Source organism: Desulfosoma profundi (genome assembly GCF_055387865.1).
In genome coordinates this window covers 2,068,240-2,124,514 of record NZ_AP042420.1, presented here as the reverse complement: position 1 = coordinate 2,124,514, position 56,275 = coordinate 2,068,240, and the positions used below count along the sequence as shown (strand labels likewise).

The window sequence follows — 56,275 nt, the reverse complement described above, 5'->3', positions numbered from 1 at the left end:
CAGCTCCAATGTTTCCTGCAAATCTTGCAGCTCATTCAACAAATGATCTGTATTCGCCATTCTTCCTTCCTCCGTTACCAAGACGCCCCTACTGCATGTGCCACCTCTAAGAAGCAACACAATGCGCCATCCGGGGGTCTACGTCGGACAGATGAGGATGCCTTCAATCATCTTAATATTCGGCACTCTAAAACCTGACCTTAAAGACTTTTAAAACTTTACTCTAAGCCGACCGGCCAGTTTATGGGATGCCCGGATGTCCACCGGTTCCTGCAAACCCACGAGGGCATCCTTTCCCGTGAATGACTGGGAGCCAAAGGGACATCTCCTGTATAGGTCGTGTTTCGGATCGGGTTCCAATCCATCCGGCCGCAAGCCCCTGGGACTTCTCAACCCTTTTCCAGCATCCCAAACGATTTTTCACCAACCGCATCGAGATCCGCCTGTTTCTTGAAAAAGCCACACGAGCGCCTTATAGTCAAAGGGCAGATCAAAGAGATCAGCTATTCAAGACCGACAAAGAACAGCCAGGTGGCCCATGAGCGATCAATGCCAAAATTTTCCGGATCAAGAAGAGCTGGAAAAAGAACTGAGCGAGTTCCTGACCAAGAAGTACGGACGTCCCGTGAGGGTCATTTCCCCTATGATGGTCACCCAGCCCAAAAGCGCCGAATCCAAAAAACCAGCCTCGGAAAGCGTGCGTAAGATTCAGTTTGACCTGAAACCTGAAGAATTGGAAGCTTACCTCGACCAGTACGTGGTCAAACAAAACCAGGCCAAAGCCATTCTGGCCACTAAAATCTGCACGCACTATAACCGAATCAAGTGGCAATTGGAAAAAGGTCATCGGAAAACGGATCCCGTCGGGCGCATCAAGAACAACATTATTCTCATGGGACCGACGGGGGTCGGCAAGACTTATCTCATTAAGCTTATCGCCCAAAAAATCGGTGTGCCGTTCGTCAAAGGGGATGCCACCAAGTTCAGTGAAACAGGTTATGTGGGCGGAGACGTGGAAGATCTGGTTCGGGACCTGGTGCGCGCCGCAGACGACGATGTGGAACTGGCCCAATACGGAATCATCTACATTGATGAAATCGACAAGATCGCTTCCTCGTCTCACCTCATCGGACCGGACGTCTCCCGAACTGGGGTGCAACGCGCTCTCTTGAAACCCATGGAAGAAACGGATGTGGATCTCCGTGTGCCGCACGATCCCATCTCCCAGCTCCAAGCCATCGAACAGTACCGCCGGACGGGCAAGCGGGAAAAACAAACGATCAACACGAAAAACATCCTGTTTATCGTGAGCGGCGCTTTCAACGGCCTGGCCGACATCGTCAAAAAACGCATTCAACAACAGGGCGTCGGATTCAAAGCGGCCGTCCACAGCCGATCCGACGATTACAAGTTTCTTCAGCACGTCAAGGCCGAGGATCTCATCCAGTTCGGCTTTGAAAGCGAATTTGTGGGACGCCTTCCCGTCATCGCCGTCCTGGAACCTTTGGAGGTGGAAGACCTTTACCAGATTCTTAAGAATCCCAACAGTCCGGTCATCCAAGGCAAAAAGGACGATTTCCGCTGCTACGGCATCGACCTCAAGTTCCAAGACGACGCCCTGTGGACCCTTGCGGAAATGGCCTATCAAGAAAAGACTGGAGCGCGGGGGCTGGTGAGTGTCATTGAACGAGTGTTACTGGGTTTTGAAAAACGGCTCCCATCCACGTCCATCCGTCATCTCGTGGTGACCAAGGACCTTGTGTTACACCCTCAGGAGACCCTGGAAGCCATTCTCAAGGATCCCGAGTCGCCGGAGAGGAAAACCCTGTATGAGCGGATCGTTCATGAGGAAAAAGAAAGCGTCCGCCAACAGGTGCTCAAGAAGAAAAAACACTATGTCCACAATTATCCGTTTGTCTTCACTCCCGGACGCCTCGAACTCTTGGTGGAACAGCACGTGAAAACGGGTGAGCCCATCGAAGGACTCTTTGATGTGATGATCACCCTGTACAATCAAATCAAGGTCTTTGAAGACGAATTCCATGATAAACAAGGCTTCAAGATTCACTTTGACGACTCCGCCATCACGGCCATCATGCTGAGAGCATTAGCGGAAAACAAGACAGCCACGGCCGTTTGCCGGGAAATATCTCGGGACTACGACTATGCGTTTCGCCTCGTCGCGGAAAGGAGCGGGCAGATCCAATTCATTCTGCCCAAAGAGGCCGTAGAAAACCCTGAAGACTATCTCGATGAACTCATCCGGGAGACCTACCGAAAACATCCCTTGCCAGGGGACAGCGGTTCTTCGAAGAAAGGAACACCCTCATGATCGGCATTTCCAAGCTCTACTGCGGCACCGTCGAGCCTTCCGACGCTCTTCGGTATGGCCGCCGCAGCACGGAGCTTCCATCCCATCTTTTGCAGTTCTCTCAGGATAAGAAACCTGTGGTGGTCTGGAACATAACGCGCCGATGCAATCTCAAGTGCATTCATTGCTACGCCCAAGCTCTTGACCACGCCTTTCCAGACGAACTGACGACCGCGGAAGGCAAGCTCCTGCTGGATGACCTCGCGGCCTTCGGCTGCCCTGTGGTTCTCTTCTCCGGCGGGGAGCCGCTCATGAGGCCGGATCTTGTGGAGCTGGCCGCCTATGCCGTGGAAAAAGGCATGCGCGCTGTCATTTCCACCAACGGAACCCTCATCACCCCATCGGTCGCCCGTGAATTGAAACAGATCGGACTCTCTTATGTTGGCATCAGCTTAGACGGCATGGAAGAAGTCAATGACCGATTTCGGGGGGTTAAGGGAGCGTTCCAAAAGGCTTTGGAAGGGATTTCGGCGTGTCAGGATGCGGGGATCAAGGTTGGACTGCGTTTCACCATGAACCGCCGAAATGCCGCGGAGATTCCTGCCATTTTCGATTTTCTGGAGTCGCGGGACATCCCTAGGGTGTGCTTCTACCATTTGGTCTATGCGGGACGAGGTTCCAAACTCATGCACGATGACTTGTCCCATGATGAGACGCGCCGCGTCGTGGACTTGATCATCGACCGCACGGCAGATCTCCACCTGCGCGGCAAACCCAAGGAAGTCCTCACCGTGGACAATCATGCGGACGGTCCCTACGTCTATCTTCGCATGCTCCGGGAAGGCTCGCCGCGAGCGTCCGATGTCTTGAAATTGCTGGAAATGAACGAGGGGAACAATTCCGGCCGAGGCATCGGCTGCGTGAGCTGGGACGGTCAAGTCCACGCGGATCAATTCTGGCGTCATTATTCTTTCGGCAATGTGCGGGAACGCCCTTTCAGCGTCATTTGGACGGATCTGTCCGATCCCTTGATGGCCCGTCTTAAAGACAAGAAACGGTACGTCACCGGCCGGTGCGCCCGGTGTCGATGGCTGTCCATATGCGGCGGGAACTTTCGCGTGCGCGCGGAAGCTGCTACGGGCGATCTGTGGGCTCCCGACCCCGCTTGCTACCTCACCGACGAAGAAATCGGCCTGCAACCGGCCTGATCGATGGAGGTCTCCCGCATGTGGTTCCCGGAATATCGCCCGAGACGATTGAGAAGAACGGAAAACCTGCGCCGTTTGGTCCGAGAAACCCGTCTGACCCCGGACAGGCTCATATATCCGCTTTTTGTGCGGGCCGGCCGAGGGATTCGCCAGCCGGTCCCATCCATGCCCGGGGTGTTCCAATGGTCGAGAGACACCGTCGTGGACGAAGCCAAAGAGGTCCATGAGCTGGGTATCCCCGCCGTGATCCTCTTTGGGCTTCCCAAAGAAAAAGACGATATGGGTTCGGAGGCCTACGCCCCCCACGGGGTGGTTCAGGACGCCGTCCGGGCGATCAAAGACGCCTGTCCCGAGCTGGTGGTCATCACAGACGTGTGTCTTTGCGAATACACAAGCCATGGCCATTGCGGCGTGCTTCACGGTCACGACGTGGACAATGACCCTACGCTTGGGCTGCTGGCCCGCATTGCGGTTTCCCATGCCCAGGCCGGGGCGGATATGGTGGCTCCGTCGGACATGATGGACGGCCGGGTCGGGGCTATCCGCGAAAGCCTCGACGAAGAAGGATTTTCCCACACGGCCATTATGGCCTATTCGGCCAAATACTGCTCGGCGTTTTACGGCCCATTCCGGGAAGCCGCCGATTCGGCGCCCCAGTTCGGTGACCGGCGATCCTATCAAATGGATCCGCCCAACGCTCGGGAAGCGCTGCGGGAAGTTCAGCTCGACATCGAAGAAGGGGCCGACATTATCATGGTCAAACCTGCCTTGGCCTATTTGGACATCATCCGGCGCGTTCGCGAGGAGTTCGACTGGCCGGTGGCCGCTTACAACGTCAGCGGCGAATACTCCATGATCAAGGCGGCCGCCGCCAATGGATGGCTCGATGAACATCGAGTGATGCTGGAAGTCCTGACGGCCATCCACCGCGCCGGTGCGGATCAAATCATCACCTACTTTGCCAAGGACGCCGCTCGACTGTTGTCTGCTTAGAATCGTACCGGAGAAAGGAACACTTCGATGCATCCTGGGGAAACTGTCCCCCACGGGGAGAGCCCGCCCCGACGGGCTCACGGTCATGGGGAAGGGGCCATGTGGACGTTACGCCTCGTGGCCTGGGAAGTCACCCGCACGTGCAATCTCGCGTGCGTGCATTGCCGCGCTGCGGCCATGGACAAGCCCTATCCCAATGAACTGACCACAAGCGAATGCATGCGCGTTTTGGACGAAATCGCCCTGCTCGGAACCCCCATCGTCATCCTGACCGGCGGGGAACCTCTCCTGCGGCCGGATATTTTCGACCTTGCCGCCCATGGCCATTCCAAGGGCCTTCGGATGACCATGGCGCCCAACGGCACCTTGGTCACCCGCGAAGTGGCGCGTCGGATGAAAGAGGTCGGGATTCAGAGGATCAGCATCAGTCTGGACGGTTCCGACGCGACACACCACGATGCCTTCCGCGGAATGCCCGGCGCCTTTGAGGGCGCAATGCGCGGCATCCGGAACGCCATAGAAGCCGAGCTTCCTTTTCAGATCAACACGACCATCACGGCAGCCAATCTCGAGGAACTGCCGAAAATCCAGGAACTAGCGGTGTCCCTTGGCGCCGTGGCGCATCACATCTTCCTCCTCGTTCCCGTCGGCCGGGGGAAAAACCTGGAAGAACAAGCCATCAACGCCGAGCAGTACGAGAAAACCCTTCATTGGTTTTACGAGCAACGGGATAAAGTCCCGCTCCAGCTCAAGGCCACATGCGCCCCCCACTACTATCGGATTCTGAGGCAGCGGGCCCGTAGGGAAGGACGCACCGTAGACACCCAGACTTTCGGACTGGACGCCATGACGCGCGGCTGTTTGGGGGGAACAGGTTTTTGCTTCATTTCCCATGTGGGCCAAGTTCAGCCGTGCGGATATTTGGAAGTGGACTGTGGGAACGTGCGGAACCAAAGCTTTCAAGACATTTGGGAGAACTCTGAAGTTTTTCGCCGCCTTCGTAATTTCAAGGCCTTGGCAGGTAAATGTGGGCGTTGCGAATATGTGCGGGTCTGCGGCGGATGCCGGGCCAGGGCATATGAAGCCACGGGAGATTACATGGCGGAAGAACCCCTGTGCACGTACGTCCCAAAAACGCAAACCTCCGAGAGCTGACGCTTTTCGGCCCAGGATTCAAACAGCGTCGCCCCCGAGGACGTCCGGACGTCATTGGTGGACCACAAAAACTTGAACCGCAAGCCACTCTTGTGGGCGGGCATCCGTTTGAATTTTCAGCATCGTCCGCTTCTGGCCCCCCCAGGGAACGGCCTCCAGCCGAGGGGCAACATCCAAGACATACCCCTGAAGGTTCTCTTGGGGCCGGACGACCACTTCCAACAGCTCGGAATCATAGTCCACCTTCGTGATGCGGAAGGCTGTCCCGGTATGACTCACCACCAGCACTTTGCCCACCCGGCTTGTCGCGCCTTCCTTGGTTGTCCCCACAAGGAGGCTTGTCGGTCGAATGCCGATGGGTCCTTCGACCATACCTCGCACGGTGACGGCGATCTGCGGCTTCTGCGGATGGTCCGTGATCAACCGGATGGTCCCTGAATACTCGCCTTGTTCCACCCGGTTGGTGATCACAACTCGGTATCGCGTGCCTTCCACGAGGGTCTCGACCTTGACGCCGACTTCTTTTTCCAGGTCGCTTTCCACACGCAAAATGCGCATCGGCGTCTTCGAACTCTCCACCTCCACTTCATGGGGCTTCAAGACCGCTGCGGGTCCTCGAAACACCACCGTATCGCTCGGCCTGATGTCGACAAAAGGGACAACCTTGGCCGTCACCGAAATGGACACTCGAGGGTTTTGAGGATCGTTGGAATAGACGACGGCGCTCTTGCTGACCTTCCCCCGATATCCCGCAAGGTGTATCGATAATTTCACTTTTCCCTCTCCGCCCGGAGGGATGAGCCGATCGAAATCGGCCACGCTGCACCCTCAACCCGGGCGGACCTGTTCGATGGTCAAAGGCGCCGTCCCCACGTTGCGAACCACAAACTCGGAGGACACGGTGCCGCTTTCCATGACTTCTCCCAAATCCATCTGAGCTTTTTCAATGAGAATCCGAGGGAAGTTTTCCGTCGGCTGTGCCACGGCTCCTGAGGGTGGCGGCGGCGAAGACGCGTCGGCCCAACCCAGGAAAAAAAATAGGCCGGCCAGGACCCAAGCTGGCCCCAAAAACCTAGGGCGGCATGTGTTCATTTCAAACAGTGTCCGCGGCCGAGCCCGTCGTCCCACAGGTCGATGCCGGGGGAGCCTGGGGCGGTCCCGAAAAGTCACTGCGCTGCGGCCGCTCATGCACACGATCTCCTCAATCACGCCCCCGCCTTGACCTCATTTTCTTTCGGAGCCTCCTGCAGCAGCGTTTTTAATGGGACCACTTGGATCCCATCCTTTTCGAAATCCAAAACCTTCTCTTCCAAAACCTTCAAAGTGACCGGATAAGGATGACCAATGGCCACGGCCCGGCCTTCAAGCTTGGCCAGACGGATCAGTTCCTCGAGTTGCCGCCGGATGAAAGCTTCGGTCGGTTCGTGATCCAAGAAAATATCCCTTTGAATGCACGACAGTCCCAACTCTCGGGCCACAGACAGGGCGTTGCTATGGGCACTGGTGTAGCTGTCCAGGTAGTAAAGGCCCCGTGCCTTCAAATGGCCCAACACAACCCTCATGGCCTCGGGGTCTTCCGTAAACTTCGATCCCATGTGGTTATTGACCCCCCGTGCAGACGGTATTTCCTTCAGCGCCTTATCAATCCGTGAGACCATTTCGTCGGGGGCCATAGCCACGAGCAAGGCCCCTCGGCCGGGATCATTATTGGGGTAACCGTGAGGTTCCATGGGCATGTGCAACAGAACCTCATGGCCATGAGCCGCCGCCAGCGCCGCCACTTCCCGTGTATGGGGGAGATGAGGCAATACAGCCAAAGTCATGGGGAAGGGAAGGTTGATGAATTTTCGGGCAATTTTGACGTCGTATCCGAAATCGTCGATCACCAGAGCGATCCGGCCCACAGGGGGCTTTTCAGGCACACCGGGCGGTGTCGGTGACACCGGAGGCGCTTTGGGGACAGAAGCCACCACCGGGTTTTGTTTCGATTCAGATCCGCCCTGTGCCGAGTTTTTCTGAACCGCCGACATGGGCCGAGCCGGCGACGCGGCCAGTGCCGGTGCCCTCTCCTGGGGGGTACGGCCTGCCTGCCGCGGCTCCGAAACCGCCGCCGTGTCGGTGACTTTGGGGCGGGCCGAAAACGATCGGAAAGGATTTCCCTTCGCCCAGAAGACAAGCATGAGCAACAGAAACAGCACCACGACCCAGACGGTCAAAAGAGGGATGAAGACGCTATCCCTCGGCCGCCTTCTCTTAGCGCTGCCGGATTCCTCGGGACGCTGACGGGGTCGACGCCCCAAACCGCTCCCCAGGGTTCTCCCCGTCGCCGTTCGCCTTTTCCCCGCACTGGGTGCCATGTGGGCGGAAATCCTCCGACTACTTGTAACGCGTCTCCGCCATGATCCGATAGCTCTTCAGCAATTCCAAGGCCTGCCGCACCTGATTGTCCGCCTCCAGCCATTTTTCGGTATCCGTCGGATCCGGTTCCGGGGCGGTCTTTTCCTGGTCCTTGGGTTTGTCGGGCGGCACTTCCATGTGGCGCGGAAGATCCTTCTCCCGGAGCCTTCTTTGGGCTTCCTCCGTTCCGTTTTCGGCGTTCGGCACGATCCGTTTCACCACAATGTCCGGAATGATCCCTTTGGCCTGAATCGATCGCCCGCTCGGCGTGTAGTACAAAGACGTGGTCAACCGCACGGCCGATCCGTCATTGAGAGGAATCACCGTCTGGACGGAGCCTTTGCCGAAGGTCTGTTCACCCACCACGACCGCCCTTCGATGGTCTTGGAGGGCCCCGGCGACAATTTCCGAAGCACTGGCGCTGCCGCCATTGACCAGAACGATGATGGGATAAGGATGGGGGGAGGCATTCTTGGTCGCTTCGAAACGCATCTGCTGATTTTCACGCCGCCCGCCCGTATAGACGATGAGACCCGATTCCAGAAACTCATCGGCCACGGCCACCGCCTGATCCAAAAGCCCTCCAGGATTGTTCCGCAAATCCAGAATTAAACCCTGCAAGGGATTTTCTTCGGCTTCAAGCTTCTCCAATACCCTGCGCAAATCGCGACCGGTCCCACTTTGGAAACTGGAAATCCGCACGTATCCGTAACCTTTTTCCAAGAATCGAGTCCGCACACTCTGAATGGAAATGATGTCCCGGGTCAGTTCAAACTCCAAAGGCTTGCGCTGTCCTTCCCGTAAGATAGTCAGCTTCACCTTTGTCCCCTTAGGACCCCGCATCTTTTGGACCGCCTCCATCAGGCTCATTTCCTGGGTGGGTGCCCCGTCGATTTTGATGATTTGATCGTTGGCCTGAATGCCGGCCTTGTCCGCCGGTGTTCCCTCCAACGGTGCGACCACCGTGAGCACCCCGTTACGGATGGTGATCTCGATCCCGATCCCCCCAAATTTGCCCTTGGTTTCAATTTCCAGTTCCTTGTAATCCTCAGGCCGGAGGAAAGACGAGTGCGGGTCCAACTCCCGGAGCATCCCACTGATGGCACCGTAGATGAGTTTCTGAGAATCGACCGGCTCCACGTAATGATCTTGGACCAAGTTCATCACATCACTAAACAGTTTGAGCTGTTCATAAACACCTTTTTCGGCCCCCGTCGCTATGGTCTTCAGCACGACCCATCCCGCAACGGCCACACACACGGTCACCATCACCAAATGAAATTTTCGGCTCCCTTTTCGCATCTTTTCTTCCTTTGACATCCGAAAAATTGAACCTCTCCATAGCTCACGAGGGCTCTCGGGCGTTTCCCCGAGCCATGGTCATTATATAGGAAGTCGGTCAGACGAGAACGTTTTTTTAACAATCCCGATTCTTTTGATTTCGTTGAGAGAAACAGTCCCGTTCAAGAGATTGCCCTCCATGGGTGAAGACGGTATAAGATTTCGGCGGTCGCTTCAACATACCCGGCAGGTTTGCCGCCATCCCGTGTGACGGTCCGCCGTGCGGCCCTCGGAAAAGGATTCGGTCATTGAAGCGGGAATAGGAGGACACATGGCCGAGATCAAGAGCACTTTAGACATCGTCTTGGAAAAGACCAAACACCTTGTGCTCACCGCCGAAGAGCGAGAAGCCCTGGAACGGCAGGAACATTTGGAAAAGGTTCCCGGCATTGTGCAACGGTTTTTGGATGGCGCCTGGAGCGTCAACCAGATGCGCGAAGCGTGGCACCACATCCCCGAGCCTTTTCGAGAAGAGGCGCGCACGCATATCCTTCACAGACTCTTGGGCGCATTGTCCGATGAGGAGAGTGTGAAAAAAATCATCCCTGCCATGGAAGCCTTCGCGTCGGAGGCGGACGCACCCTACGTGCGTCGATTGGCCCTAATCGCCACTCCGAATCCGGACTCTGAACATTCCTGGGACATTCAACGCCAACGGCGATTGGCCGCTTTGGCCGAAAGGGGCATCCGTGGAGATGCCGTGCATGTCACCCCCGACCTCGATCCCACATGGCAAACATCGCGAGCAGCCTTAGTACGGGCCATTGATGATGTGAAGACCGAATGGCGCGCGGTTCTCGCCCCGAATGTCACCGGCCCCTTGAAAGGATAACCGGCACGTGGTCTCCGGGCTCCGAGTCATGGCGATTTGCCCGTGCTCTCGGTGGGTCGCATCCTCGGCCGTCGACTCGTGAAACCATCTCGATGGAGATCGATGAAAGTCCGGAACACCGCGTGCGACGAATCGGCGGGACCGGGTAGCCCTGAAGTCAAACGGACACCTCACGATCCCCGGACAAGGGAACCCCCGATTGGAGGAAACCTTCGGAATCGCCGAGGCACCGGCATGCTTACGAGCCCTGGGGACCAAAGAAGTACTGGCGAATGAGATAAAAATTCTGTTTCACATCGCCTCGGCCTTCCAACACCGGTCCATGACCTGGGCACAGCACCTGGACATCCAAGTCCATCAGTTTTTCCAAACTGCGAACCAGGAGGCCGGGATCTCCCCCAGGAAGGTCCACACGGCCGACACTCTGGGCAAACACCACGTCTCCGGAAAAAAGCACCCCTTTTTCTTCCCAGTACAGACAGACCGAACCGGGGGCGTGTCCCGGTGTTTCCAACACTCGAAACACTTCGGAATCCAGTTCCAACCGCCCTTCCTTGATGTAAAAATCCACCGGAAAATCCGGCATCCTGCGCCCGGTCACATGCTCCCATTGGGCACTGAAGCCCTTGATAAAGCTCACGGCCGCCTCGTGCATGGTGGTGAGCGCCCCGAGCTCTTTGAGCTTCAGCAGCCCCTCGCAATGGTCTGGATGAGGGTGCGTGGCTATGGCCAGGTCAATGTCTTCCAGACTGAAGCCGTCCTGCGCCATCCTGGCTTCCAGATGGTGGAGCAGATGGGCGTGCCCTGGATCGATGAGGACTCTGAGAGGGCCGTCGATCAAGTAACTGTTACAGTTGTTTTCCGTATAACTCTGCCACGGATAGATATACAGACTTTTCGGTAAAGGCATCGTGCTGTCCACCTCCACATTCCCGCTCGAGCGCGCGGGCACAGCCGTGGTCAGACCGTGCCCACTGTCCTGATCCCTTCCAATGGGACGCATGCCGGTTCTGTGTCCATCCGATTTATTCTACTCCGGGGTCCGATCACGGTCCGACATCCTCGTGGGGCCTCGTGTGCTTCCAGACTTCGAATGCCATCGGAATGCATCGCGAAGGCACACCCGGAGGTTAGTGTAAATCCCCGGTCGGCTGTTGATCAAGTAAAGGGCATGGTTGACATGAAAAAGTTCATGGATCAGCCGGCACACCTCCACGCCCTCCACCCCTTTGCCCGTGGGGGCCAAGGCCTCTTGAAACAGCACAGCGATCTTGTCGCGCATGCGCAGTTCGGTGTCCACCAAGAAGACGGCGACATCCGGCTGCAAATCCTTGAGCCGGTTCAGGAACGCCCTCACCGCCGGCATCTCCACACCCCGCGGCGGGGATGACTTGACCTCCACATACACCAGACGGTGATTCACTAAAGCGATGACGTCATAGTCGCCCCCGTGGCGCGTGCGGTCGAGGCGGACGTTGAAAATACCCGGGGCGAGGAATTCGCGTTGGAAAATCTGCCACACGAACCATTCCAGTGTCGGGCCGAAGCTGGGCACAGGATCCCGCAGCCATTGCCAACGCCACTGGCCGTCCACATGAAGAAGTCCGATTTGGGCCAGCTCCTTGAGGTAAGCACGCACGGTTTTCAGGGAGCAGTATCGCATGAGGGAATCCAAGGACGCCCCGTCGGGGCTTCGGATCAAATCCCGCAAAAAGAGCCGAAAAGAATAGCGGCGCAGCAGAGTGTAAAACCGATCCACAGCGTTGGACTGCGCTTCGGGAGGCAGCATCACTTGGGTTGTGTCGCCATGATGGACCACGGGAAGGCCCCTCTGGCTCAAAGCCCTTTCCACGGGGTGCACCCACGCGGCCTGGGAACCTTTGAGCATGTCCAGCTCGTGCTCCAGTCGATCCAGCCGTTCTGACAGCCGGCGAATGGCCTCCCACTCCTTTTCCCCCATTACGACGGCACCTCGGTGAGACAGACATCCACGGGCTTGTCAAGGTGCACCCGGATTTCGTAGAAACCGTCCATGTAAGAGCTGTCCACAAGATAGCCCAATTTTTGAAACACACCGAAGACCCTCTCATTGCCCGGCCGAATATAAGCCCGAAACAGATGAATCCCGTTTTTCACGGCTATCTCGGTAAGGTACTGAATCATAAAAGAGGCAATGCCTCGTCGTCCGTAGTCCGGGTGGACGGAAAAATCCACTTCCGCCGCAGGCGATTCTTCATCGGCAACATACCGCCCCACAGCGACGATTCGTTCTTCCCCGATATCCCCCACCAGGCCCACAAGTGTCATTTCTTTTTCGTAATCGATGTTGACCAGACGGTTGACATCCACCTGGGGATACACCTTCATGGTGGACAAAAATCGGATATAGGCTTCGTCTTTTGGCAGGGAATAGAAGAACTCTCGAAGCCAGCGTTCATCGGTCGGCTTCGCTGGACGGAAGAAAACCTCCGTCTGTTCATCGAACACCTGGGTGATCTCGAGCTGTTCAGGATAAATGGCCTTGGCGGCTCGAATGGCAAACTGTTCCCTTTTCAGCAATTGGATGCGGTACGCGTGGCGCGTGAGCTCTTCGCGAAAATCGGGATGGGCGATGCCGATCAATGCCAAGGCTCGTTCCCGCAGGCTTTTGCCCTGGAGTTGCGCAATACCATATTCGGTGACCACATACTGGACTCCGCCCCGAGTGGTCACCACACCGCCGCCCGGCGTCAGGGTCGCCACGATGCGTGATTTGCCGTCTTCGGTCAAAGAAGGCAGCACCGTGATGGTTTTCCCTCCCTTGGAATTGCGGGCGCCTCTCAGAAAATCCACGGAGCCTCCCACGCCGCTGTAAATCTGATACCCCAGGGAGTCTGAACAGACCTGCCCGGTCAAATCGATTTCCATGGCGGAATTGACGCATACCATTTTGTCGTTTTGCGAAATGACCAAATAATTATTCGTGTATTCCACGGGATAAAGAGCGACCATGGGATTGTTGTCAACAAAATCGTACAATGCCCGGGTGCCGATACAAAAGCTCGCGACGATCTTTCCCGGATGAAGTGTCTTTCTCGCGTTGGTGATGACCCCTTTTTCCACGAGATGAAGGTAAGGGTCGGTGAGCATGTCCGTATGGACGCCGATGTCTTTCTTGTCTTCCAGAGCGTAAATGACAGCGCTCGGGATGGAACCGACACCCACACGGATGGTGGATCCATCTTCAATGAGTTTGGCCGCCTGCGCCCCGATAGCCATCGCCGTCGGGGTCAGGGGGGACGGAGACATCTCCAACAACGGTTCATCCCACGGGATCAGGGCGTGGATCTCGTCGATGTGGATAAAGGTATCCCCTAGGGTCCGAGGCATGTGGCTGTTGATTTGAGCCACGACCATTTTGGCCGTTTCGGCGGCCGCTTTGACAATGTCCACCGAAATGCCCAGGGAACAAAAACCGTGTTCGTCCGGAGGGGACACCTGGATGAGGGCCACATCTATGGGCAGAGCACCGCTTCGAAACAACCCGGGCACATCCCCCAAATTGATGGGGGTATAATCGGCACGGCCCTCCGCGACGGCCTTACGAGAAGCCGCCGCCACAAAAAACGACTTGAGACGGCACTTGTCATGATAACTTTCTTCGAGGAACGTGTGGGTCCCCAGGCTGAGGATGTGGAGTATTTCGATATCCGCCAGACTCGGCAGCGTTTCCTCCAAAGCCCGCACCAGCTTCTGAGGCTCACCGCAGGCCGATCCGATAAAAATTCTCTGACCTCTCTTGAGGTTCCTGAAAGCACGGCGTGTGTCCGTGAGTTTTTTGTCGTAGCGTTCCCGCCACGAACGGACGATATCTTCACTCGTCTCTGGGTGACCACCGGGGCTGAGGCTCATGAGCTCTTTTTCCTCATGTTTGAGAGCGGTGTCCATTTGGCTTGGGCCGGCGCCATAAGTAAAGGATCCCTGCGGCAATCATCATCGCCGCGCAGAGCACCTGTCCCATGGTCCACTGGCCCCAAAGAAATCCAAGGTTTTCGTCAGGCTCACGAAAAAACTCGATGACAAATCGGATCAATCCATAAAAGAAAAGAAAAGCCGTAACGATAAAGCCGTTCCATCGCTCTTTGCGCGACAGAGCCCAGAGGAGAAGAAACAAGAGCAGGCCCTCGCCGAAAGCTTCATACAGTTGGGATGGATGCCGAGGCAGCGGACCGCCATCGGGGAAAATCATGGCCCAAGGAACATGACTCGGCCGCCCGTAGAGCTCACCGTTGATAAAATTGCCGAGGCGTCCCAGCCCCAAACCGACGGGTGCCGTCACCGCGATGCAATCCGCCACCCCGAAAAACGGCAGCCGGGCACGACGGCAATAAAGCCAGCCTGCAAACACGCAGCCGAGAAATCCACCATGGAAGGACATCCCGCCGTGCCACGTGGCGATGATTTCCAAAGGATGATCCCAGTAGAATTTCCAGTTGTCGTATTGATAAAAGATGAGGAAACCCAACCTCGCCCCCACCACCAAGCCCGCCGCCAGATACAAAATGAGATCCTGCATCTTCTCGGGCGTCAACCCGATCTGTTTCGCTTTGGGCAGTCTGGGTGCCAAGAAATAGGTGGTCAAGAACCCGAGGACGTACATCAGGCCGTACCATCGGATGCGGATCGGCCCCACGATCAGGATTTCGGGACGTATATTAGGATACGGAAGCACCGGCCATCGCCCTCCTTTCCAGGGGCATATAAACACACCCGCGCCAACACCGTCAACGCCGCCCAACCCGGCGGCTTGTGCGAGTGGGGATTGGCGAGCGTCTCCGAAAACCATCGGATCCTCCGGTTTTTGTCACACCGGCCGGGAGACTTGACGCCTCTGAAGCACTTCGGGGGTTGCCTCCATGAGGAGAAAAGTCTGCCGAACCTTCATCATTCTTGCGGCACTGTTCAGGGTGCCCCGCTTTTAGACACAGGAGTCCGTTTCGTGCGACCACTAGAGCGACCGTTCGGGAACGGCGCTCCACCGAGCGCCCCCGTGCTGGGCCGTTCCCCGGAGGCGACCTGTGCCGGAGTCGATTCATTGACACCCTAGGGGGGCTGTGGCATAGTTTGAACCCCGTTGCCGGATGTTTTATGAGTCAGGCAATTCCACGAATCTATTGACATATATCGTTTTTGAAGACGTGCGGGTGGAAATGAACAGCACAGAGTTGGGGAAAAGCCTGCTGGAGGAGCCCTTCGGGAGAAAGAGCGGCTGTTGGATCGACGGCGCCGAGCATTTGACGGGGTCGTGGATGGTCGTGGTCGATCCGGCCTCGGAAACTCCCTTTGCTTCCGTCCCGGTCTGTGACGCCGCATGGGTCACGATGGCCGTCGCCGGGGCAGCCAAAGCCCAAAAACACTGGAAAGCCGCCCCACCGCAGAAACGTCGAGATATCCTCCGATCTTTGGGGGCCGCAGTCCGGTCCCACAGGGAATACCTCAGCGCCCTCTTGAGCCGTGAAACGGGTAAGCCGCAACGGGCCGCGGCCGCGGAAGTCGACAATACGGCGCAACTCATCGACTATTTTGCCGAAGAAGGCTATCGGCTCTCGGGCCTTCTTCCCCTGCTGGGTGACCCTCATCGCCACACCCTTGTGGTTCGAGAACCGTTGGGCGTGGTGGCAGCGATCACCCCTTTCAATTACCCCTTGAGCACCCTCGTGTGTAAGGCCGCCCCCGCCCTGGCCGTCGGCTGTGCGGTGGTCGCCAAACCCGACGAGCACACGCCTTTGTCGACCTTGGAACTGGCAAAACTCGCCGCACAATCGGGCCTCCCGCCCGGCCTTCTCCAGGTCGTGACAGGACCCGGCCCGACCACGGGAGCTGCATTGGTGGATCACCCGGACGTCCACGGCATCACCTTTACCGGCAGCACCGAGGTCGGCAAAGAAATCCACAGACGGGCCGCCGCCGGGGTCAAACGCGTGATTCTGGAATTAGGCGGGTCATGCCCTGCAATCGTGTGCCAGGACGCGGATTGGCGCGAGCACCTGACCTCCATGGTTGCCCAAGCCTACAAGAACTCAGGCCAGTACTGCTACCGCATCACCCGCTTCTACGTGGCCCGGTCCCTATGGGAAGATTTCGTTTCCGCCTTCGTCTCCCGCACGATGCAGCTCACGGTGGGCCCCCCGGACGATTCAGCCGCGGAATTGGGCCCGCTCAACCATCAGGGTATCCTGGAACGCGTCACGCGTCAGGTCGCTCGATTTCGAGAAGCCGGGGCGACGATTCACCAGGCTTCCTTGCCGGCACGGCTCACTCGGGGTTTCTACTACCCACCCACCGTCATCGTGGACATCCCCCCGCGCCTGCCGGCGCTCCAGGAGGAAATCTTTGGACCTGTCACGCTTCTCATCCCGTTCCACGATGAAGAGGAGGCGGTTCATGAGGCCAACCATTCTCCCTACGGCCTAGCGGCCTACGTCTTCACACGGGATCTGGCCAAGGGCGTGCGCTTGGCCCACAGGCTGGAAGCGGGAAGCGTCTGGATCAACGGCATCCACCAAGCGCTTCCGGAGGCTCCCTTCGGCGGGATGAAGGAAAGCGGACTCGGCCGGGAAAAATCCCGCTTCGGCGTTGAAGCCTTCACCGAATTGAAAACCATATATATGGCATACTGAAAGGGGGCGCACGGATGGTTCCCATTGTTTGCTTTGTCGGCGCATCCAACGTCGGAAAAACCACCTTCTTGGAAAAACTCATTCCTGCCTTGACGCGACGGGGCTACCGGATCGGGACGGTCAAACACGATGTCCACGGATTCCAAATGGATCGCGAAGGCAAAGACACGTGGCGTCATGCTCAAGCGGGAGCACAAACCATCGCCATCTCCTCACCCCTACGGATCGCCACCATCCGCACCGTTTCAGACGAACTTCCCTTGGAAGAGGTGGTTTCACGCTATTTCTGGGACGAGCACATCGTCCTTGCCGAAGGGTTCAAACGCTCCGTGTTTCCGAAGGTCGAAATTTTTCGCCCGGAGATCGAGCCACAGCCCCTGTGCTCGGCATCGGACAATGTGATTGCCATGGTCACGGATGCGCCCGTGGACACGGATCTGCCCCGGTTTGCGTTTTCCGAGGTAGAGGGCCTGGCGGATTTTATTGAAGACCGGTACCTCAAGAATCGCACAAAGCCGCGGGTGCTGGTCCAGCTCGACGGCAAAAAACTGCCCATGAAGGATTTCGTTCAAGATTTCATCGCCGGCGGCGTCGTGGGCATGGTTTCCCAGCTTCGAGGATGGAAACGCCCAAGACAACTGCGACTGACCATTACGTTGGAGGACGAGGCGTGATCGCCGGAGCCGTCTTGGCCGGCGGTGAAAGCCGACGCTTCGGCCGGAACAAGGCTCTCGAGGTTTTCCGAGGCATGCGCCTCATCGACCGGGCCGTTGCCAACCTGGCGACCGTGTGCGAGCCGATGATGGTCATCGCCAACGATCTTCAGCCGTACGCCGATCTCAATGTCCTCCTGGTGCGGGACATCCTTCCCCGTTTCGGGCCCCTTGCGGGAATTTTTACGGCCCTCTACTTTTCTCCGCATCCATGGGTGTTTGTCCGCGCTACGGACATGCCCTTTTTGGATCTTCCTCTGGCACATGCACTGATCTCCCTCACCCAACAGTCCCACGTGGACGTCATCGTGCCCAAGAAAGGGGAGGCTTTCGAGCCGCTTATGGCTCTTTACCACGTCCGCTGTCTCCCCCACATCCGACGGTGCATCGAAGCGGATCAACGCCGGGTGATCAGCTTCTATAGAAGCGTCCGTGTGCACGCCGTGGAAGACACTCAGTGGCGGCGGTACGACCCGGAGGGATTCAGTTTGTTGAATATCAACACGGCGGAAGATTGGGAGCGCATCATGGCGCTTTTCGCTGAGCCTGAACCCGGCAACCCTCGGGGTGAGGGAACGTGACACCTTCACGCCAAACCGTTTCTTTGAAGGAAGCTGCGGAGCTTGCCGCCCTGTGCGTGAACCGGGCGTCGGCCCAATGGATCCCGCTGGATGCCGCCTTGGGGAGAGTCCTCGCCCGGGACCTCATGGCGCCGTTTCCGATTCCCGGTGAAGCCCGTTCCCGGATGGACGGATATGCCGTGCGATCCGCCGACACTCGTGGCGCCTCTCGTCGAGTTCCTCGGGAGCTCCCCACCGTGGAGACTTCATTCCTGGCGGCGGGAACGGATCCCACCTCGGAGCTGAAACCGGGAACCGCGCGGCGGATTTTCACCGGGGCCGTCCTCCCCCAAGGTGCTGATGCCGTTGTTCCGGACGAAGATGCAGAGTCTGCCGGCAACGTACTGAAAATCCACCGGGAAGTTTTCCCGGGCGATTGGGTGACCCTTCCAGGAGAGCAGATAGAGACGGGAGAAACCGCCCTTCGTGCCGGCTCTTTCTTAACCCCCGGACGAATCGCTGCAGCCGCCGCCTTGGGTTATGCGCTCCTTCCCGTAATCCCTCGATGTCAGGTTGCCGTGGCGAGTACGGGAGATGAGTTGTTGGAGCTTGGAACACCTCAGGCTTCTGGGAGCTCTTACGCCGACAGCCGCTATTTTCTCGCCGCTTTCCTGCGCTCCATCGGGGCCGTGCCGATCCATCTTGGGTGTATCGAAGACGCGCTTTCCAGCCTGACGGTTTCTCTCGACAGAGCACCCGGGGATGTGGTGGTCACCACGGGCGGTACCGGCCACGGCGCAAAGGACCTGATTTTAAAGGCATGGTCTGAACTCGAGGTGGTCACCGTTTTCCAGGGGGTCTCCATGAAACCGGGCGGGGGAACCGCCTTGGGACATCGCCACGGCCAGGTCTTCTGGGCGCTCCCCGGATCACCCTGGGCTGTGGAAGTGGCCTTCCACGAACTCCTCATGCCCATGTTTCGGACGTGGTACGGCACACAAGAACTTATTGCGCCGATGTTTGCGGCAGCGCTGCGCAGGGAACTCACATGGCGAGGTCCTGCCGCTCGGGCCGTTCCCGGATATCTCTTCTTTCACGAGGGGCAGGTCCAGTTTGATCCGATGCCCGAAACGTCATCGAATCACTTGACTTTTCATGCAGAAAGGAATGCCTATGCCCTGCTCCCACCGCACGCCGGAAAGCTTTCCCCGGAACTCCTGTCACGGTCAGGATGCGTGCCGGAAGCTCTCCGGAGTCCTTGGTCGGCCATTGAAAGTCCGGTCCGCTGTCCGCGGCAACGGCCGGTCGATCCGCTTTGGCAGCCGATCGGTTAAGGTCCCTCTTTGGGACGACACTGCTTTGCACCCCACGGCAGTCCAATGGGGACCGCACCTTTGGCCGATCGTCGGGGTCAGGCTCCTCGTCATCCTCCAACGCGCCTTTTCCCCACACGGTGACCGCCGGTATCGGCTTCTTTTCGGACCTTCCGAACGGGTGTCCCCGTATGCTTCACCAGGGCTCCGGTTTTTCGCGGATGTTCAACTTCGGCTCGAAAGACCACAGTCCACGTGCACCCGGAGTCCACACAAAAAGGGACCGGTCTTCGCAAATGCCACTATTCAACACTGCGCAGACCGTGTATAGTGCGAGCTCGATTTCTCAAGTGCAGAGGGGATACTATCCATGCTCAAAGGGACCTATCTCGAAACCCAATACTACAAGCTCCTCCAAACCTATCTGGTTCCCATCCTGGTTCGGTTGAAGCTTCAGCCCAATCACGTTTCCCTGTTGGGTCTGGCATGCAGTGCAGCGGCAGGCATAGGGTTTCTGTTTCAGCCCTTTTGGGGTGGAGTCCTCACTTTGGCGGCCGGCCTGGTGGACACCCTGGATGGGAGTCTCGCGCGCACCACCGGCCTAGCCCGCAGATCGGGAGCGTTTCTCGACTCGGTCTTGGACCGCTACTCCGAATTTCTCATCTATGTCGGCATCTGGGGCTATTTTTACCGGAAGGGCACCTCGGAACCGGTGCTTTCCCTGCTCATCCTCTGCATCCTCTTCGGATCTCTCATGGTGAGCTACACAAGGGCACGTGCCGAAGGGCTGGGGCAAAAATGCCTGGTGGGCTTCCTGCAACGTGGAGAGCGGGTCATCCTCCTGGGGCTGGGCGGCATTGCCAATCCCGCTTTCAACTCACTCTCCCGGCTCCCCGTGAGTTCTTCCGCCGAAGATGCCTTCCTCATGGTGATTCTGTTCGTCTTGGCCGTCGGCACAAACCTCACAGCTTTATGGCGCTTCTGGCACGTTTTGGAGACGCTGCGTCGTGAATCGCCCACAGAACCCGCCCACGACGCCAAGAGCTGACCCAACCCCGCGGGCGGCTCTCCGCTCCGCTTTAGAGCACAGGCTCGGGGAGTTTGCGCAAGATGACGCGGTCATCTTCCCGGTAGATTTCAAAAGAGTCCCCGATGGAAAACCCCAATTGGTCGATTAAAAGCGCCTTATTCAAGGTGATACTTCCGCTTTGACCAATGGTGCGATGGTTCGTCGTCTTGATGACAACCGAGGGGACCGCGGCAGCATCCTGCTTTGGGCGTCGCCGCACCACAGGCTTGGAAACAACCACCGGCTCCGGCCTTTCAGGCTCTTTTTGCGCCACGCGCGGCGCCGAAACCACTCGCGTGTGTCGGTGCTGGGTGGATTCGGAGGCGGCCCGGTGCTTGCCGAAACCCATCTGAGGAATTTCCCCCAATTCCATCAAACCCTTGAGATATAAATCCTGAACTTCGCTTTTCAATCGCAGTCCGAAAAGCTTCTGGACCGCCTCCAAGGAACGGCCGTTGCGAATCTCGTTGACAATCAATTTAGGATCGATGTTTTTGTATTCCACATCCATAGTACGTTCCTTTCTGGAAAACATCTCATGTCACCTCACAAAACCTGAGTAGCTTCATGAATCAGACTTTTTGTTTTTCTCTACAGTTGCATTCCTACACACGTTGAGTGGCCCCAAGAGAGACTGAACTTGTCGGCACATCTCAAGGGAACGGTGCGCCCCGCCCGTGTGGACTCCTTGGATGGTCAAAACCTCACCAGCAGAGGATTCTTCCTAACAAGTATATTGTCAACTCACGAGTTTCGGGAATTTTTCGAGATGCGACGTCAGTCTTTCAACGGCATAGTTTTCCTAACAGAGTCTGCCCTGATAATCAACCATCTTTCTCAAATTTTTTGATCGCCTTAAAAGATAAGCGCCCAACACGTTTTGAAAAGGGGGCGTCGCAGCGCGCCTTTATAAGGGAAGCCCCGACGCAGGTCAATGGCAAAGCATCAAAAAACGTGTTTTTCTCGACACTGCCCCGCCTTAACGCCTTTCTTTCGAACCCCAGGAATCTTTTCTTATGGGGCGCCGAGGATGCGCGAAAGATCCCGCGTCAAAACGGCCACACGCTCGGCATGGCGCTCACTCAGGGTCCCGCACCCGCAGCTCGGCGTCACAAGGCTTTGCCGGAGCACAGACTCCACAGATCTTTCATCACCACACAGCCCTTTGACCTGATCCTTCCACCGTTCGGCCAGTTCTTCGGCGGAAACAGCGTCGATTACGGCTTCTTCCGACGTGGGCACCATGCCCCACGCCACAATCCCCCCTCGATCCCAGAAGTCGAAACACTGTTTCCGATACAAGGCAAAACGGTCGAAATACTGGTAGGCATCCAGATTGATAATATCCAACGGACAGTCAAAGATCAGGCCCCAGTCGGTGTTCGCGCAGACATGCACGCCCACCAAGGCTCCGGCACGCCTCACGGGTTCGGCGACCTCTGTGAGCAATGTTTTCACGTCATGCGCGGATACGGTAATAAAGGCGGACGTCCCAAAGCCCGCCAGGGCCGGCTCGTCCAGGAACAAAATCACGGGCCTTCCGAAACGCCCCAGCTGCCTCACCTGCCACAACGCTTTCATGGCCAGATGCTTGACGACGACATCCCGGAGCCGATCGTCAAACAGGAGGGCGCGCCGTCTGTGATCCGTCAGCCCGCTTAACAAAGTGAAAGGTCCGACGATCTGCCCCTTCACCGCGCTCCACGTCGCCGGCCTTGACCGGAGGCGCTCCATAAAGAGCCGGAACGTCCGTCCGGTTTCCTCACCCATAGCAAACCGCGACGCATCCAAAAGAGCGGGGGAGGCTTCGACGGCCAGATAATCTTCGTAGAAAGACAAGATTTCTTCATCCGAGCCTTCCGTGTCCACCCACATCCGACCGTCTTCTTGGCGCAATCCGGGAAGACCTTCCAGGTATTGGACCATCATCTGTTCGGCGGGATACTTGGGCAACTGGGGCCATACGGGAATATCGGTCATGGTTTCGAGAACCACAGAAACCGCCCTTTCTGGATCCGTGTGGGGCAGACTCCCCACCAGAGTCGCTCGTCCTGCGGCTGTAAAAAGTTCCATTGCAATGATTCTCCAGGAAAGGTATGTTTTTATCTTGCGTATATTTTTATAGAATCGGGGTTGCCGCAGAGACCGTCCACGTCCTACCCGCCCAGTCGTCTATCATAGCGCGGCTCCCTCGTCAAACGCGGCGGCGACGGAAAACCCGAAAATCGAACCTGCCTTCTGGTTCGGCGCACATGGCCTTGAGCGGAGGGTAAGATGGCGACAGGACCCCCCACCCGAAGCCCGAGAAGCCCACAGCAAAAGTTCGTGTGGATTCTTCTGATCGTCCTGCTGAGTCTGACCACCGGCATTCTGTTTGTTCTCGTGAAATCGGGAAAGGTGCCTCAAGGATTTCGCAGCGAACCCGCAGAAAAGACGGGGGAGACGGCCCGGGCGCTCAAGGAGACGGCCCCGGAACCTGTCCGGAAACCCATCCCGGCCGCCGAGCCTCGTCCATCGCCGGAACAAAGCGCGCCCTTACCGCCCGACACCTATCCCGATGTTTCCCCGCAGGCACCCCAGGAGGAACGCAAGGAAGCTTTCGGCCTGAAGTCCAGCGTCGACCATGTGGTCCAACGCAAAGAGCCCTTTGAAGCCCATGGGCGCCAATGGACCATTGAAGAGATCGAAAGGCGGCTGGCTTCACGGCCCTCTCAAACCCCTCAAGAAACGGAGGCGACTCGGGCCCGTTCCACCGACAAGGAATCTTTAGGAGGATTCGCTCGGAAATCTCAGGTGACCCAAGCAGGCGAAGCGTCGCCTCAGCGGGTGATTTATTACGGTGTTCGGCTGGTGCGCCCAGGGGAAAACCTTTGGGAGATCCACTACGGCGTGGTTCGAGAGTATTTCTCCCGTCGCGGTGTGGATCTCCCACTTCGGGCGGATGAACCTCGACCCGATGGACGGAGCACCGGTGTCGGCCGCCTTTTGAAGTTCCTCGAGAGTATTGTGCATGTCTATGACAGCCGCCAGAATCGCCTGGTGGAGAATCTTCATCTTCTCCATCCTAATGATCTCATCGTCTTCTTCAATATCTCCGACGTCTTTGGGGCTCTGGACCATGTCGATCCTAAGGATTTGGAGTCCCTGCGCTATCTTGGACCCACGCTCCAACTGAAAGCCCCTTCGCGGTCGCGTGTCCTCGTGGACCGTAAAAGCCTCAAGCCCCCACTGAACCCGCCGGGGTCGGAATCTCACCGGTAAGTGACCTCGGCGCACGCTGTGCCCCACAAGGAGGAAACCTATGGCGCACGACCTCAAAAAGATGTACCGCACGGTGATGGATGATCACTTTCCGGATGAACTCACGATCCGCTTCGGGGATCAAGCGCTGGTTTATCGCAAGCGGACCTGGAAATTCCCCGATGAGAAAACCGGGGAACTTATCGAAAAGGGTCTGCGCTACGGGGAAAACCCGGGACAAGAGGCCGCCCTCTATGAACTCATTTCAGGGAACCTGATTTTGGGGGATTGCCGTTTTATTGAGCCCGGCCGGGGGTTGGTAAGCGCCATCAGCGAGGAGGACATGGTTCAGGCAGGAAAACACCCCGGCAAGATCAACCTCACAGACCTGGATAACGGCCTCAACATCATCAAGTACCTCATGGACCGACCCTGTGCCGTCATTCTCAAGCATAACAACCCCTGTGGAGCCGCCCATGGACAGACACTGGCGGAAGCATATTTTCGAGCAAACCGAGCGGATCGCATCGCGGCGTTCGGGGGCTGCCTGGTGTTGAACCGCCCCTTGGACAAGGATACGGCGGAATTGGTGGCACAAAACTATTTGGAGGTCCTGGCGGCCCCCGATTTTGAACAGGGGACATTGGACATCGTCAAGAAACGGGCCAACCTGCGCATCATTCAGGTGCGGCGCATGGAGCGACTTAAAGAATACCGGGATCTGCGCTTTGTGGATTTCAAGTCCCTTATGGACGGAGGACTCATCGTCCAACAATCTCAACTCTGTGCCGTCAGAGGCCCGCAGGATCTCAAACTCGCCGAGACGGTCCATGAGGGCAAAACCTATCGGATCAATCGCCCTCCCACAGAAAAGGAAATGCAAGACCTGCTCTTCGGCTGGTTCGTGGAACAGGGCGTCACATCCAATTCCGTGCTTTATGTCAAAGACTTATGCACGGTGGCCATCGGAACGGGCGAACAGGACCGGGTCGGCGTCGCTGAACTGGCCGTATACAAGGCCTATCGCAACTACGGGGACGCCCTCTGCTTTGAAAAGTACGGCCTTTCCTACAAGGAACTCGAACGAGCCGTGGAAATGGGACAGCGCCCCCGCGAAGACCGCGAAGCCATTGATCTGGCCGTGCGTGAAGTCAAAGCCGGTCTCGTTGGCGCGACCATGGTGTCCGACGCTTTCTTCCCTTTCCGAGATGGGGTGGATGTGGGCATCCGTCAGGGCATCACTGCCGTGGTTCAGCCCGGCGGGTCCCTCAGAGACTGGGAAGTCATCGAAGCCTGCAACGAAGCCGGGGTCACCATGGTTTTTACCGGACAACGGGCATTCAAACATTAAAGGCCCTGCCAGGGCGGCACAAGGTCGTGGGCGATGTCCAGGTGATCCAATATGCGGGCGATGACAAAATCCACCAGATCTTCGATGCCTCGAGGATGGTGATAAAAGCCGGGAGCCGGAGGCAAGATCACGCCTCCGGCTTCGGTGACCGCCAGCATGTTTCGCAAATGAATGGCGCTCAGCGGGGTTTCCCGAGGCACCAGAATGAGCGGCCTCCGTTCCTTCAGGCACACGTCGGCAGCTCGGTGGATGAGGTTGTTGGCCAGCCCGTGGGCGATTGCCGCCAGAGTGCCCATGGTACAAGGCACAACCACCATGCCGCGGGTTCGAAATGAGCCGCTCGCCACAGGCGCGCTGAAGTCATCTTCGCGGTATAATGGGATGGAGCGGGGGATGTCTTCTTCAAGGTTTTTCCCCGTTTCCAAACGGTACACGAGCTTTCCTGCCGAAGAAGCCACCGCGTGGGTCGGCACGTTCTGCTCGGCCAGCAGCCGGAGCAGTCGGCGCGCATAGAGCGCGCCACTCGCCCCTGTGACGGCCACAATTATCGGAAGATTTTCCGCGGGCTCCACACTTCCTCCACCGTCCGTCCTTCATGCACCAAGCTGACGATAGCCGCCAAAAAGGGCTCCGGTGTTTCATGCTGAAAGACATTACGCCCCACGGCCACACCGGCGAAGCCCGCTTCAAGAGCCTGCTGAATTTTCAGTAAAAAGGCGCGCTCGTCGGCCTCTTTCGTGCCACCGGCCGTGACTACCGGTACCGGCACACTACGGACGATCTTTTCCATGCTTTCCACATGCTGAGGAGTCGGAATCTTGATGATGTCGGCACCCAACTCGGCCGCCACTCGAGCCGCATGTGCCACAGATTCGTCCGTGACCGGCTTAGGCGCATGAGCCCCCCGCACATAGATCATGACGAGCAGGGGCATGCCCCATCGAGCACAGGCTTCGCCCACACGGCCCAGGTCCGAAAGCATCTGAGGCTCGGCCTCATCCCCGAGATTCACGTGCACTGACACCCCGTCCGCACCCCGCCTCAAGGCCTCCTCCACAGACCCGACCAGCACTTTCCGATGGAAGGCGGGACCCAGTTGCGTGCTGGCCGACAGATGCATGAAGATGCCGGGCAGGCGTCCGGAAACCTGTTCCACATAGGTCATCATCCCTTTGTGCACCACAAAACCATCGGCGCCCGCATTGAGCCCGTATTGGAGCACGGTCCCCAAGCGTTCAATGCCTTGCACCGGACCACAACTCACGCCATGATCCAACGGAAACAGGACCACACGTCTATCGGCTTTTGAAAAAAACCGACGTAATCTCAAAGCTTTACCGCCCATCTCCCGTCCATTCTCCCCGGATGTCCCCTTTGTATTCCGTCGTTTTCCGGATCGGGTTCGGCCAAGATATCCAGTGGGGGGACCGCCAGGATATCCCCGACCCCGACCATATGGCGGTAAAAGAGGCTGAGGCCCTCCATCGCCTCTTCATGGAGGTCGAAAATGAACGTGCCGAAGTAACGCTGCAAACCCGCAGGATCAAGAATCCCCAACCGACCGCCTTCCCGGCATAACACATCGAGATGCTGAAGCCCCCAAGCCTTGGACGCCCACAGGCACCGAACCACTTCCCGAACCACCTCGGGTGTGCGCGCCACCACGTCACGGCGCACCACCCAAAGGGCAAACACAAAAGGGAGCCCTGTCCATTGTTTCCAGACTTGCGCCAAGTCCCACCGGTAGGGGTAACGGGGATGGCGTCCCCATACCAGAGCTTCATCGCCGATGGCCAAGAAAGCCGTGGGAGAGGATCCGTTCGCCAAGGCCTCGCCGAGTGCCCCGCGGTGATAGCGGACATTTTTCAGTCCCCAGAGTTTCTCCACGAGCACTTTCAGAAGCACCACAGAAGTGTCCGAATGGCTGGTCAGAAGGATGTCTTCTCCGTCCAGCGCCTCCAACGGTTTTTGGCTCAATAGCAGCACGCTGTGCACGGGACCGTCGCAAGCGACGGCCAAGCGTGGGACAATCTGAAAAAGCTCGGGATGTCGGGCATACATCACCGACGAGACGGCACTGATATCCAAGTCTCCCCGACACACCATGGAATTCAGCTCAGACGGGCACCGGGCCGTAAGGCGGCACGGATTGAAAACATACCCATGTTCCATGGCATAGTAGATCGGCCACACGTTGAGATAGTCAATTTTTCCAAGCCTCAGGGTAGAATTTTCTCCCCGATCCATGCCACGTCTCCCTGCGCTGCCTGACGGATGACGGTTTCCGCCAGTTCGTTTTCCGAAAAAGGACGGCCCGTAACGGGAACCGCCAGAAAAGGTGCGGCCGCCCCAGGTCCCAAAAACCCATAGGCGCGCTCCACACCGAGGGCTCGAGCGCCGCCGTAGGTGGCCATGCGGAGCACCCAGCGGGGTTCCACGGCCGCATAGAAATCCAAAACGGCGGCCGCCTCCCGAAAAAGGTTCAAATCTTCATTGCTGGCCCGGCTGTCCGTTCCCAAAGCACACGGAATGCTTCGTTTCAGCGCCTCTTCGATCCGGGGCAACGACCCCTCGATCCACCTGTTGCTCCGGGGACAAAAACACACACAGGCGCCACAACGCGCCGTGGTATCCCAGTCCTCAGCACCGGCGTGGACCATGTGCACCAACACCGTTCTCGGGTCCAAGACGTTCAAGGCTTTCAGAGTTTGGACGGGGGTCGTCCCTGAGGGGCGCCACGTCTCATCCCACCGGCCCAAGGATTCCAAAAGATCCCGGCAAAATCCCGTCCCCTCCCGAACAAATTGCATCTCTTCCCGGTGTTCCGCCGTGTGGATGGAAAAGGGCAGACCTCGCCGCCGGGTCCAATCCTTGGCTTGGCGGATGACACTCCGCGAGGTTCCGTAGAGGGAATGGGCGGCAAGAGAGAAGGGGCCGAGGCTCGAGTCTTCCTCGACGGCAAACATCTCGCCCATGTCCTTGCAGGAAAACCCAATGAGCTCCACGAAACGATGCTCATAGGGGTGATCGGGAGCGGGCCCGAGGTCCTCCAACGGCAGGTTGACCACGTTGCCCAGCCATACCGTCCCGGTCCGCTTCGCCTGGGTGCGACCCTCCTCATGGGCTTGCCGAGAAACCGAGGATGCCTGACCCGCCTTGACCACAAAAACCGACAGCACCCATTGTGGAAATCCGGGCGGCGTCAAAGGCTTTTCCCAGGCAAGGGAGCTGAATTCCAAGTGGGTGTGGGCATTCACGGCCGCGGGCATGAGGGCCTTTCCCTCATGGTCCCACACCCGCACCGCAGGCCCGCGATGTCGCCTGAAAATCTCCTGGGCCTTTCCGACCTCCAGGATTCTTTCTCCACGCACGGCCACGGCCCCATCGGCAATCGGCGGGCCGACAACGGAAATGACCCACGGTGCTCGATGGATCGTCAGGAATTCAACCCCGCCCGTATCAGGTTCCCTCGATCCATTCATAGACCATGTTCCTCTGCATGGGAATAAAGCCGGCGTCGGTGATGAGGCGACGAATCTCCTCCAGGGACAGACGGAAATGCACCCCGGCCGCCGCCACGACATTCTCTTCGATCATTGTGGATCCGAAATCGTTGGCCCCGAAAAAAAGCGCGGTTTGAGCCACCTTGGGACCCATGGTGACCCAGGACGCCTGGATGTTATCAAAATTGTCCAAGACCAGTCGGGATACAGCCAAAAGACGGAGGTACTCCACCGCGGTTCCCGGCCGTCGCCGTATGGCCGTGTTCTTGGGCTGAAATGTCCACGGAATGAACGCCGTAAATCCTCCCGTCCGGTCCTGGAGCTCCCTCAGGGCAAAAAGATGCGCCAGCCGATCCTCCAGGGATTCCTCATGGCCGAACATCATGGTGGCCGTGGTGCGCAGTCCCTGCCGGTGCGCCTCCTCCATCACCCCTAACCATTCGGCAGTGGAACATTTGTTGGGAGAAACCCGGCGTCGAACGGCATCCACAAGGATTTCCGCCCCTCCGCCCGGAATGGAATCCAACCCGGCGGATCTCAATCGGGAGATCACCGTGGCCACATCCAATCCCTCCCGCCGGGCGAAGAAGACGATTTCCGGCGGGGAAAAAGCATGAATATGAACAGGGTAGTGCTCCTTGATGAAACGCAACATGTCCTCGTAAAAGCTCAAAGGCAAATCGGGGTGATGTCCTCCCTGAAGGAGAATCTGAGTGCCGCCAAGGGCCAGAGTTTCCTCGATTTTCTTTCCCAGAACGGCTCGTTCGATGACGTAGCCTTCCGGGTGTCCGGGCGGACGGAAAAAAGCGCAAAACCGGCAGCCGCAAACGCAGATGTTGGAATAGTTGATGTTGCGGTCCACCACGTAGGTGACAACGTTGTGCGCGTTTTTCTGTCGTCGGATTCGGTAGGCCGCATGGCCCAGCCGATGCAATTCGGCTTCTCGGTAAATCTTTTGGGCGTCGTCCCAGTCAAGGCGTCGCCCGTAATCCACCAGGTCATCGAGCCTCTCCCCGATCACCGCATCGTCTTTTCCGGCTTGACACCATTTCTCCATGGCAAACCTGCCGCCCCAGTCCTTCACCCCGCCCGGGCGGTCACCGACGGAGTCTCGAAAAAGCAGTTGCGTTCCACAGGATCGAACCCGGCCTGTCGAATCAAATCTTCGAGACTGTCCCTCGTGAGACAATCCTCAGATTCGGCCCCGGCCATGTGCCCGATCTTTTCCTCCACCACGGTGCCGTCCAGGTCATCCGCTCCAAAATGAAGCGCCACCTGGGCCTGCTTCACCCCCAACATGACCCAGTAGGCTTTGATGTGGGGGATGTTGTCCAACATCAACCGCGAAACCGCGATGGTTTTCAACTCATCCACTCCGGTGGGTCCGCACGCATCGTCCACGTCCGAATGCTTTGCCTGGAACGGCAAAGGGATAAAACACACGAAACCTCCCGTATCGTCTTGGAGGCGGCGCAGCGCGTCCAGATGTTCCAACCGTTCTTCAAGGCTTTCTTTATGCCCGAAAAGCAAGGTGGCGTTGGTCTTGATCCCCAGTTCGTGAGCTTCCCGCATCACCCTCAGCCATCCTTCGCCGCTCAGCTTCTGCGGGCAGAGAAGCGCCCGGACCCGAGGGCTGAAAACCTCCGCCCCTCCACCGGGCAGCATGTCCAAACCCGCCGCTTGAAGCCTCATGAGCACCTCACGGGTCGAAAGGCCTTCCAAATGAGCAAAATGGGCTATCTCCACCGCCGTGAAGGCCTTGAGGCGAACGGACGGTCGGATCCGGCGGATGGACCTGAGCATTTCCTCAAACATCTCCAGGCGAAGCTCAGGATGACACCCCCCAACGATGTGGATTTCCGTGATGGGATCGCCCAGCCTCTCCCGAACCTTTCCCAGCACATCCGATAGGCTGAGTTCAAAAGCCCCCGGTTCGCCCTTTCGGCGCCGAAAGGCGCAAAAGAGACACCGGTTCACGCAGATGTTCGAGTAGTTGATGTGCTGGTTGACCACGTAGTAGGTCGTGCGACCGTGAAGCCGGCACCGCACGGCATGGGCCAGGGCCCCTACGGCCCCCAAATCCGGACATCGGAAGAGCCGGAGCCCATCCTCCAAATCCAGACGCTCTCCGGCTTCAACCTTGTGGAAAACGTCCTCAAGACCCAAAGACCTGTACACCGAAATCGGGAGCATCTTCTGTCCTTTCCTTCCGCGGCGGGAAAGCCCCCCGTGTGCCGTCCCCGGTTAGGCCGTGTTTCAATATCTTGATGAACTCCTCGATCAATCGCTCCGTGACCTCCGGAGATCCTTCATAGAGGCCGGTCCCCCCATCCAGGAAAGACACGCAATGAGCTTGGAGAAACCGGTCCATAAGGGCGTCGAGGAAAAAAACCACGAAGTCCGGGTCCATGTCTGAACGAACCTCCCCGCGCGCCATCCCGTTCAAGACAATGGGGCGAAGGTATTCCGCGGAAAAAAACCGAACTCTCTGCAAGAGTTCATGGCGCAGCGGGAAGTCCTCCTGGAAGAGCATCTTGAGGTAGATGCGGTAGATCCGGGGGTGGCGTCGAATGAAATCCACACCCGCCATCAGGCTCTGATGAATTTTTTCGTAAAAATCCTTCTCGGTGGTGTCTTGTTTGACCTGGGAGAGGCGCTTGCGCACCAGAGACACGGCATGGTCGAAAATATAAAGGAAGAGGCCTTCCTTGTTCCCGAAGTATTGAAAGAGAGAACCCTTGGAAATCCCCAAAGACTGAGCCAACCGGTTGAGGCTCGCCTGGCGGAATCCGTAGCGGGAAAACTCCTCCACAGCCCCTTCGAGGATTTTCTCTCGCTTCGGTTCTTTAAGCCTCAGGAAGCGATCCACGCCCATGATCTTTTTCCCTCACCCCACCTGCCGCGCAAAAAATGACCAGGTGGTCATTTCTATCGGACCCGCCCCATCCCTGTCAACCATCCCTTGATTCAGCCCGGCCTTCCCCGTTATACAGCGGAGGAAAACGCAACTTCGGAGGCACCCCATGCGACGTCCGATCATTCACGGACCTCTGCCCGGACCCAAAGCCCAGGCCCTGACCCTCAAGGACCACACATACGTTTCTCCTTCATACACGCGCATCTACCCTTTGGTGGCGAACAAGGGTGAAGGGCTGTGGGTGGAGGACGTGGATGGAAATCAGTTTTTGGATTTTACCGCAGGAATCGCCGTATGCGCCACCGGTCACTGCCATCCGCGCGTGGTGCATGCTGTCCAGGAGCAGGCGAGGCAGCTCCTTCACATGTCGGGGACGGATTTCTATTACACGCCGCAGATTCGTCTGGCGGAAAAACTCTCGTCCCTCATCCCCGGAGACGAGGTCTACAAGGTGTATTTCGGCAATTCTGGAGCTGAAGCCGTCGAGGCGGCCTTCAAGCTGGCGCGATGGCACACCCGAAGGGAGTTGAACATCGCCTTCTTCGGAGCGTTTCACGGCCGCACCATGGGAGCCCTTTCTTTAACGGCCAGCAAGACCATTCAGAAACGGCACTACCATCCGTTTGTGCCGGGCATTACCCATATTCCTTATGCCTATTGCTACCGGTGTCCCTATAATCTTTCCTACCCTTCTTGCGACCTGGAATGCGTGCGCTGGGTCGAAGAGACCCTTTTCCGCACCACCATGCCGCCGGACGAGGTGGCGGCCATCTTTGTGGAACCCATTCAGGGGGAAGGGGGCTATATTGTCCCCCCGCCGGAATTTCACAAGCGTCTGTATGCCATCGCGCGCAAATACGGGATTTTGTACGTGGCCGATGAAGTGCAAACGGGCATCGGCCGCACGGGCAAAATGTTTGCCATGGAGCATTTCGGCGTCGTGCCGGACATCATCGCCTTGGCCAAGGGCATCGCCTCGGGTCTGCCCTTGGGAGCCATGTTGGCTCCGGCGAGGATCATGACGTGGGAAGCCGGGTCTCATGCCTCCACCTTCGGCGGGAATCCCCTATCTTGCCAGGCGGCATTGGCGACCTTGGATCTGGTGGAGTCCGAGCTTATGGCCAATGCAGCCGCCATGGGGCGCCGGCTTCTCGAGGGATTGCGGCGTTTGCAGGAAGACTGGGAATGTCTGGGGGATGTGCGGGGTTTAGGGCTCATGGTGGGCGTGGAGCTGGTCAAGGATCGTGAGACCAAAGAGCGGGCGACGGACTGGCGCAACCGGCTCATTCAGGAATCGTTTCAGAAGGGGCTGCTTCTTTTGGGTTGCGGGGAAAACACTGTTCGGTTCTGTCCGGCCCTGACGGTTTCGGCGGAGGAAGTGGACTGCGCTTTAGAGTTGTTCGGCGAAGCTCTTCGGGCCGTATTTCGGTGAGTCCCCTTTTGAGTCCACGGTGACGGTCATTTCGCAACTTCTTTCACATCCCGTAGCGGCTGGAATCCCGAAAAGGCTTGACCCTATGAAAAGGCCGTTTCTATAATCGGCGCGCTCTTCGTGTTCCCGGCGCAGGCCTTTTTCATGCCCAGGTGAAGGAGACGCTGGAGGGCGGCCGAAGGCTCTTTTCGCTTTGGTTCTCAAAGGCTTGACACCTATATGCGGTCCGACTATAGTGAGATACTTCACAAGATCAGCGCCGACAAGCACCGGCGGTCCTGGGCACACCCGGCGCGGTGTCGGCCGAACCAGCCTCGGGCACAAATGGTGGATCCATGGACTTCTCTCAGTATCTTCTGCGCAACCAAAAGATGATCCTTAAGGACTGGTTTCAATCCGTGGTGGAAACGTATCCGGAACAGACCGCCACGTTTTTGAGAAAAGAAAAAGACCCGTTCGCCAACCCCGTCGGAAGTTCCATTCTTGAAGGCATCCAAGGAATCTTCACGCAGATCCTCGATGGATTGACTTCGGACGAGGTCCTGCCCTTCTTGGACCGGATCGTGCGAGTTCGGGCCGTACAAGAATTTACCGCGGCTCAAGCCATCGCCTTCGTGTTCGCCCTGAAAGATGTCGTGCGGTCCCGCATGGAAAAGGACGGGGTGGTGTCTCAGTATGCCGCCGATCTCGTAGGCTTCGACCGGACGGTGGATCGGGCCGCTCTTATGGCTTTCAATATCTACATGCAATGCCGTGAACAGCTCTACCAGCTGCGTGTCGATGAAATCAAAAACCGCACCGGAAGGCTTTTGGAGCGGGCGAACGCCATATGGGAGAGCCGCCGTGCAAAGAACGGCTCCCAGGAGGAATCCTAACTTTTATTAACCAAAACGAGGTGGGGTGGTTATGAATGCATCACAAGCCATGGTTTTTTCCCTTGTCGCCGTCGGGATCCTCGTGTGCCTCCCACTGATCGGCGTGACGGTCGGGATGAAAACCCTCTTTGCGGTGATCATCCCCTATGCGGCCGTCGCTCTGTTTTTTGTCGGGATTGTGGCACGCGTGGTGCGATGGGCTCGGTCGCCGGTACCGTTCCGGATCCCGACCACCTGCGGACAGCAGAAGAGCTTCCCCTGGATCAAAGCGGACAACCTGGACAATCCCTCGGATACCAAAGGGGTCGTCTTGCGCATGATCCTTGAAGTTCTCCTGTTCCGGTCCTTGTTCCGAAACACACGCCTCGAATTTTACGACGGTCCGAAGATCCGCTACGCCTCGGCCAAGTGGCTGTGGCTGGGAGCCATTGTGTTTCACTATTCTTTCCTGGTGGTGCTCCTGAGGCACTTGCGTTTCTTTTCGGAGCCCGTGACCCCTCTGGTAACCCTTTTGGAAAGCGTGGATGGTTTCCTGGAAGTCGGCCTCCCGCGATTGTACATCTCTGGACTGGCCTTGTTGGCCGGTGTGGCCTACTTGTTCCTGCGGCGGGTGTCCATCCCGCAGCTCAAATACATCTCGCTGCCGTCGGATTATTTCCCATTGTTCCTCATCTTCGCCATCGGGGCCACCGGGGTGTTGATGCGCTACATCTACAAAGTCGACATCGTGGGGGTCAAGGAACTCACCATGGGGCTCGCCACATTCCACCCGGTCGTTCCTGAAGGTATCGGCGTCATCTTCTATATCCATCTTTTCCTGGTCAGCGTGCTTTTTGCCTATTTCCCTTTCAGCAAGCTTGTGCACATGGCGGGGGTGTTCCTGAGCCCCACGCGGAACCTTCCCAACAACAGCCGTATGGTGCGTCATATCAATCCGTGGAATTACCCTGTTAAGGTCCATACGTATGAAGAATATGAAGACGAATTCAGGGAAAAGATGATCGAGGCTGGTCTCCCAGTGGAAAAGAAGGAGTAGTCATGGCGAACGTCCCGAAACCCAGCGAACTAGGCAAGGTGGACCATCGGCCGCCGCAAAAGCCGTGGACCGAAACGGTCCCGGAGTTTCGGACCGGCACCTTTTGCTACAGTGCTAAGCCCAAGAACCTGGAAGTAGTGGGGTTTCCCAATCCTCGGGAATGGAACCCGCTGGATGAGGATTGGAAGCTCCCCGACGATTGGAAAGACATTACCCTCAGGGGCATGAAGGACCGGCTGGATAAGTTCCGTTCCTTCAAGCTTTTCATGGACATCTGCGTCCGCTGTGGCGCCTGCGCCGACAAATGCCACTACTTCATCGGTTCCGGGGACCCCAAGAACATGCCCGTTCTGCGGGCCGAACTCATCCGTTCCATCTATCGCAACTATTTCACTGGCAGCGGGAAGATTCTCAAAAAGTACGCTGGCGCCAGGGCTTTGACGGAACAAATCATCAAGGAATGGTTCTATTACTACTATCAATGCACCGAATGCCGGCGGTGCTCCGTCTTTTGCCCCTACGGGATCGACACGGCCGAAATCACCATGATGGGCCGGGAACTGCTCAATGAGCTGGGGTGCAACATCGACTGGATCATGGGCCCCGTGGCCAACTGTTACATGAACGGCAATCACCTTGGCATTCAGCCCCATGCCTTCAAAGACATGATCATGTTCTTTGTGGACGAGATCGAGGCGGTGACGGGTGTGCGGGTCGAACCGACCTTCAACCGCAAGGGCGCCGAGGTGTTGTTCATTACGCCGTCGGGGGACGTTTTCGCCGATCCCGGGACTTACACCCTCATGGGCTACATGATGCTGTTCCATGAAATCGGGTTGGACTACACCTGGAGCACCTACGCCTCGGAAGGCGGCAACTTCGGGCTTTTCACCTCCCATGAGATGATGAAGCGGCTCAACGCCAAGATGTACGCCGAGGCCAAACGCCTCAAAGTGAAATGGATTCTTGGCGGGGAATGCGGCCACATGTGGCGTGTCATCAATCAGTACATGGACACCATGAACGGCCCGGCCGACTTTTTGGAGGTCCCCAAGTCGCCCATCACGGGCACCGTGTTCGAAAACGCCAAAAGCACCAAAATGGTCCACATTGCTGAATTCACGGCGGATCTCATCCGCCACGGCAAATTGAACCTGGATCCCAGCCGAAATGACAATAAGATTGTGACCTTCCACGACTCCTGCAACCCCGCTCGAGCCATGGGATTCTTTGAAGAACCGCGTTACGTGCTCAAGGCCGTGTGCAACCATTTCTATGACATGCCCGAAAACACCATCCGGGAGAAAACCTTCTGCTGCGGTTCCGGATCCGGCCTCAACACCGATGAGTTCATGGAAATGCGCATGCGGGGCGGGCTACCTCGGGCGAACGCCGTTCGCTACGTCCACGAAAAGTATGGCGTGAACATGCTGGCATGCATCTGCGCCATCGACCGCGCCGTGCTGCCGCCCTTGATGAAGTATTGGGTCCCCGGCGTGGACGTCACAGGGCTCCATGAGCTCGTCGGCAATGCTTTGGTGATGAAGGGCGAAAAGAAACGGACCACAGACCTCCGTTATGAACCCCTGCCGGGGATGGAAGAAGAGGAGGAGGCAGAAGATGTATGACGCGAACAAGATCATCCCGGGTATTCTGATCTTCGTCGTGGTTTTCACCTTTCCCCTATGGTCCAATCTGGGAAAGGCGGCCCCGGCACCCAAACCCGAGCTGCCCAAGACGGAAAAGGTCTGTGTCATGGACGCGGCCTATATGAAAACGGAACACATGGTTTTGCTCAACCAATGGCGGGACCTCGTGGTCCGTGATGCCAACAGATTGTGGGTCGGGCCGGACGGCAAGGAACACTTCATGAGCCTGCAGAACTCCTGCATGAAATGCCATTCCAGCAAGGTCAAATTCTGCGACCAATGCCACAACTATGCTGGGGTCAAGCCTTACTGCTGGCAGTGTCACATCGAGCCTAAGGAGAACATGTGATGGAAAAGGATCGCCGTGAATTCCTGAAGATAGGCGGAATATCCGTCTTGGGGCTGAGTGCTCTGCCTGTCTTCGAGGCGCTCGCCCAAGAAAAAGGCCCCCGATACAAACCCGACCCCAAGGCCCTCAAAGGCGCTCAGTGGGCCATGATCGTGGATATGAAGAAATGCTGGGAGCAGCAGGAAAAGCGTCAATGCAAAGACTGCATTCTCGCGTGCCACAAAACGCATAACGTGCCGGATATCCCCGACTCCAAAAGGGAAATCAAATGGATTTGGCTGGAAGAATACAAGCACGCCTTCCCGGACCAAGCCCATGAGTATGCTCCCGACAAAGTCAAGGAAAGCCCTTTCATGCTCCTGTGCAATCATTGCAGCAATCCACCCTGCGTGCGCGTGTGCCCCACCAAAGCCACATTCAAGCGCGCCCAGGACGGCATCGTCATGATGGACTTCCACCGCTGCATCGGGTGCCGCTACTGCATGGCGGGTTGTCCCTACGGCGCCCGAAGCTTCAACTGGGGAGATCCGCGGCCTTATATCAAACCCGAAGACATCAACATGACCTATCCGACCCGCCGCAAAGGCGTGGTGGAAAAATGCACCTTCTGCTACGAACGCATCGACGAAGGGCTCCAGCCGGCGTGTGTGGAAGCGTGCAAGGTCAAGGCCTTGATCTTCGGCGACGTGTCCGACCCCAAGTCCGAGGTGCGGCGGATCCTGTCCGGCCATTACAGCCTGCGCCGAAAAATTGAGCTCGGCACGGGGCCCAATGTTTACTACCTGATCTGATGAGGGGACGACATGCTTGAAAAGGCATTCAAAGGCGGCAAAAATTACTGGAGCCTTCTGCTGGGCTTGCTGGTCCTTTCGGGCGTCGGCTTTGCCTGCTTCATGCTCCAGCTCAACCAAGGCTTGAAAATCACCGGAATGAGCCGGGATGTCTCCTGGGGGTTTTATATCGCCCAGTTCACTTTCCTGGTCGGTGTCGCCGCCTCCGCGGTCATGGTGGTGCTGCCCTACTACCTGCATCATGTGAAGGAATTCGGCCGCATCACCATCCTCGGAGAATTTTTGGCCGTCAGTGCGGTCACCATGTGCCTCCTGTTCATCATCGTGGACCTCGGCCAACCCATGCGCCTTCTGAACGTCCTGCTCCACCCGACTCCGAACTCCATTTTGTTTTGGGACATGGTCGTCCTCAACGGCTATCTTTTCCTCAACGCCGTGATCGGCTGGACGGTCCTCAGCGCCGAACGCAAGGAAATGCCTCCCCCCAAGTGGGTCAAACCGCTCATCTACATCTCTATTCCTTGGGCTGTGAGTATTCACACGGTGACGGCCTTCTTGTACGCGGGTCTTCCGGGGCGCCATTTCTGGTTGACGGCCATCATGGCCGCCCGCTTTTTGGCGTCGGCCTTCGCCTCCGGTCCGTCGCTCCTCATTCTCCTGTGTTTCCTTATCCGCAAGCGGACCAACTTCGACCCCGGGCCGTCGGCCATTGAAAAGCTCTCCAAGATCGTCACTTATGCCATGATCACCAGCGTTTTCTTCCTCCTCCTGGAAATCTTCACCGCCTTCTACAGCAAGATCCCAGGGCACATGCACGGTTTCATCTACCAGTTCGCCGGCTACGAAGGCCATGCGGAACTGGTGCCGTTCATGTGGCTGTCGGTGATCCTTTCCGTCACTGCTTTGATTCTCCTCGTCCCGCCCCAGTTCCGGTCCAATGAAAAGCTCCTGAAGATCGCCTGCCTCGCGGTCTTCTTCGGACTCTATCTGGAAAAAGGCGTCGGGCTCGTGGTCACCGGCTTCATTCCCAACGTCTTCGACAAGGTCACCCCGTACGTGCCGACCGCTCCGGAGCTGGCGATCACTGTGGGCGTGTGGGCCACCGGTTTTCTCATCATGGCCGTGCTCTACAAAGTGGCCATCGGCGTGAAGGAGGAGATTCGCGCCTAGGCGATATTCCAAACACCTGGCGACTCCCCTTTCCCATCGGGCTTGGACCCAAGGGCGCGGCATACCGCGCCCTTCCTTTTTTTAGGAGCTCACCCCCTATGGCCCGCCTTTGGAAACTCGTCGATCTCGGTCTTCTCGACTATGAGCGTGCCCTGCACATTCAACATCTCTGCGTGGAAAACCGCCGACTCGGTCTTCTCCGCCACGATGTCTTTTTCCTCGTGGAACATTTTCCGGTGTTCACTTTGGGACGCCGAGGCGGTGAGGAACACCTGTGTGTGCCCCCAGGGACTTTGGAAGCTCAGGGAATCCGCCTTCTTGCCGTGGAGCGGGGAGGCTCCGTCACCTACCATGGCCCCGGACAGCTCGTAGCTTATCCCATTGTTCACCTGCCTTCGGCGGGGTGGAAGGCCGTGGAGTGGGTCACCGCCTTGGAAGAAATCATGATCCAAACGGCCCGCCGTTTCGGCGTCGACGCTTGCCGCCACCCTCGCAATCGGGGTGTGTGGGTGGGAGAAAAAAAATTAGGAAGCATTGGGGTGGCGGTCCGCCACGGCGTGAGTTTCCACGGGTTCGCCCTGAATGTCATCAACGATTTGGAACCTTTCCGATGGATTCACCCGTGCGGTTTGGCCGATGCGGCCGTGACATCACTAGCCATGGAAACCGGAACCGTGTTATCTATGCACCAAGTCAAAGCGGTGCTGACAGCCTGCGCTGAATCCGTTCTCGAGACGCATTTTGAACGCGCAGATCTCGAGGCGCTCCACCTCCAACCAGGGGAAACGCGCCATGTGCACCCGTGAACCACACACACCCCAAAGCCCCCAAAAACCGCCCTGGCTTCGAAAGCGCCTCGCCGCGACGGAATCCTACTGGGAAGTGCGGGCCCTCCTGGAGCGGGCCCATGTCCACACCGTCTGCCAAGAAGCCCGCTGTCCCAACCATTGGGAATGCTTTTCCCAAAAAACGGCCACGTTTCTCATTCTCGGCGATCAGTGCACTCGCCGATGCCGTTTTTGCGCCGTCGGCCACGGCCGCCCTCAGCCCCCAGATCCCCTGGAACCCGCCCGCATCGCCCAGACCGTCCAGGCACTTGGGCTGCGCTATGTGGTGGTGACTTCGGTGACCCGAGATGACCTTCCAGACGGGGGCGCCTCAGTTTTCGCCCAAACCATCGAAGCCGTGCGGAGCCTTGTCCCCGGCGCCCACGTGGAGGTTCTCATCCCGGATTTTCAGGGAAGCATCCCGGCGCTCGTTAAGGTCCTCGAAGCCGGGCCCGTCGTCTTGAACCACAACATGGAAACAGTCCCTCGGCTGTACAGCACCGTACGGCCCCAGGCCGATTACCACCGATCCCTGGCCCTGCTTCGGACCGCCGCCGCCATGGCCCCCCATATTCCCGTCAAATCCGGCGTGATGCTCGGTCTCGGCGAAACCCACGAAGAGGTTCTGCGCACGCTCGAAGATCTCGTCGCTTCCGGGTGCAGCCTGCTCACCCTGGGCCAGTACCTGCAGCCGGCCGCCCATCTTCTCCCCGTGGCGCGTTACGTTCCCCCTGACGAGTTCGACGCCTGGCGGGAAAAGGCTTTGTCCCTGGGCTTCCGCCAAGTGGCTGCAGGGCCATGGGTGCGCAGTTCTTACCGTGCCCATGAACTGCATGGCAGCTTTTAACCCGTATTTCCCACCTCAAGAAAGGAGCGGCACATATGGTCATCGGCATACTCAAGGAAATCAAAGCCGATGAAAACCGCGTTTCCATGACCCCCCATGGAGTGGAAGTGGCCGTGCAGCACGGCCACACTGTGCTCGTGGAAAAGGGTGCCGGTTTGGGCAGCGGTTTTCCCGACGAAGCCTACCGCAGCGTGGGCGCGCAGATTGTGGATACGCCTCCCGAGATCTACGCGCGGGCTGACATGGTCATGCACGTCAAGGAACCGCTGCCGCCGGAGTATGAGCTCATTCGGGAAAACCAGATCATTTTTACTTATCTCCACCTGGCCGCCGACGAATCCTTGACTCGCGTCCTTATGGAACGCCGGTCCGTGAATATCGCCTATGAGACGATCCAGAGAGCCGACGGATCCCTGCCTTTACTCACGCCCATGAGCGAAGTCGCCGGAAGGATGGCCGTGCAACAGGCCTGCAAGTACCTGGAAACGGCCTATGGCGGCCAAGGGGTTTTGCTGGGCGGCGTTCCCGGAGTGGAACCCGCCACGGTGGTCATCCTCGGCGGCGGCGTGGTGGGCACCAATGCGGCGAAAATGGCGTGCGGACTGGGAGCCAAGGTCTTCGTGCTGGACAAGAACCTGGAACGGCTTCGATACCTGAGCGATGTCATGCCGCCCAACTGCTTTCTTTTGGCATCGTCCCCAGCCGCCATTCGCGATGTGATCAAAAAGGCCGACGTGGTCATCGGGGCCGTGCTTGTGCCCGGAGCCAAGGCTCCGAAGTTGGTCACCCGCGACATGCTTTCCACGATGAAAGAAGGCGCGGTCCTCATCGATGTGGCCATCGACCAGGGCGGTTGTTTTGAAACCTCCAGGCCCACGACGCACAAGGAGCCGGTCTACACGGTGGACGGCGTCGTTCACTACTGCGTGGCCAACATGCCCGGGGCCGTGCCGAAAACGTCAACGCTCGCACTGACCAACGCGACGCTCCCCTATGCTTTGGAGATCGCCGACAAGGGCTGGCGGCGAGCCATGAAAGAAAACCCGGAAATCGCCAAAGGGGCTAACGTCGTCTCGGGTGTCGTGAATCACCCCGGGGTTGCGGAAGCCTTCGGGCTGGACCACGTGCCCGTGGAAAACCTTTTATAATTTTCACACACAAGGGCATCCAAGTGCAGGGGCCGGCCTCCCCCCTGTCTTGGCCCTGAAGGGTCGCTCACCTTTTAGAGGAGACAGCCACCATCAGGAGGAAACGCATCACCTATTATGGTGATGCGGACAAAGTTCTCTGGTTCGCGGACGTCCCTGGGGAATGCCCCGAGTGCCGCTCGCCCTTCCTCAGCGACAGCCCGGGTGACATGGGTGAGCTGTGGCTGGAAGTCCGCAAGAAGCCAATGCCCAGACGGCCGGAGGTTCCTGCGGTCGTGGCAGATTGGGTACGCGCCGATGATCTGGACCAACCCGAGAAAGAGCCCGAACTGCTTCCCGAAATCACGCTGATCGTTGAGCGGCGAGTCCCGGTCCCCGAGGAACCTGAAGGCAAGGAAGGGAGCGTCGTCAAAAAGGTTCCCAAGCTCCATCGGCTGTCGGACCACCCAAAGGTCCAGGAGATTTGCCTTCAGTACCTGTCATGAGCATCGTGCAGTGCGTTCAGCCCACGGCATAGTCTGCCCCATGCGCGGGTCTTTGCCAGCTGCGCTTTTTATCGGCTTTGCGGGGAAGGCGCTGGAGCTCGAGGACAAGAGCACGCGCTGGGTCTTCGACGACTGGATCACCTTCTCCGCCGTTCATCGCGCCGGCACGGACGGAGCGACGGTGCCCGCATACTCCGGCAGTCGGCCGGCGAGGCTAAATCGTTCCAAGGCGGTGAACGCTCCGGTTGACAACGGGTTGAAGCCAAGCGTTAACAGCGAAGAGAGACTGCTATAAAGTCCAGCGCAAATGCTCTGAGCTTGCAAGCGATGTAAGTCTAGGACGACAATGATGGCTCGTCGCCCAGCATGTCGTGGACAACCGAGAACGTCGCCCTGAGCCCTCAGAGGAAAAGGCGATAACCTTAGGAGAACAATACGTAAAAGAGAACACGCACATGTATGAACAAGACTTGATCACTCGTTTGCGACTTCTTTATCCCAATGTGAGATGGCTGGAACCTGACAACAATATCATTAGGAGATTAGAAATTGGCTATAGATTGGTAATTCTTCTTTTTTCTCTTGCTCTATCGATTCCTATTCTAGTATTAGTTCTTAGAGGCGAATTATTGCGCCTCAGTGGTCTGGAATTTTTTGCATTAATCATTGCTTATTTATGGTTTTTATCTCTTCTTGCCAACTTTTGGGCAGACCATAAAGAACTAAAAAACCGCATAGGCACGGACGGCGAGTGCGTTTATTTTGCTGATTATCGAGGAAAGGTTTGGTCAGATAAACCCGAAGACATCCTTTGTGATTATTTTCGATTAGCAGGGGGCCATGTTCTTGTCTTAATTCGCGATAAATACCGTCAGTCCCTTTACAGAAATGAAGATTTAGAAATTTTTCTCTTTAAGGCGAGTCACATGAAACGTTTTACTATATTCGGATACCTTACACACTTAAAATATTTGCGACGCAATGGATATCCATTGATTGCGATTAGGTTCGCCATACTTATAGCCTCAGTATTGTTTATCGTTTTTGGAACCATCACGGTGTTTTCTGAAGTGTTTGCAATCATCTCACAATGATAGACCTCATGAACTCTGAAAGAGAGGCGAAGAAGATAGTCGTCACCAAAAGGCTGGATCTGCTTTTCTCCGCGAGTTGATTTCTTCTGCCGTTCATGGTCTTCGTGGCTCGATTAGGAGAGGGTCTCCTTCGGGACCAGTCCGGCAAACGTCGTCACCATATAAAATCGGCAACGGAGCCTTGGCCGGGTAAGCCTTTGTTCCGAAAGTTCGGGACAGTTACCGTGGGCAACCGCCGGGCTGCGGGGGGATAACGCTGTGAGCGCGGTCGGAGCTAGAGGTTCGGGCAAAGCCCTGTCACCGGCTTTACTGGCCAGCCGTGGCGGCTGCGAACATGGTGGGCTCTGTTGGATCCTGCCGGTCTCAAGTGACCCGACATTTCGATCCTATTCCAAAAAGTTTTGGTGGAGGTGCGGGAGGTTTGGCAGCGAAACCTGCGTGGCATCTGCTGAGGCTCTTGGAGGATTAAATAACCCTTGGCAACGGAACAACCTGGTCCAGGCCCGCTCGTTGGCCCAACTTCTCGAGCAGGCCATCCGCCGCTGCCCGAACCCTGCGATTGAGGCGGCTCAGGTGATCGAGGAAGACATCCAGTTCTCGAAGGACATGCAGGAGACGTGCGCCCGGCGTGAGGCCAGGACCTGCCGAAGATGAGCCGGCCTACTACGATGCGCTGGAAATCGATGTGAGCACAGTGAAGGTGTTGAGCGGCAAGACCCTCGCGAAGCATCGCCCGCAGGTTGGTCGAGACGGTGCCCAAAAACACAACTATAAACATGACCTTATACGAAAACGTTCGGATGCATTGCGCGCGCTTGGTAAGCACATCGTGCGCACGTTCGACGACCCGCTGGACAAACAGGAGAAGGCGACGCAGACGGTCGTGGAGCAGGCCAAGGCGCCTTCGGCCGCATGGACCGTGGCAGAAAGGGGCATCTAACCACAGCACCGAGCTGACGGCGTTTCGCGCCGCCTCTGATTTAGAGCCTCAGAGATTTCAATATTTTAATTAACGAATTCCCCTTGGACTCAGGCATGAGAATGTGCATGGGTCGCCGCAGAATGCGAACCTCCCCTGAAGACTCCGGGCAAAAAGCGGAGCTCTCAGGCAAAACAGAACCAGAGAAAGGAGAATTCCAAAGCATGAAGCGATCTACCTTCAGCAGGCACCAGGTGGTGCGCATCCCCAACGAAGGGGGAGGGAAGCGCACAACGCGGGAAGTCTCAGGGGAAACGTTTCTTATGCAAGGACGCCAAATGTGACAGCAAGGTGGACGCGCGCAAAGGCCGAGCCCAAAGGGAGACCGGCACTGGAGGCGGCCGCGCGCGTGGAAAAGGCCCACAGCGGCCACAAACGCCCGCAAGCACCGATACCGGCCGGCCGTGTCCGATACCGGGTTGCGGCGGGCGGCTCGCAGAGCGCAAGGGCCGGTTCGGTCGCTTTCTCGGTTGCACCAACTACCCGCGTTGCCGGGACACGGAAAAGTTGGCGTGACGAGAGAGTGCCACCTCACATCGGCTACAGTGGACGATCCGTTTCGCGGGCCGCCGTTGAACCGGAGCGTTGTGGCAAGAGAAATGAAATTTTGGTGGATGGTATGAGCAACATAATAAGCTCGTTGGCCTCGATCTTAAAGATGTCAGTTGAGATGCTTATAAGCGTATGGGCTTGAAATAAGATTAACTAACGATTCCGACATTACACTTCTTCGGTATATTTATATATCCGAAATATCTCAAATAATTTAGACAGAATCGGGTACAAGCCCACAGGACATTATTCCACGGATCTTAGAGTCTTTAGCGTTGTCTATTGGATGACTTTGAATACTACTTATAACTTACTGATTCGTTTATAAGGCGGCCGCAATCGCAGCGGTGGTGAGTCCCAAATGACGAACGGTCTCCCTCATGGAGAGACCCAACCCCTTAACCACAGTCAGACACAGGGCAGATCACGCCCCTGCCGCATCCCGGATCCGGTTTTCAAACTCGATCGCCGTGATACCCGCCGTCCCTCCCTGCATGGGACAATCCCTCTCATCCATAATTTCCTGGCCGGATCCTGTTAACGCATGATGTGGGAGGACGGCATCCCCCGCCTCGAAGGTGGGCTCGCCGTAAAAGCAGGCGATGAGATCGAGGCGGAGCGCAAAGGGGAGGAGGACATCGCGCCTTCATCGAAGCTCCCGATAAAAGTCCCTGAATGAGGGGGAGGACAGATCCTCCCGCAGCTTCTTGAGCTCCCAGGATAAAGCCCGACGCTGAAAGCCTGGGCTTCAAAGGAGCCTGGGAGATTGTGGGCACGGCGGCCGCAGAGGCACGTGCTCAAGCACAACCTCTCGGCATGCCGTGGACCCGCTGAACCCGGCGTTTTGCGAAAACCGCGATGGACACCCTGGACCGTATGCCCACCTTTCCTGTTCATATTGCCTTAAATTGCGCCGGGTGTTCTCAGAAAGGCACGTGGCCGCCAAGGACGGTCACCGGCCCGTTTGGAATTGAGGTTGTCTTCCGCGACTTAAGAAATAGAGAATGGGCACGGCCACTCGAGACAAAAGCAGCGAGGCCACTTCGCCGGACATGAGCGCAAGGGCCAGCCCCTGAAAAATGGGATCCAGAAGCATCGGGGCGGCGCCTACAATGAGTGAGGCGGCCGTGAGAACCATGGGCCGAAAGCGCACCGCTCCGGCATCCACCACCGCGTCCTCCAAGGGCATTCCCTCCTTGAGCCGCAACTCCACAAAGTCCACCAGAATAATGGAATTGCGCACCACAATGCCCGCACCGGCAATGAACCCGATCATGGACGTGGCCGTGAAAAAGATGCCGAAAAGTCCGTGGGCTGGAATAATACCCACCAACGAGAAGGGGATGGCCGCCATAATCGTCAGGGGCGTTCGAAAGGATTCAAACCAACCCACCACAAGAATGTATATGAGCACGAGCACCGCTGCGAAGGCGATCCCCAAATCCCGAAAAACCTCATAGGTGATGTGCCATTCCCCGTCCCATTTCATGGCGTGACGCTCTGTGCTGGACGGCAGGCCGGCCACGTGCCGCTCTAAACGGTACCCTTCCGGCAACACCAGCTCGTCCAAGGCCTCGTTCATCTTGAGAATGGCATAAACCGGGCTTTCTTCCTTTCCGGCCACATCCCCCGTGACATACACCACAGGCATAAGGTTCTTGTGATAGATACTCTTGTCCTGAACGACCTCACGAACCTGCACCAGACTTGACAAGGGAATCAAGCGCCCCTGAGGGCTTTGCACTTTCACAGCCAACAAGTCTTCCAAGCGCGATCGCAAAGCCAAAGGAAGCTGCAACCAGATGACGACGTCCTCCTTTTCTTCGGGCATGTGGACCAGGCCAATACCTTGGCCTCGAACCAGGGCGGACACCGTTTCAACGATCTGCCCTGTGGAAATGCCGTTCAAGGCGGCTTTTTCCTTGTCCGCGGTGACGATCAACTTAGGCTGGTCGTCTTCCACGTACCAATCCACGTCCACCACGCCTTCGGTCTTTTCAAAAATCTCCTTCACCTGTTGAGCCACGGCAAGACGGCCTTTTTCGTCCGGGCCGTAGATCTCCGCCACCAGAGTCTGCAACACGGGGGGTCCTGGAGGGATTTCGGCGATCTTGACATTGGCCCCGTAGATCTGGGCGACCTGCTGAATGGCCGGCCGCAGTCTTTTGGCAATGTCGTGACTTTGCGCTTTGCGGTCCCCTTTGGGGACCAGGTTTACCTGAATGTCGGCCACGTTGGGCCCGCGGCGCAGGAAATAATGCCGCACCAACCCGTTGAAATTGTGAGGAGCCGCCGTGCCGACATAAATTTGGTAATGCGTGGTTTCCGGCGCCTCGGCAATGACTTGGGCCATATGCCGTGCGGCCGCCGCCGTCTGTTCCAGGGTGCTCCCTTCAGGCATGTCGATGATCACCTGGAATTCGCTCTTGTTGTCAAAAGGCAGCATCTTGACCCGGACGGCCTTCAAGACCACCAGGGCCATGGATCCCAAGAGCAGCACCACAACGAAAATTAAAAACCCATAACGCCACAACGGATGATGGATCAGAGGCCGCATGGCGCGCCGGGACAAGCGGGTGGTCCACCCCTCGGCTTCGTGCTTTGCCTCCGCCTCCGGGTGAATGAGGCGCACACTGGCCCACGGTGTGACCACAAACGCAACGGCCAAGGAGAAGAGCATCGCCGCCGTCGCTCCCACGGGAATGGGCCGCATGTAAGGACCCATGAGGCCACGCACAAACGCCATGGGCAAAATCGCCGCAATGACGGCAAAAGTGGCCAGGATCGTGGGATTACCCACTTCCGCCGTCGCTTCCACAGCCACATCCAGGGGATTGCGGCCGCGGTTTTGGGGCATGCGGTAATGGCGCACGATGTTTTCCACCACCACAATGGCGTCGTCGACCAAAATGCCGATGGAAAAGATCAGGGCGAACAGGGTCACTCGGTTCAGCGTGTAGCCGCTGAGGTAAAACACGGCCAGCGTGAGGGCCAAGGTCACAGGAATGGCGATCGCCACAATTCCGGATTCTCGAACCCCCAGGGTCAGTAGAATCAAGAGGGTCACAGAGATAACGGCGATGGTCATGTGCCAGAGAAGCTCATCGGATTTTTCCCGCGCCGTTTCCCCGTAATTCCTGGTGACGGTCACATGGACGTTGTCTGGAATGAGGCGGCCCTTGAGCGTGTCGATCTTGTTCAGGACCGCATGAGCTACGTCAATAGCGTTGGTCCCTTTGCGTTTGGCAATGGACAACGTCACGGCGGGGAACACTTCCCGAGACACATCCCCGTCGGAGGCCGGGCCGGAACCGAAAAAGACATAATCGGCGGGCTCTTCCGGGCCGTCCACCACCTCGGCCACATCCCTCAAAAATACCGGGCGGCCTTCATGTACCGAGAGAACCACCGCCGCCACATCGTCGGCCGATTTCAAAAATTCACCGGTCTCCACGAGGATTTCCCGGTTGTCGGAGACCATGGAGCCCGAGGCCAAAGATTGATTCGCCTGCGTGAGCCGATGCACGAGGGCGTCGGCGGCTACTCCGTAGGCGGCCATTTTGGCAGGGTCGGGAAGAACTCGAATCTGACGACGCTGCCCCCCCAGGATATGCACTTCCGACACATTGGGCACCTGCTTCACGTGGTCGTGGAGTTGGGCCGCAAGGCGCCGCAGCGTGTAATGATCCAATTGAGAGCTCCACAGGGTCACAGCCAAGATGGGCACATCGTCAATGGAGCGGGGTTTGATTAAAGGCGGGCTTGCCCCGGGAGGAATGAGATCGAAGTTGGCGAACATCTTTTGATTGAGCCGAACGATACTCTCCTCTTCGTCTTCTCCGACCTTGAAGCGCACCACCACAAAGGAACGCCCTGGAGACGAGGTGGAATAGATGTATTCCACCCCGGGGATTTCCCACAAAAGCTTTTCCATAGGCTTGGTGACACGCTCTTCCACCTCTTTGGCGGAAGCCCCGGGCATCGAGACGAAGATGTCCAGCATGGGCACGATGATTTGAGGTTCTTCTTCCCGGGGTAAAAGAAGGACAGAACCCAGACCCAGGAGCAGGGAGGCCAGAATGACCAACGGGGTCAGTTTGGAATCGATGAACGCTTTGGCGACGCGACCGGCCACTCCCAGATGCGCGCTTGTCATAAAGGCACTCTCAGTTGGTGGTGATGCGCATGCCGTCTTTCAATTCCGGCACAATGCGGGCCACAATCCGTTCCCCGTCCTGCAACCCGGAGAGGATTTCCACCCGGTTGTCCAGCGTGCGCCCTGTACGGACAAGGCGCCATCGGCACACCTGGCTTTCATCCACCACGTAAACCCCCGTGAGCTGGCCTCGTTGCGTCACGGCGGACTCCGGCACCAAAATCGTTTCTCGATCCCCCATGGCAAACCGGGCTCGGGCGAAAGTTCCCGTCCGCCACCCCACATTGGGGTCTTTACCGGCAGGCGGTGGCAGCTGAATCTTGACCAACCCAGACCGGGTTTGGGGATCTACGGAAGGCAGCACTTCCACCACAGTGCCGGCCAGCGCCTCCGTGGGCGACTCCAGGACCACCGGGACCACATCCTCGACGCGCACCATGGAGAGCGCTTCTTCGGGGACGGAGACTTCGAGCCGATAGGCCGAAAAATCTTCCACCGTCAGAAGAGGAAGACCCGGACTGGCCATTTGCCCCACTTCCACGTGCTTGGAAGTCACCAGGGCATCCATGGGCGCCGTCACATCGGCATATTCCCTGAGGGCTTGCGCGGCCTCCAGGGCCGCCTGCGCCGCACGAAGTGCCGCAAGCGCTTGCTCCTTCTTGGCCTGCATGGCTTGGACGGCCTGGCGGGCCCGATCCGCGTCCGCCGCCGCGGTCTCATGTCTCGCTTGGATTTCGTCGAATTCCTGGCGACTCACGGCTTCACGGGCCATCAGAGCCTGAAACCTGAGAAAGGTGGCTTGAGCCACCTGGAGTCGGGCTTCCGCGGCCCGCCCCTCGGCTTTGGCCATCCTCAAGGCTTTTTCCGCTTCTTCCACGGCAAATCGTGCTTGGCGCACGGAAGCCTCCGCCTGGGCCACACCCGCCGCCGTCTCGCGATGGTCAATACGCACCAGCACCTGGCCCTTGCGCACGCGATCCCCTTCGCGCACTTCGACAGCCGTGATGCGGCCGGGCACCTTGGACGACAACACACTGATATGCGCCGCGCGGACGGTGCCGGAAAACTCCACCGTTTTCAAAACCTTCTCCCGGCGCACCTGGATCACCGGGGCTTGGAGTTCCTTCAGGTTTGAAACCTTCGGTGCCGGCTGATCCTTACAGGCGGTGAGGAGCAATCCCAAAACCGTCCATAGCGCGAGCATGGCCCTGGACGTTTTTGGAAATCCGGGACTTTGTCTTTGCCGAGAAAACCCGCTCATGAGCCCTCATCCTTCAAAAGGTGCGGGATCGTGAAGCTTTCCGGTCCGAAGCAACAGCTCAGCGTACCGCACCACATGGTCGTAGCGTGCGCCCAAATCCATCCATTGCGCTTTGCGATAGGTCGTCTCAGCCCTCAGGACTTCCGTGATGGTCGTCAATCCCTCAGCGTACCGATCCTTGACGATGCGCAAAGCTTCCCGGGCCTGAACGACAGCTTTCTGGGACATCTTCAGGCGTTCCCGGGCCGCCTGGACGGCTTCGTAAGCTTCCGTCACCTGAAGCCGCACCTGGTCTTCGGCCTCTTGAACCTGCGCTTCCGCTCCGGCCAGAAGAGCGCGCGCTTGTGCGATTCCGGGTTGGCGCCGCCCATCGTAAAAATCCCAGCTCAGGGCCAGTCCCAACATATAATCGGAGCTGCCGCTTTCCACATCGGGCCCGCTGAGCCCGTAGGATGAAAAAGCGTCCAGCCTGGGAAGGTAACGAGCGCGAGCCTCTCGCAACCGCAAGCGCGCCACGTGGAGATCTTCCCGGACCATCCCCACATCGGGCCGGTCCCTCAAGGCGTCAGCCGTGTATCTTTCCAAGGAATCCAAAGGCGTCACGACGCTGGGCAGATCGCGCATCGGTTCGGGGTAGGGCGGCGAGGGGCGGCCCAAAGCCATTTGGAAGGCCTCCTGGGCCGTATGGTACTGGCCCTGAGCTTCCACGAGCTGCTGAGAGAACTCTAAATGCTGCACCTGCGCAGCCAGGAGATCGGAACGGACGACCTGTCCGTTTTCGTAAAAGTTTTGAATACGCCGCACCTGGGCTTCGGCTTCCTTGACCGCATCCTCGGCCACACGAACCCGTTCGCGCGCCACAATCACGCCAAAATAGCTTCGGATCACACCGTAAAAAATCTCCTGCCGCACCCAATCTTCCAAAAAACGGGCCTTGTTCTCGGCGCCTCGACCCTCCGCCACCCGAGTGGCGGTTCCAAGCTGGTCAAAGACGGGCACGGAGGCGAAGGCTTCCGTGCGTCTGTTGGTCATGGGATCGGGATCGTTCAAAAAGGCGGGATCGAAATGTTGCACGCCGAAACGGGCTTGCTCCAACAGGGACCCGAAAACAAAGACCGGGTTGTTACTTCGTAAAATCTTATGGGAAAGCGTGACCCTCGGAAGATAACCGGCACGCGCCGCTTCGTGGCCGGCTGCGGCGGCATGGGTCCCCGAGGCGGCGAAGGAAACTTTCGGGTGTCGGGCCAAAGCCGTCTGCAGGGCGTGGGCGAGGCTGCCTGATGCCGCCTCGGCCTCCGGCGGGGTCATAAGCCCTGTGGCGGATTCGGCACTGAGGGATTTTTGCGTCGTCAAGAACACGAAGAAAAGACAGATTAAAAACTCCAGAAAGACTGTATCGTTCCTGCGCCGTTTCATGCCCATCCGCCTTGTGCGTCGGTCAGGAGAACATGCCCCACTTTGAACGGCCCACAGCAGTTTGATGCTAATGTGTTTTTTCAGATACTGCAAGGATTCACCCTGTGTAAAGATCCTGAACCCGTGCGGTCCCGGCCGTTGGGATATTTTCTTGTCGCCATGGTTATGAATGGATGCCCACCCTTGGCCACCCCGCATGGAAAGCCTGCCCACCGAGCCTGCCCTGAATCGCGGCGGTCCAACGGATCAGGGTTGCCCCCGGTGTGAGGGCGACCATGGAGGGTGTCCCTCCAATGACGAGTGTTGCGTGGACGGCGCTTGGCATAACAAGTAACCTCAATCCGTGGGAAAAGGCGTGGGTTGACCTTCGGACATCCGACTCGATGCGCCTGCCAGGTGAAAACGTGACAGGGAGCTTTGCAGCATCACAGAGAAGTCAATACAATAAAACAGCTGAGGCAAGATGGGTTTTGTGTCGGCACAATCTCACGGATCAAGGAAGATTTCTACGGCATGCCCTCGGGCCCTACCACCGATGGATGTATTTCAAGGTGGGGTCTCGGGAGGCTCCTTGAAAACACCGTCGGCAAAGAAGGCTTCGTCAACCCTGGGGAAATCACGCGGGGCACGCAATGGGCCTTGAAAACCTTTCAATCCCCGTTGTTTTTGATCATGAAGATTTCCTCGTCGTACACAAACCCCCAAACTATGCCGTCACCAGGAGCGATGAAAATGAGGGTTTGCTTTCGTGGTTACGGCGGCAGACCGGTCTTGGCGGGCTCATTCCCGTCCATCGCCTGGACAAGGTCACCTCGGGCCTCTGGCTCCTCGCGAAAACCCCTGAGGCCGCCCGGTCTTTCGCCGTGCTTTTTCGACAGCGCCATGTCCACAAGTGTTACTTGGCTCTTTCCGATCGAAAACCTCGGAAGAAACAGGGGCTCATCACGGGCGACATGGTCCGTACGCGAAACGGCCGATGGAAAATCACCATGTCTCAAAAGGCGCCGGCCATCACCCGATTCATCAGCCGCTCCATCGCGCCGGGACTGCGCCTTTTCGCCCTGTTTCCGCAGACGGGAAAAACCCATCAAATCCGCGTGGCCATGAAATGCTTGGGTTCGCCCATCCTCGGCGATCCTCTGTACGGCCACGGGGGCTTCGATCGAACCTATTTGCACGCCTACGCCTTGGCTTTCTCTTACAAAGGCGCCCCCCATACGTTTGAAGAGCTCCCAATTCACGGACGCTTTTTTCAAGATCCTGCCTTTCTTCAAGGCTTGGAATCTTTTGGCGCGTTGGGAAAGACTCTCTCTATATGGAAAAGATCGGCTGAGAGTTGTTCCGAAGTTTCCACCCACCACTTTTCCCCCTAAACGAAGCAAATATAGTGACAGCACACAGGGGGCGGGCCGAGCGATGAAGGTTGACGGAAGCACCGAGCTGAAGCTGTGGGGAAGAGACGGCGGTCGAGGAATCGCCTAGCGCGGAGCGGCTCTGAGCCTTTTGAGTTTTTTTGCGTTCTTCTGCGGCTGTTCCGACGACAGGAACGTGGTGTCCGTAGATTTTTCGGTCCGCAAAAACATTGCGGACGTCCAAAAGGATCCGGCCTCTTCACCCGGTCTTACCGTCGCCGTAGGGGCCATGGTTTCTCCCAAGGCCACCTTAGGGCGTTATCGACAGCTTTTGGATTATGTGAGCCGGCACATGGGACGGAATGTCTCTCTTGTGCAGAAGAAAACCTACGGGCAGATCAGCCGCCTGTTTGAACAAGGGGGAGTCGATCTGGCCTTTGTGTGTACCGGATCCTATGTCTTGCATCGCAAGCACACCGGCTGGGAACTCCTCGCCGCACCGCAGATCATGGGGCAGACCACCTACCAGTCTTACCTGATCGTTTCCAAGAACGCTCCCTTCGAAAGCCTGGACGACCTGCGCCACAAGATCTTTGCCTTTACCGATCCCCATTCCAACACGGGGCGCTTCGTACCTACAGCATGGGTGATCGAAAGGGGGTTCACGCCGGAACAATTCTTTTCCCAAATCGTCTACACCTACAGCCACGACGACTCTATTCTCGCAGTGGCCAAGGGCCTGGTGGATGGGGCCGCCGTGGATAGTTTAGTGTGGGAATACGAGCATGTCCGCGATCCGACCTGGACATCCAAGACGAAAATCCTTCGCCGCTCCGAACCGTTCGTCATCCCACCCGTTGTGGTTTCCCCGAGGCTTTCCGCCCAAGACAAGGCCGCTCTGCGCAGCCTTTTTCTCTCCATGCATGAGGACGCCAAAGGCAGGAACATTCTCCAGGCCCTGCGCATGGACCGGTTTGTCCTTCCCGATGCGACGTGGTATCAGAGCACAGAAAGACTCCTTCGCTTTTTGCAAGACAGCGGGATACGCATCGATGGTCTGGAACCGACTCAGCATTAAATTGCTTGCCGGCGCCATCGGGCTTGTGGTGACCACCGCTTTGGCCGTCGCCTTATGGACCACCTCCCGCTACAGTCAAAGCCTGATGCACTCCCTGCGGGACCAGTGCTTTCTTTTGGGCCGTTCCCTGGCCGCAGAGGCGGCGGATCTGATTCTCACCAATGACATTGTAGCCCCTCAAAAATTGGTCCAGCATCAAAAAGCCATTCATCCCGACCTCGCCTACCTCATTGTAGAAAAGGACGGTACGGTCCTTGCCCATTCTTTTGAGGGCGGGTTTCCAGTCAACCTCCTCAACCTGCACGACCTTCAGGGTACTCAGATCCGTGCTCTCGAGGTGGTTTCGGAGGAGGGAGATCGGTTTCTGGACATTATTGTGCCCGTTTTCGAAGGTCGGGCCGGGTATCTGCGGCTGGGCTTTACCGAAAAGGCGTATGAAACCCAAATGCGTCGTCTGTGGGTTCAGATCGCTGCAATCACGGCCGTCATCGTGTTGATGGCCGTCACAGCCATTTCCCTTGTGATCAGAAAGCTCCTGGAACCGCTTCGTCGACTGACGGGGGCCATCAATCGAGCCAGCCAGGGGGAACTCACGGTCCGGGTTGAGGAACAAGGGGATGAGGAAATTTCCGTTCTGGCGCGTTCCTTCAACGAGATGATGCACCGGCTTCAAGAGTCCACCCGGCGTCTGGAAAAACAAGCCCGGGATCCGGCTGCGGCTCAACAGCAGACAAAAGCTTTTTGCGAAATCGTCCAGAACATCGGGGCGCTCCGTTCCCTCCAGGACATCGGCGCTTTTCTCATCACCCGTTTCCGAGATGTACTCCACTTGGACAAAGCCGCCCTCCTTCTCTTCGACGACGCTCGGGAGTCCATACTCGTCTTGAAGGAAAAAGACCTGAAAACCATAGGTGATCCCTTGGCGCTGGAGTGGTTTTCCCGGTTTCTGGAAACTCTCACGGGCCACGGGGTTCCACGGAAACGCCGGCATGCGCGTCGATCCCGTCTTGAAAAACACGGGGCTTGTGGATACGGTGGGAGGCAGTGCGGTCTTTTACCAGAGTCGGGTGACATTGGTCACAGTGTCATAACGGACTTCCCATGAAAGATTTTGAGACGCTTTTGGTCGAGTCGGCTGAAGCCCACGGCCATCTGTGCCCAGGTCAGGTCATCGGGGTGCGCATGGCCATGCTGGGCTGCCGACTCATCGGCCTTGACGAAGCCCAGAGTCCTTTGCAGATCAAAAAGTTATTGGTTTACGTGGAGATGGACCGGTGCGCCGACGACGCTGTGGCGTATGTGACTGGAGCGAAACTCGGGCGCCGCAGCCTCAAATTCATGGATTACGGAATCATGGCGGCTTCCTTTGTGAATCTGGAAAACGGCCGGGCTTTTCGCATCGTCTCCACGGAGGAAGCCCGAGACCTGGCTCCCGTCTAAGCACCGGACATCGCCGACAGAAACGCCCAGCAACTGGTCGCCTACCGGCGTATGCCTGATGAAATCCTCTTTCGCCTGCAGCAAGTCTCGGTGCCCGTTCGGGAATGGGACCTGCCCGGCCCCACTCGGCGCAAGGTTGCCTGCGTGCTTTGCGGGCAGGTCGTTCGAGACAGCAAACAGGTCCATACGGCTCAAGGGCCAATGTGCGTCCCCTGCGCCAACGGTGGATATCTCAAGCCGCTGCGAACGATTTCCGTCGCGGAGGCTCTGCGGGAAATTGAAAAACTATCGTGAGAGGGCTTTGAGGTGAAACTTTAATGAGGGATCTGTCATGAAAATGAAGATTATTCCCTTGGAAGAGGCCTTGGGAAAGGAGCTGGCTCACGACATCACCGAAATCCGTCCCGGCGAATTTAAGGGGGCAGCTTTCCGCCGCGGGCACCGGGTGCGCGAACAGGACATCTGCCATCTACAAAAGCTGGGGAAGAACCATTTGTATGTTTTGGAATTGGCCGAAGACGAAATCCACGAAGACGAGGCCGCAGCCGTCCTGGCAAAGGCCCTCGCGGGCGAAAACGTGGTCTGGGACAAACGAGCCCCGAGAGGGTAAGATTCGGTTGGTCGCTGCCGTCGACGGGCTTCTTCGCGTCCATGTGACCGCTTTGGCTGATTTCAACATGACCGACGACGTCATGTGCGCCACTCTCCACAACGGCACCCTGGTACGGCGAGGCACCTTGGTGGCCGCCACACGCGCAATCCCGCTGGTCATGAAA

Annotated in this window: 56 protein-coding genes (2 of these 56 running past the window's edge); 35 read left to right on the top strand and 21 right to left on the bottom strand. The window is 57.6% G+C overall.

Annotated elements, in window-relative coordinates; all coding sequences use genetic code 11:
- Positions 1 to 60, bottom strand: partial view of a PilZ domain-containing protein gene (locus ACZ5K9_RS09180; RefSeq protein WP_464271038.1) — the 5' end (the start) only. The gene continues 363 nt to the left of window position 1, outside the view; only the first 60 of its 423 coding nucleotides appear in the window; its start codon is at positions 58 to 60; its stop codon lies off the left edge, out of view.
- Positions 61 to 538: 478 nt separating this feature from the next.
- Here ACZ5K9_RS09180 and ACZ5K9_RS09175 point away from each other — a divergent pair, with 478 nt between their 5' ends.
- The 4 genes from ACZ5K9_RS09175 to ahbD all read left to right on the top strand — a co-directional run bounded on the left by ACZ5K9_RS09175 (position 539) and on the right by ahbD (position 5,667).
- A complete protein-coding gene (locus ACZ5K9_RS09175) occupies positions 539 to 2,332 on the top strand; it encodes an AAA family ATPase (protein ID WP_464271037.1) in 1,794 nt (597 codons plus the stop codon).
- Positions 2,329 to 3,519 (top strand): 12,18-didecarboxysiroheme deacetylase, encoded by a 1,191-nt coding sequence (gene ahbC / locus ACZ5K9_RS09170; RefSeq protein WP_464271036.1) that lies wholly within the window; start codon positions 2,329 to 2,331, stop codon positions 3,517 to 3,519. The genes ACZ5K9_RS09175 and ahbC overlap by 4 nt, the downstream gene beginning before the upstream one ends.
- An 18-nt stretch (positions 3,520 to 3,537) precedes the next feature.
- Positions 3,538 to 4,512, top strand: a complete 975-nt coding sequence (gene hemB, locus ACZ5K9_RS09165; RefSeq protein WP_464271035.1) for a porphobilinogen synthase — start codon at positions 3,538 to 3,540, stop codon at positions 4,510 to 4,512.
- 99 nt (positions 4,513 to 4,611) lie between these two features.
- Complete coding sequence (gene ahbD, locus ACZ5K9_RS09160) at positions 4,612 to 5,667, top strand: heme b synthase (protein WP_464271034.1); 1,056 nt, start codon at positions 4,612 to 4,614, stop codon at positions 5,665 to 5,667.
- 51 nt (positions 5,668 to 5,718) lie between these two features.
- On the opposite strand, the gene ACZ5K9_RS09155 is transcribed toward ahbD, so the two are convergent.
- From ACZ5K9_RS09155 to ACZ5K9_RS09140, 4 genes are all read right to left on the bottom strand, one after another.
- A complete protein-coding gene (locus ACZ5K9_RS09155; protein WP_464271033.1) occupies positions 5,719 to 6,441 on the bottom strand; it encodes a hypothetical protein in 723 nt (240 codons plus the stop codon).
- A gap of 54 nt (positions 6,442 to 6,495) precedes the next feature.
- Positions 6,496 to 6,651, bottom strand: a complete 156-nt coding sequence (locus ACZ5K9_RS09150) for a DUF1573 domain-containing protein (RefSeq protein WP_464271032.1) — start codon at positions 6,649 to 6,651, stop codon at positions 6,496 to 6,498.
- Between the two features lie 221 nt (positions 6,652 to 6,872).
- Positions 6,873 to 8,024: a divergent polysaccharide deacetylase family protein gene (locus ACZ5K9_RS09145; protein ID WP_464271031.1), complete on the bottom strand. Its 1,152-nt coding sequence runs from the start codon at positions 8,022 to 8,024 to the stop codon at positions 6,873 to 6,875.
- Between the two features lie 19 nt (positions 8,025 to 8,043).
- Positions 8,044 to 9,366 (bottom strand): S41 family peptidase, encoded by a 1,323-nt coding sequence (locus tag ACZ5K9_RS09140; protein WP_464271030.1) that lies wholly within the window; start codon positions 9,364 to 9,366, stop codon positions 8,044 to 8,046.
- 310 nt (positions 9,367 to 9,676) lie between these two features.
- Here ACZ5K9_RS09140 and ACZ5K9_RS09135 point away from each other — a divergent pair, with 310 nt between their 5' ends.
- A complete protein-coding gene (locus ACZ5K9_RS09135; protein ID WP_464271029.1) occupies positions 9,677 to 10,237 on the top strand; it encodes a hypothetical protein in 561 nt (186 codons plus the stop codon).
- Positions 10,238 to 10,475: 238 nt separating this feature from the next.
- Here the strand turns inward: ACZ5K9_RS09135 and ACZ5K9_RS09130 are convergent, their stop codons facing one another.
- The 4 genes from ACZ5K9_RS09130 to lgt all read right to left on the bottom strand — a co-directional run bounded on the left by ACZ5K9_RS09130 (position 10,476) and on the right by lgt (position 14,948).
- Positions 10,476 to 11,147, bottom strand: a complete 672-nt coding sequence (locus ACZ5K9_RS09130) for an MBL fold metallo-hydrolase (protein WP_464271028.1) — start codon at positions 11,145 to 11,147, stop codon at positions 10,476 to 10,478.
- Between the two features lie 120 nt (positions 11,148 to 11,267).
- Positions 11,268 to 12,197: a hypothetical protein gene (locus tag ACZ5K9_RS09125; protein ID WP_464271027.1), complete on the bottom strand. Its 930-nt coding sequence runs from the start codon at positions 12,195 to 12,197 to the stop codon at positions 11,268 to 11,270.
- Entirely contained in the window at positions 12,197 to 14,128 is a 1,932-nt protein-coding gene (locus ACZ5K9_RS09120; RefSeq protein ID WP_464271026.1) for a GNAT family N-acetyltransferase, read from the bottom strand. Before ACZ5K9_RS09120 ends, ACZ5K9_RS09125 begins: the two co-directional genes overlap by 1 nt.
- A gap of 13 nt (positions 14,129 to 14,141) precedes the next feature.
- The gene (gene lgt, locus ACZ5K9_RS09115; RefSeq protein ID WP_464271025.1) at positions 14,142 to 14,948 is read right to left on the bottom strand and encodes a prolipoprotein diacylglyceryl transferase; all 807 of its coding nucleotides are present in this window, start codon (positions 14,946 to 14,948) and stop codon (positions 14,142 to 14,144) included.
- Positions 14,949 to 15,426: 478 nt separating this feature from the next.
- Between lgt and ACZ5K9_RS09110 the strand changes: the two genes are divergently transcribed.
- The 5 genes from ACZ5K9_RS09110 (at position 15,427) to ACZ5K9_RS09090 (ending at position 20,530) form a co-directional block, all read left to right on the top strand.
- On the top strand, positions 15,427 to 16,896 hold the full coding sequence (locus ACZ5K9_RS09110; protein WP_464271024.1) for an aldehyde dehydrogenase family protein: 1,470 nt from the start codon (positions 15,427 to 15,429) through the stop codon (positions 16,894 to 16,896).
- 14 nt (positions 16,897 to 16,910) lie between these two features.
- Entirely contained in the window at positions 16,911 to 17,570 is a 660-nt protein-coding gene (mobB, locus tag ACZ5K9_RS09105; protein WP_464271023.1) for a molybdopterin-guanine dinucleotide biosynthesis protein B, read from the top strand.
- Positions 17,567 to 18,190: a molybdenum cofactor guanylyltransferase gene (mobA, locus tag ACZ5K9_RS09100; protein ID WP_464271022.1), complete on the top strand. Its 624-nt coding sequence runs from the start codon at positions 17,567 to 17,569 to the stop codon at positions 18,188 to 18,190. The genes mobB and mobA overlap by 4 nt, the downstream gene beginning before the upstream one ends.
- The gene (locus tag ACZ5K9_RS09095; protein WP_464271021.1) at positions 18,187 to 19,503 is read left to right on the top strand and encodes a molybdopterin molybdotransferase MoeA; all 1,317 of its coding nucleotides are present in this window, start codon (positions 18,187 to 18,189) and stop codon (positions 19,501 to 19,503) included. Before mobA ends, ACZ5K9_RS09095 begins: the two co-directional genes overlap by 4 nt.
- Positions 19,504 to 19,852: 349 nt before the next feature.
- On the top strand, positions 19,853 to 20,530 hold the full coding sequence (locus tag ACZ5K9_RS09090) for a CDP-alcohol phosphatidyltransferase family protein (RefSeq protein ID WP_464271020.1): 678 nt from the start codon (positions 19,853 to 19,855) through the stop codon (positions 20,528 to 20,530).
- Positions 20,531 to 20,561: 31 nt separating this feature from the next.
- On the opposite strand, the gene ACZ5K9_RS09085 is transcribed toward ACZ5K9_RS09090, so the two are convergent.
- Both ACZ5K9_RS09085 and ACZ5K9_RS09080 read right to left on the bottom strand, forming a co-directional pair.
- Positions 20,562 to 21,086 (bottom strand): AbrB/MazE/SpoVT family DNA-binding domain-containing protein, encoded by a 525-nt coding sequence (locus tag ACZ5K9_RS09085; RefSeq protein ID WP_464271019.1) that lies wholly within the window; start codon positions 21,084 to 21,086, stop codon positions 20,562 to 20,564.
- Positions 21,087 to 21,565: 479 nt separating this feature from the next.
- Positions 21,566 to 22,624 (bottom strand): uroporphyrinogen decarboxylase/cobalamine-independent methonine synthase family protein, encoded by a 1,059-nt coding sequence (locus ACZ5K9_RS09080; RefSeq protein WP_464271018.1) that lies wholly within the window; start codon positions 22,622 to 22,624, stop codon positions 21,566 to 21,568.
- A 201-nt stretch (positions 22,625 to 22,825) separates the two neighbouring features.
- Between ACZ5K9_RS09080 and ACZ5K9_RS09075 the strand changes: the two genes are divergently transcribed.
- Both ACZ5K9_RS09075 and ACZ5K9_RS09070 read left to right on the top strand, forming a co-directional pair.
- Positions 22,826 to 23,812, top strand: coding sequence for a hypothetical protein (locus tag ACZ5K9_RS09075; RefSeq protein WP_464271017.1), 987 nt, complete (start codon positions 22,826 to 22,828; stop codon positions 23,810 to 23,812).
- Positions 23,813 to 23,852: 40 nt separating this feature from the next.
- Positions 23,853 to 25,142 (top strand): IMP cyclohydrolase, encoded by a 1,290-nt coding sequence (locus ACZ5K9_RS09070; protein WP_464271016.1) that lies wholly within the window; start codon positions 23,853 to 23,855, stop codon positions 25,140 to 25,142.
- Here ACZ5K9_RS09070 and ACZ5K9_RS09065 read toward each other — a convergent pair.
- The 7 genes from ACZ5K9_RS09065 to ACZ5K9_RS09035 are packed head-to-tail and all read right to left on the bottom strand — an operon-like array spanning position 25,139 to position 31,520.
- Positions 25,139 to 25,714 (bottom strand): UbiX family flavin prenyltransferase, encoded by a 576-nt coding sequence (locus ACZ5K9_RS09065; RefSeq protein WP_464271015.1) that lies wholly within the window; start codon positions 25,712 to 25,714, stop codon positions 25,139 to 25,141. The genes ACZ5K9_RS09070 and ACZ5K9_RS09065 overlap by 4 nt on opposite strands.
- Positions 25,687 to 26,487, bottom strand: coding sequence for a 2-amino-3,7-dideoxy-D-threo-hept-6-ulosonate synthase (locus ACZ5K9_RS09060; protein WP_464271014.1), 801 nt, complete (start codon positions 26,485 to 26,487; stop codon positions 25,687 to 25,689). Before ACZ5K9_RS09060 ends, ACZ5K9_RS09065 begins: the two co-directional genes overlap by 28 nt.
- Positions 26,469 to 27,389, bottom strand: a complete 921-nt coding sequence (locus ACZ5K9_RS09055) for a menaquinone biosynthetic enzyme MqnA/MqnD family protein (protein ID WP_464271013.1) — start codon at positions 27,387 to 27,389, stop codon at positions 26,469 to 26,471. The genes ACZ5K9_RS09060 and ACZ5K9_RS09055 overlap by 19 nt, the downstream gene beginning before the upstream one ends.
- Positions 27,362 to 28,624, bottom strand: coding sequence for an amidohydrolase family protein (locus tag ACZ5K9_RS09050; RefSeq protein ID WP_464271012.1), 1,263 nt, complete (start codon positions 28,622 to 28,624; stop codon positions 27,362 to 27,364). The genes ACZ5K9_RS09055 and ACZ5K9_RS09050 overlap by 28 nt, the downstream gene beginning before the upstream one ends.
- Positions 28,602 to 29,702, bottom strand: coding sequence for a cyclic dehypoxanthinyl futalosine synthase (gene mqnC, locus ACZ5K9_RS09045; RefSeq protein WP_464271011.1), 1,101 nt, complete (start codon positions 29,700 to 29,702; stop codon positions 28,602 to 28,604). The genes ACZ5K9_RS09050 and mqnC overlap by 23 nt, the downstream gene beginning before the upstream one ends.
- 23 nt (positions 29,703 to 29,725) lie before the next feature.
- Entirely contained in the window at positions 29,726 to 30,838 is a 1,113-nt protein-coding gene (mqnE, locus tag ACZ5K9_RS09040; protein WP_464271010.1) for an aminofutalosine synthase MqnE, read from the bottom strand.
- Positions 30,801 to 31,520: a TetR/AcrR family transcriptional regulator gene (locus ACZ5K9_RS09035; RefSeq protein ID WP_464271009.1), complete on the bottom strand. Its 720-nt coding sequence runs from the start codon at positions 31,518 to 31,520 to the stop codon at positions 30,801 to 30,803. Before ACZ5K9_RS09035 ends, mqnE begins: the two co-directional genes overlap by 38 nt.
- A gap of 148 nt (positions 31,521 to 31,668) precedes the next feature.
- On the opposite strand from ACZ5K9_RS09035, the gene ACZ5K9_RS09030 reads away from it, so the two are divergent.
- The 16 genes from ACZ5K9_RS09030 (at position 31,669) to ACZ5K9_RS08955 (ending at position 44,760) form a co-directional block, all read left to right on the top strand.
- The gene (locus ACZ5K9_RS09030) at positions 31,669 to 32,994 is read left to right on the top strand and encodes an acetyl ornithine aminotransferase family protein (RefSeq protein ID WP_464271008.1); all 1,326 of its coding nucleotides are present in this window, start codon (positions 31,669 to 31,671) and stop codon (positions 32,992 to 32,994) included.
- Between the two features lie 335 nt (positions 32,995 to 33,329).
- Complete coding sequence (locus ACZ5K9_RS09025; RefSeq protein WP_464271007.1) at positions 33,330 to 33,869, top strand: RsbRD N-terminal domain-containing protein; 540 nt, start codon at positions 33,330 to 33,332, stop codon at positions 33,867 to 33,869.
- A gap of 31 nt (positions 33,870 to 33,900) precedes the next feature.
- On the top strand, positions 33,901 to 34,905 hold the full coding sequence (gene dsrM, locus ACZ5K9_RS09020) for a sulfate reduction electron transfer complex DsrMKJOP subunit DsrM (protein ID WP_464271006.1): 1,005 nt from the start codon (positions 33,901 to 33,903) through the stop codon (positions 34,903 to 34,905).
- Positions 34,906 to 34,907: 2 nt separating this feature from the next.
- Positions 34,908 to 36,533, top strand: a complete 1,626-nt coding sequence (dsrK, locus tag ACZ5K9_RS09015; RefSeq protein ID WP_464271005.1) for a sulfate reduction electron transfer complex DsrMKJOP subunit DsrK — start codon at positions 34,908 to 34,910, stop codon at positions 36,531 to 36,533.
- Positions 36,526 to 36,903 carry a sulfate reduction electron transfer complex DsrMKJOP subunit DsrJ gene (gene dsrJ, locus ACZ5K9_RS09010; RefSeq protein ID WP_464271004.1) on the top strand — a complete coding sequence of 126 codons (378 nt, stop codon included), beginning with the start codon at positions 36,526 to 36,528 and terminating at the stop codon, positions 36,901 to 36,903. The genes dsrK and dsrJ overlap by 8 nt, the downstream gene beginning before the upstream one ends.
- Positions 36,903 to 37,694, top strand: a complete 792-nt coding sequence (dsrO, locus tag ACZ5K9_RS09005) for a sulfate reduction electron transfer complex DsrMKJOP subunit DsrO (RefSeq protein WP_464271003.1) — start codon at positions 36,903 to 36,905, stop codon at positions 37,692 to 37,694. Before dsrJ ends, dsrO begins: the two co-directional genes overlap by 1 nt.
- Positions 37,695 to 37,706: 12 nt before the next feature.
- Positions 37,707 to 38,864, top strand: coding sequence for a sulfate reduction electron transfer complex DsrMKJOP subunit DsrP (gene dsrP / locus ACZ5K9_RS09000; protein ID WP_464271002.1), 1,158 nt, complete (start codon positions 37,707 to 37,709; stop codon positions 38,862 to 38,864).
- 98 nt (positions 38,865 to 38,962) lie between these two features.
- Entirely contained in the window at positions 38,963 to 39,670 is a 708-nt protein-coding gene (lipB, locus tag ACZ5K9_RS08995; protein WP_464271001.1) for a lipoyl(octanoyl) transferase LipB, read from the top strand.
- Positions 39,657 to 40,538, top strand: coding sequence for a lipoyl synthase (gene lipA, locus ACZ5K9_RS08990; RefSeq protein ID WP_464271000.1), 882 nt, complete (start codon positions 39,657 to 39,659; stop codon positions 40,536 to 40,538). Before lipB ends, lipA begins: the two co-directional genes overlap by 14 nt.
- 35 nt (positions 40,539 to 40,573) lie before the next feature.
- Complete coding sequence (gene ald / locus ACZ5K9_RS08985) at positions 40,574 to 41,686, top strand: alanine dehydrogenase (RefSeq protein WP_464270999.1); 1,113 nt, start codon at positions 40,574 to 40,576, stop codon at positions 41,684 to 41,686.
- Positions 41,687 to 41,961: 275 nt separating this feature from the next.
- The gene (locus tag ACZ5K9_RS08980) at positions 41,962 to 42,171 is read left to right on the top strand and encodes a hypothetical protein (protein ID WP_464270998.1); all 210 of its coding nucleotides are present in this window, start codon (positions 41,962 to 41,964) and stop codon (positions 42,169 to 42,171) included.
- 10 nt (positions 42,172 to 42,181) lie between these two features.
- A complete protein-coding gene (locus ACZ5K9_RS08975; protein WP_464270997.1) occupies positions 42,182 to 42,466 on the top strand; it encodes a hypothetical protein in 285 nt (94 codons plus the stop codon).
- A 160-nt stretch (positions 42,467 to 42,626) separates the two neighbouring features.
- Positions 42,627 to 43,265, top strand: a complete 639-nt coding sequence (locus tag ACZ5K9_RS08970) for a hypothetical protein (RefSeq protein WP_464270996.1) — start codon at positions 42,627 to 42,629, stop codon at positions 43,263 to 43,265.
- A gap of 258 nt (positions 43,266 to 43,523) precedes the next feature.
- A complete protein-coding gene (locus ACZ5K9_RS08965) occupies positions 43,524 to 43,919 on the top strand; it encodes a type I restriction enzyme endonuclease domain-containing protein (protein WP_464270995.1) in 396 nt (131 codons plus the stop codon).
- Positions 43,894 to 44,205, top strand: a complete 312-nt coding sequence (locus tag ACZ5K9_RS08960; RefSeq protein ID WP_464270994.1) for a hypothetical protein — start codon at positions 43,894 to 43,896, stop codon at positions 44,203 to 44,205. The genes ACZ5K9_RS08965 and ACZ5K9_RS08960 overlap by 26 nt, the downstream gene beginning before the upstream one ends.
- Before the next feature lie 330 nt (positions 44,206 to 44,535).
- Complete coding sequence (locus ACZ5K9_RS08955) at positions 44,536 to 44,760, top strand: topoisomerase DNA-binding C4 zinc finger domain-containing protein (RefSeq protein ID WP_464270993.1); 225 nt, start codon at positions 44,536 to 44,538, stop codon at positions 44,758 to 44,760.
- Between the two features lie 988 nt (positions 44,761 to 45,748).
- Here ACZ5K9_RS08955 and ACZ5K9_RS08950 read toward each other — a convergent pair.
- From ACZ5K9_RS08950 to ACZ5K9_RS08940, 3 genes are read right to left on the bottom strand one after another with little or no spacing between them, the layout of a single operon-like run.
- A complete protein-coding gene (locus tag ACZ5K9_RS08950) occupies positions 45,749 to 48,952 on the bottom strand; it encodes an efflux RND transporter permease subunit (protein WP_464270992.1) in 3,204 nt (1,067 codons plus the stop codon).
- Positions 48,953 to 48,962: 10 nt separating this feature from the next.
- Complete coding sequence (locus ACZ5K9_RS08945; RefSeq protein ID WP_464270991.1) at positions 48,963 to 50,213, bottom strand: efflux RND transporter periplasmic adaptor subunit; 1,251 nt, start codon at positions 50,211 to 50,213, stop codon at positions 48,963 to 48,965.
- A gap of 6 nt (positions 50,214 to 50,219) precedes the next feature.
- Positions 50,220 to 51,629, bottom strand: a complete 1,410-nt coding sequence (locus ACZ5K9_RS08940) for a TolC family protein (RefSeq protein ID WP_464270990.1) — start codon at positions 51,627 to 51,629, stop codon at positions 50,220 to 50,222.
- 632 nt (positions 51,630 to 52,261) lie between these two features.
- On the opposite strand from ACZ5K9_RS08940, the gene ACZ5K9_RS08935 reads away from it, so the two are divergent.
- From ACZ5K9_RS08935 to ACZ5K9_RS08905, 7 genes are all read left to right on the top strand, one after another.
- Positions 52,262 to 53,002 (top strand): TIGR01621 family pseudouridine synthase, encoded by a 741-nt coding sequence (locus tag ACZ5K9_RS08935; RefSeq protein ID WP_464270989.1) that lies wholly within the window; start codon positions 52,262 to 52,264, stop codon positions 53,000 to 53,002.
- Between the two features lie 130 nt (positions 53,003 to 53,132).
- Positions 53,133 to 54,059 (top strand): substrate-binding domain-containing protein, encoded by a 927-nt coding sequence (locus ACZ5K9_RS08930; protein ID WP_464270988.1) that lies wholly within the window; start codon positions 53,133 to 53,135, stop codon positions 54,057 to 54,059.
- Entirely contained in the window at positions 54,034 to 55,164 is a 1,131-nt protein-coding gene (locus ACZ5K9_RS08925; RefSeq protein WP_464270987.1) for a HAMP domain-containing protein, read from the top strand. The genes ACZ5K9_RS08930 and ACZ5K9_RS08925 overlap by 26 nt, the downstream gene beginning before the upstream one ends.
- On the top strand, positions 55,161 to 55,499 hold the full coding sequence (locus ACZ5K9_RS08920) for an FmdE family protein (RefSeq protein ID WP_464270986.1): 339 nt from the start codon (positions 55,161 to 55,163) through the stop codon (positions 55,497 to 55,499). Before ACZ5K9_RS08925 ends, ACZ5K9_RS08920 begins: the two co-directional genes overlap by 4 nt.
- Before the next feature lie 51 nt (positions 55,500 to 55,550).
- Entirely contained in the window at positions 55,551 to 55,793 is a 243-nt protein-coding gene (locus tag ACZ5K9_RS08915) for a hypothetical protein (RefSeq protein ID WP_464270985.1), read from the top strand.
- A gap of 37 nt (positions 55,794 to 55,830) precedes the next feature.
- Entirely contained in the window at positions 55,831 to 56,109 is a 279-nt protein-coding gene (locus tag ACZ5K9_RS08910) for a hypothetical protein (protein ID WP_464270984.1), read from the top strand.
- Between the two features lie 7 nt (positions 56,110 to 56,116).
- Positions 56,117 to 56,275 carry the 5' portion of a hypothetical protein gene (locus ACZ5K9_RS08905; RefSeq protein ID WP_464270983.1) on the top strand. 18 nt of this gene lie beyond the right edge of the window, so the window shows 159 of its 177 coding nt (coding positions 1-159); its start codon is at positions 56,117 to 56,119; its stop codon lies off the right edge, out of view.

What these genes read in the sequence shown, in the direction of transcription:
- ACZ5K9_RS09175 (WP_464271037.1), top strand. Translation starts at nt 539, where the DNA reads ATGAGCGATCAATGCCAAAATTTTCCGGATCAAGAAGAGCTGGAAAAA.
- ahbC (WP_464271036.1), top strand. Translation starts at nt 2,329, where the DNA reads ATGATCGGCATTTCCAAGCTCTACTGCGGCACCGTCGAGCCTTCCGAC.
- hemB (WP_464271035.1), top strand. Translation starts at nt 3,538, where the DNA reads ATGTGGTTCCCGGAATATCGCCCGAGACGATTGAGAAGAACGGAAAAC.
- ahbD (WP_464271034.1), top strand. Translation starts at nt 4,612, where the DNA reads ATGTGGACGTTACGCCTCGTGGCCTGGGAAGTCACCCGCACGTGCAAT.
- ACZ5K9_RS09145 (WP_464271031.1), bottom strand. Translation starts at nt 8,024, where the DNA reads ATGGCACCCAGTGCGGGGAAAAGGCGAACGGCGACGGGGAGAACCCTG.
- ACZ5K9_RS09140 (WP_464271030.1), bottom strand. Translation starts at nt 9,366, where the DNA reads ATGCGAAAAGGGAGCCGAAAATTTCATTTGGTGATGGTGACCGTGTGT.
- ACZ5K9_RS09135 (WP_464271029.1), top strand. Translation starts at nt 9,677, where the DNA reads ATGGCCGAGATCAAGAGCACTTTAGACATCGTCTTGGAAAAGACCAAA.
- ACZ5K9_RS09130 (WP_464271028.1), bottom strand. Translation starts at nt 11,147, where the DNA reads ATGCCTTTACCGAAAAGTCTGTATATCTATCCGTGGCAGAGTTATACG.
- ACZ5K9_RS09125 (WP_464271027.1), bottom strand. Translation starts at nt 12,197, where the DNA reads ATGGGGGAAAAGGAGTGGGAGGCCATTCGCCGGCTGTCAGAACGGCTG.
- ACZ5K9_RS09120 (WP_464271026.1), bottom strand. Translation starts at nt 14,128, where the DNA reads ATGAGCCTCAGCCCCGGTGGTCACCCAGAGACGAGTGAAGATATCGTC.
- ACZ5K9_RS09110 (WP_464271024.1), top strand. Translation starts at nt 15,427, where the DNA reads ATGAACAGCACAGAGTTGGGGAAAAGCCTGCTGGAGGAGCCCTTCGGG.
- mobB (WP_464271023.1), top strand. Translation starts at nt 16,911, where the DNA reads ATGGTTCCCATTGTTTGCTTTGTCGGCGCATCCAACGTCGGAAAAACC.
- ACZ5K9_RS09090 (WP_464271020.1), top strand. Translation starts at nt 19,853, where the DNA reads ATGCTCAAAGGGACCTATCTCGAAACCCAATACTACAAGCTCCTCCAA.
- ACZ5K9_RS09085 (WP_464271019.1), bottom strand. Translation starts at nt 21,086, where the DNA reads ATGTTTTCCAGAAAGGAACGTACTATGGATGTGGAATACAAAAACATC.
- ACZ5K9_RS09080 (WP_464271018.1), bottom strand. Translation starts at nt 22,624, where the DNA reads ATGGAACTTTTTACAGCCGCAGGACGAGCGACTCTGGTGGGGAGTCTG.
- ACZ5K9_RS09075 (WP_464271017.1), top strand. Translation starts at nt 22,826, where the DNA reads ATGGCGACAGGACCCCCCACCCGAAGCCCGAGAAGCCCACAGCAAAAG.
- ACZ5K9_RS09070 (WP_464271016.1), top strand. Translation starts at nt 23,853, where the DNA reads ATGGCGCACGACCTCAAAAAGATGTACCGCACGGTGATGGATGATCAC.
- ACZ5K9_RS09060 (WP_464271014.1), bottom strand. Translation starts at nt 26,487, where the DNA reads ATGGGCGGTAAAGCTTTGAGATTACGTCGGTTTTTTTCAAAAGCCGAT.
- ACZ5K9_RS09055 (WP_464271013.1), bottom strand. Translation starts at nt 27,389, where the DNA reads ATGGATCGGGGAGAAAATTCTACCCTGAGGCTTGGAAAAATTGACTAT.
- ACZ5K9_RS09050 (WP_464271012.1), bottom strand. Translation starts at nt 28,624, where the DNA reads ATGAATGGATCGAGGGAACCTGATACGGGCGGGGTTGAATTCCTGACG.
- mqnC (WP_464271011.1), bottom strand. Translation starts at nt 29,702, where the DNA reads ATGGAGAAATGGTGTCAAGCCGGAAAAGACGATGCGGTGATCGGGGAG.
- mqnE (WP_464271010.1), bottom strand. Translation starts at nt 30,838, where the DNA reads ATGCTCCCGATTTCGGTGTACAGGTCTTTGGGTCTTGAGGACGTTTTC.
- ACZ5K9_RS09035 (WP_464271009.1), bottom strand. Translation starts at nt 31,520, where the DNA reads ATGGGCGTGGATCGCTTCCTGAGGCTTAAAGAACCGAAGCGAGAGAAA.
- ACZ5K9_RS09030 (WP_464271008.1), top strand. Translation starts at nt 31,669, where the DNA reads ATGCGACGTCCGATCATTCACGGACCTCTGCCCGGACCCAAAGCCCAG.
- ACZ5K9_RS09025 (WP_464271007.1), top strand. Translation starts at nt 33,330, where the DNA reads ATGGACTTCTCTCAGTATCTTCTGCGCAACCAAAAGATGATCCTTAAG.
- dsrM (WP_464271006.1), top strand. Translation starts at nt 33,901, where the DNA reads ATGAATGCATCACAAGCCATGGTTTTTTCCCTTGTCGCCGTCGGGATC.
- dsrK (WP_464271005.1), top strand. Translation starts at nt 34,908, where the DNA reads ATGGCGAACGTCCCGAAACCCAGCGAACTAGGCAAGGTGGACCATCGG.
- dsrJ (WP_464271004.1), top strand. Translation starts at nt 36,526, where the DNA reads ATGTATGACGCGAACAAGATCATCCCGGGTATTCTGATCTTCGTCGTG.
- dsrO (WP_464271003.1), top strand. Translation starts at nt 36,903, where the DNA reads ATGGAAAAGGATCGCCGTGAATTCCTGAAGATAGGCGGAATATCCGTC.
- dsrP (WP_464271002.1), top strand. Translation starts at nt 37,707, where the DNA reads ATGCTTGAAAAGGCATTCAAAGGCGGCAAAAATTACTGGAGCCTTCTG.
- lipB (WP_464271001.1), top strand. Translation starts at nt 38,963, where the DNA reads ATGGCCCGCCTTTGGAAACTCGTCGATCTCGGTCTTCTCGACTATGAG.
- lipA (WP_464271000.1), top strand. Translation starts at nt 39,657, where the DNA reads ATGTGCACCCGTGAACCACACACACCCCAAAGCCCCCAAAAACCGCCC.
- ald (WP_464270999.1), top strand. Translation starts at nt 40,574, where the DNA reads ATGGTCATCGGCATACTCAAGGAAATCAAAGCCGATGAAAACCGCGTT.
- ACZ5K9_RS08970 (WP_464270996.1), top strand. Translation starts at nt 42,627, where the DNA reads ATGTATGAACAAGACTTGATCACTCGTTTGCGACTTCTTTATCCCAAT.
- ACZ5K9_RS08950 (WP_464270992.1), bottom strand. Translation starts at nt 48,952, where the DNA reads ATGACAAGCGCGCATCTGGGAGTGGCCGGTCGCGTCGCCAAAGCGTTC.
- ACZ5K9_RS08945 (WP_464270991.1), bottom strand. Translation starts at nt 50,213, where the DNA reads ATGAGCGGGTTTTCTCGGCAAAGACAAAGTCCCGGATTTCCAAAAACG.
- ACZ5K9_RS08940 (WP_464270990.1), bottom strand. Translation starts at nt 51,629, where the DNA reads ATGAAACGGCGCAGGAACGATACAGTCTTTCTGGAGTTTTTAATCTGT.
- ACZ5K9_RS08935 (WP_464270989.1), top strand. Translation starts at nt 52,262, where the DNA reads ATGGGCCTTGAAAACCTTTCAATCCCCGTTGTTTTTGATCATGAAGAT.
- ACZ5K9_RS08925 (WP_464270987.1), top strand. Translation starts at nt 54,034, where the DNA reads ATGGTCTGGAACCGACTCAGCATTAAATTGCTTGCCGGCGCCATCGGG.
- ACZ5K9_RS08920 (WP_464270986.1), top strand. Translation starts at nt 55,161, where the DNA reads ATGAAAGATTTTGAGACGCTTTTGGTCGAGTCGGCTGAAGCCCACGGC.
- ACZ5K9_RS08915 (WP_464270985.1), top strand. Translation starts at nt 55,551, where the DNA reads ATGCCTGATGAAATCCTCTTTCGCCTGCAGCAAGTCTCGGTGCCCGTT.
- ACZ5K9_RS08910 (WP_464270984.1), top strand. Translation starts at nt 55,831, where the DNA reads ATGAAAATGAAGATTATTCCCTTGGAAGAGGCCTTGGGAAAGGAGCTG.